The 57,671-nt window shown below is 44.4% G+C and carries 55 protein-coding genes, 4 tRNA genes, 1 pseudogene and 1 other annotated feature (2 of these 61 only partly in view); of the genes and pseudogenes, 24 read left to right on the top strand and 36 right to left on the bottom strand.

The features are described from left to right. A protein-coding gene (gene rdgC, locus LIN98_RS10190; protein ID WP_005566872.1) for a recombination-associated protein RdgC crosses the window boundary here: on the bottom strand, positions 1 to 794 show its 5' portion. 112 nt of this gene lie to the left of the window's left edge; the window shows 794 of its 906 coding nt (coding positions 1-794); it begins with the start codon at positions 792 to 794; the stop codon falls past the left edge of the window. 62 nt (positions 795 to 856) lie between these two features. On the opposite strand from rdgC, the pseudogene LIN98_RS10185 reads away from it, so the two are divergent. The 4 genes and pseudogenes from LIN98_RS10185 (at position 857) to tig (ending at position 5,078) form a co-directional block, all read left to right on the top strand. Continuing rightward, positions 857 to 1,560: pseudogene (locus LIN98_RS10185) on the top strand (pyrroline-5-carboxylate reductase). Continuing rightward, positions 1,560 to 2,720 carry a 3-phenylpropionate MFS transporter gene (locus LIN98_RS10180; protein WP_005592346.1) on the top strand — a complete coding sequence of 387 codons (1,161 nt, stop codon included), beginning with the start codon at positions 1,560 to 1,562 and terminating at the stop codon, positions 2,718 to 2,720. The pseudogene LIN98_RS10185 and the gene LIN98_RS10180 overlap by 1 nt, the downstream one beginning before the upstream one ends. 2 nt (positions 2,721 to 2,722) lie before the next feature. Continuing rightward, the gene (gene xerD / locus LIN98_RS10175) at positions 2,723 to 3,616 is read left to right on the top strand and encodes a site-specific tyrosine recombinase XerD (protein WP_005548293.1); all 894 of its coding nucleotides are present in this window, start codon (positions 2,723 to 2,725) and stop codon (positions 3,614 to 3,616) included. 163 nt (positions 3,617 to 3,779) lie between these two features. After that, entirely contained in the window at positions 3,780 to 5,078 is a 1,299-nt protein-coding gene (gene tig, locus LIN98_RS10170) for a trigger factor (RefSeq protein WP_005566867.1), read from the top strand. A 464-nt stretch (positions 5,079 to 5,542) separates the two neighbouring features. Here tig and ispH read toward each other — a convergent pair whose 3' ends face one another. The 6 genes from ispH to murJ form a co-directional block, all read right to left on the bottom strand. Further along, complete coding sequence (gene ispH / locus LIN98_RS10165; protein WP_005548289.1) at positions 5,543 to 6,487, bottom strand: 4-hydroxy-3-methylbut-2-enyl diphosphate reductase; 945 nt, start codon at positions 6,485 to 6,487, stop codon at positions 5,543 to 5,545. After that, positions 6,487 to 6,981 (bottom strand): signal peptidase II, encoded by a 495-nt coding sequence (gene lspA / locus LIN98_RS10160; protein ID WP_014167396.1) that lies wholly within the window; start codon positions 6,979 to 6,981, stop codon positions 6,487 to 6,489. Before lspA ends, ispH begins: the two co-directional genes overlap by 1 nt. A 79-nt stretch (positions 6,982 to 7,060) precedes the next feature. Then, a complete protein-coding gene (gene ileS / locus LIN98_RS10155) occupies positions 7,061 to 9,883 on the bottom strand; it encodes an isoleucine--tRNA ligase (protein ID WP_148326108.1) in 2,823 nt (940 codons plus the stop codon). 37 nt (positions 9,884 to 9,920) lie between these two features. Beyond that, positions 9,921 to 10,085, bottom strand: a complete 165-nt coding sequence (locus LIN98_RS10150; RefSeq protein ID WP_005548285.1) for a DUF2442 domain-containing protein — start codon at positions 10,083 to 10,085, stop codon at positions 9,921 to 9,923. A 213-nt stretch (positions 10,086 to 10,298) separates the two neighbouring features. After that, a complete protein-coding gene (ribF, locus tag LIN98_RS10145) occupies positions 10,299 to 11,225 on the bottom strand; it encodes a bifunctional riboflavin kinase/FAD synthetase (protein WP_005548283.1) in 927 nt (308 codons plus the stop codon). 77 nt (positions 11,226 to 11,302) lie between these two features. Beyond that, entirely contained in the window at positions 11,303 to 12,880 is a 1,578-nt protein-coding gene (murJ, locus tag LIN98_RS10140) for a murein biosynthesis integral membrane protein MurJ (RefSeq protein WP_005585337.1), read from the bottom strand. A 267-nt stretch (positions 12,881 to 13,147) separates the two neighbouring features. Here murJ and rpsT point away from each other — a divergent pair, with 267 nt between their 5' ends. After that, the gene (gene rpsT, locus LIN98_RS10135) at positions 13,148 to 13,411 is read left to right on the top strand and encodes a 30S ribosomal protein S20 (protein ID WP_014167393.1); all 264 of its coding nucleotides are present in this window, start codon (positions 13,148 to 13,150) and stop codon (positions 13,409 to 13,411) included. Between the two features lie 109 nt (positions 13,412 to 13,520). Here the strand turns inward: rpsT and LIN98_RS10130 are convergent, their stop codons facing one another. Continuing rightward, positions 13,521 to 14,198: a YtjB family periplasmic protein gene (locus LIN98_RS10130; protein WP_005567351.1), complete on the bottom strand. Its 678-nt coding sequence runs from the start codon at positions 14,196 to 14,198 to the stop codon at positions 13,521 to 13,523. Positions 14,199 to 14,273: 75 nt separating this feature from the next. Between LIN98_RS10130 and serB the strand changes: the two genes are divergently transcribed. Next, positions 14,274 to 15,218, top strand: a complete 945-nt coding sequence (gene serB, locus LIN98_RS10125) for a phosphoserine phosphatase (RefSeq protein ID WP_014167392.1) — start codon at positions 14,274 to 14,276, stop codon at positions 15,216 to 15,218. 10 nt (positions 15,219 to 15,228) lie between these two features. After that, on the top strand, positions 15,229 to 15,720 hold the full coding sequence (locus LIN98_RS10120; RefSeq protein ID WP_005548266.1) for a YajQ family cyclic di-GMP-binding protein: 492 nt from the start codon (positions 15,229 to 15,231) through the stop codon (positions 15,718 to 15,720). A gap of 79 nt (positions 15,721 to 15,799) precedes the next feature. Here the strand turns inward: LIN98_RS10120 and LIN98_RS10115 are convergent, their stop codons facing one another. The 4 genes from LIN98_RS10115 to mltA form a co-directional block, all read right to left on the bottom strand. Further along, positions 15,800 to 16,612 (bottom strand): 5'-nucleotidase, lipoprotein e(P4) family, encoded by an 813-nt coding sequence (locus tag LIN98_RS10115; protein ID WP_005567355.1) that lies wholly within the window; start codon positions 16,610 to 16,612, stop codon positions 15,800 to 15,802. 127 nt (positions 16,613 to 16,739) lie between these two features. Then, positions 16,740 to 17,759 carry a zinc ABC transporter substrate-binding protein ZnuA gene (gene znuA / locus LIN98_RS10110; protein WP_005548261.1) on the bottom strand — a complete coding sequence of 340 codons (1,020 nt, stop codon included), beginning with the start codon at positions 17,757 to 17,759 and terminating at the stop codon, positions 16,740 to 16,742. A gap of 99 nt (positions 17,760 to 17,858) precedes the next feature. Then, entirely contained in the window at positions 17,859 to 18,629 is a 771-nt protein-coding gene (tcdA, locus tag LIN98_RS10105) for a tRNA cyclic N6-threonylcarbamoyladenosine(37) synthase TcdA (protein WP_005548259.1), read from the bottom strand. After that, on the bottom strand, positions 18,629 to 19,747 hold the full coding sequence (gene mltA, locus LIN98_RS10100) for a murein transglycosylase A (protein ID WP_005567357.1): 1,119 nt from the start codon (positions 19,745 to 19,747) through the stop codon (positions 18,629 to 18,631). The genes tcdA and mltA overlap by 1 nt, the downstream gene beginning before the upstream one ends. 240 nt (positions 19,748 to 19,987) lie before the next feature. Between mltA and LIN98_RS10095 the strand changes: the two genes are divergently transcribed. Next, positions 19,988 to 20,064, top strand: a tRNA-Met gene (locus tag LIN98_RS10095). Between the two features lie 62 nt (positions 20,065 to 20,126). On the opposite strand, the gene mpl is transcribed toward LIN98_RS10095, so the two are convergent. Further along, positions 20,127 to 21,500, bottom strand: coding sequence for a UDP-N-acetylmuramate:L-alanyl-gamma-D-glutamyl-meso-diaminopimelate ligase (mpl, locus tag LIN98_RS10090; RefSeq protein WP_014167391.1), 1,374 nt, complete (start codon positions 21,498 to 21,500; stop codon positions 20,127 to 20,129). Between the two features lie 157 nt (positions 21,501 to 21,657). Here mpl and fbp point away from each other — a divergent pair, with 157 nt between their 5' ends. After that, complete coding sequence (fbp, locus tag LIN98_RS10085; protein ID WP_005541070.1) at positions 21,658 to 22,665, top strand: class 1 fructose-bisphosphatase; 1,008 nt, start codon at positions 21,658 to 21,660, stop codon at positions 22,663 to 22,665. 263 nt (positions 22,666 to 22,928) lie between these two features. Here the strand turns inward: fbp and LIN98_RS10080 are convergent, their stop codons facing one another. Next, positions 22,929 to 23,735, bottom strand: coding sequence for a hypothetical protein (locus tag LIN98_RS10080; protein WP_005590009.1), 807 nt, complete (start codon positions 23,733 to 23,735; stop codon positions 22,929 to 22,931). Positions 23,736 to 23,946: 211 nt separating this feature from the next. On the opposite strand from LIN98_RS10080, the gene LIN98_RS10075 reads away from it, so the two are divergent. Then, on the top strand, positions 23,947 to 24,606 hold the full coding sequence (locus LIN98_RS10075) for a trimeric intracellular cation channel family protein (RefSeq protein WP_005568310.1): 660 nt from the start codon (positions 23,947 to 23,949) through the stop codon (positions 24,604 to 24,606). A gap of 94 nt (positions 24,607 to 24,700) precedes the next feature. Here the strand turns inward: LIN98_RS10075 and LIN98_RS10070 are convergent, their stop codons facing one another. The 5 genes from LIN98_RS10070 to LIN98_RS10050 form a co-directional block, all read right to left on the bottom strand. Continuing rightward, complete coding sequence (locus LIN98_RS10070) at positions 24,701 to 25,270, bottom strand: hypothetical protein (RefSeq protein WP_231098004.1); 570 nt, start codon at positions 25,268 to 25,270, stop codon at positions 24,701 to 24,703. Positions 25,271 to 25,280: 10 nt separating this feature from the next. Then, positions 25,281 to 26,171, bottom strand: coding sequence for a P-type conjugative transfer protein VirB9 (virB9, locus tag LIN98_RS10065; RefSeq protein ID WP_005568307.1), 891 nt, complete (start codon positions 26,169 to 26,171; stop codon positions 25,281 to 25,283). Then, positions 26,168 to 26,986, bottom strand: coding sequence for a VirB8/TrbF family protein (locus LIN98_RS10060; protein WP_148333008.1), 819 nt, complete (start codon positions 26,984 to 26,986; stop codon positions 26,168 to 26,170). The genes virB9 and LIN98_RS10060 overlap by 4 nt, the downstream gene beginning before the upstream one ends. A gap of 606 nt (positions 26,987 to 27,592) precedes the next feature. Next, positions 27,593 to 27,666 (bottom strand) — tRNA-Cys (locus LIN98_RS10055). 8 nt (positions 27,667 to 27,674) lie between these two features. After that, a tRNA-Gly gene (locus LIN98_RS10050) sits at positions 27,675 to 27,750 on the bottom strand. A 236-nt stretch (positions 27,751 to 27,986) separates the two neighbouring features. Between LIN98_RS10050 and LIN98_RS10045 the strand changes: the two genes are divergently transcribed. The 3 genes from LIN98_RS10045 (at position 27,987) to trxA (ending at position 30,538) form a co-directional block, all read left to right on the top strand. Further along, positions 27,987 to 29,096 (top strand): methionine biosynthesis PLP-dependent protein, encoded by a 1,110-nt coding sequence (locus LIN98_RS10045; RefSeq protein ID WP_005568301.1) that lies wholly within the window; start codon positions 27,987 to 27,989, stop codon positions 29,094 to 29,096. 23 nt (positions 29,097 to 29,119) lie between these two features. Next, on the top strand, positions 29,120 to 30,115 hold the full coding sequence (locus LIN98_RS10040) for a 2-hydroxyacid dehydrogenase (RefSeq protein ID WP_005545502.1): 996 nt from the start codon (positions 29,120 to 29,122) through the stop codon (positions 30,113 to 30,115). A 99-nt stretch (positions 30,116 to 30,214) separates the two neighbouring features. Beyond that, positions 30,215 to 30,538, top strand: coding sequence for a thioredoxin (trxA, locus tag LIN98_RS10035; protein WP_005550389.1), 324 nt, complete (start codon positions 30,215 to 30,217; stop codon positions 30,536 to 30,538). A 198-nt stretch (positions 30,539 to 30,736) separates the two neighbouring features. On the opposite strand, the gene rluC is transcribed toward trxA, so the two are convergent. Beyond that, complete coding sequence (gene rluC / locus LIN98_RS10030; protein WP_014167382.1) at positions 30,737 to 31,696, bottom strand: 23S rRNA pseudouridine(955/2504/2580) synthase RluC; 960 nt, start codon at positions 31,694 to 31,696, stop codon at positions 30,737 to 30,739. Positions 31,697 to 32,161: 465 nt separating this feature from the next. Here rluC and rne point away from each other — a divergent pair, with 465 nt between their 5' ends. Together rne and LIN98_RS10020 are read left to right on the top strand one after the other, a co-directional pair. Next, positions 32,162 to 35,053 (top strand): ribonuclease E, encoded by a 2,892-nt coding sequence (gene rne, locus LIN98_RS10025; RefSeq protein WP_005568297.1) that lies wholly within the window; start codon positions 32,162 to 32,164, stop codon positions 35,051 to 35,053. A gap of 51 nt (positions 35,054 to 35,104) precedes the next feature. Beyond that, a tRNA-Ser gene (locus tag LIN98_RS10020) sits at positions 35,105 to 35,194 on the top strand. A 256-nt stretch (positions 35,195 to 35,450) separates the two neighbouring features. On the opposite strand, the gene LIN98_RS10015 is transcribed toward LIN98_RS10020, so the two are convergent. Then, the gene (locus LIN98_RS10015) at positions 35,451 to 35,840 is read right to left on the bottom strand and encodes a DoxX family protein (protein ID WP_005539808.1); all 390 of its coding nucleotides are present in this window, start codon (positions 35,838 to 35,840) and stop codon (positions 35,451 to 35,453) included. A gap of 79 nt (positions 35,841 to 35,919) precedes the next feature. Then, positions 35,920 to 37,689, bottom strand: a complete 1,770-nt coding sequence (locus tag LIN98_RS10010) for a protein-disulfide reductase DsbD (protein WP_173540813.1) — start codon at positions 37,687 to 37,689, stop codon at positions 35,920 to 35,922. Between the two features lie 163 nt (positions 37,690 to 37,852). On the opposite strand from LIN98_RS10010, the gene LIN98_RS10005 reads away from it, so the two are divergent. The 4 genes from LIN98_RS10005 (at position 37,853) to arcA (ending at position 40,019) form a co-directional block, all read left to right on the top strand. Continuing rightward, complete coding sequence (locus tag LIN98_RS10005; RefSeq protein WP_014167380.1) at positions 37,853 to 38,422, top strand: LOG family protein; 570 nt, start codon at positions 37,853 to 37,855, stop codon at positions 38,420 to 38,422. Positions 38,423 to 38,633: 211 nt separating this feature from the next. Next, positions 38,634 to 38,900 carry a type B 50S ribosomal protein L31 gene (locus tag LIN98_RS10000; protein ID WP_005539816.1) on the top strand — a complete coding sequence of 89 codons (267 nt, stop codon included), beginning with the start codon at positions 38,634 to 38,636 and terminating at the stop codon, positions 38,898 to 38,900. Between the two features lie 9 nt (positions 38,901 to 38,909). Then, entirely contained in the window at positions 38,910 to 39,050 is a 141-nt protein-coding gene (gene ykgO / locus LIN98_RS09995; RefSeq protein ID WP_005568293.1) for a type B 50S ribosomal protein L36, read from the top strand. Between the two features lie 261 nt (positions 39,051 to 39,311). Continuing rightward, entirely contained in the window at positions 39,312 to 40,019 is a 708-nt protein-coding gene (gene arcA, locus LIN98_RS09990; protein WP_005539822.1) for a two-component system response regulator ArcA, read from the top strand. A 106-nt stretch (positions 40,020 to 40,125) separates the two neighbouring features. Here the strand turns inward: arcA and oppF are convergent, their stop codons facing one another. The 5 genes from oppF to LIN98_RS09965 all read right to left on the bottom strand — a co-directional run bounded on the left by oppF (position 40,126) and on the right by LIN98_RS09965 (position 45,708). After that, positions 40,126 to 41,124: a murein tripeptide/oligopeptide ABC transporter ATP binding protein OppF gene (gene oppF / locus LIN98_RS09985; RefSeq protein WP_005539824.1), complete on the bottom strand. Its 999-nt coding sequence runs from the start codon at positions 41,122 to 41,124 to the stop codon at positions 40,126 to 40,128. Beyond that, positions 41,121 to 42,104 (bottom strand): ABC transporter ATP-binding protein, encoded by a 984-nt coding sequence (locus LIN98_RS09980; RefSeq protein ID WP_005539826.1) that lies wholly within the window; start codon positions 42,102 to 42,104, stop codon positions 41,121 to 41,123. Before LIN98_RS09980 ends, oppF begins: the two co-directional genes overlap by 4 nt. Before the next feature lie 9 nt (positions 42,105 to 42,113). After that, positions 42,114 to 43,052 (bottom strand): oligopeptide ABC transporter permease OppC, encoded by a 939-nt coding sequence (gene oppC / locus LIN98_RS09975; protein WP_005568290.1) that lies wholly within the window; start codon positions 43,050 to 43,052, stop codon positions 42,114 to 42,116. A gap of 9 nt (positions 43,053 to 43,061) precedes the next feature. Continuing rightward, on the bottom strand, positions 43,062 to 43,982 hold the full coding sequence (gene oppB, locus LIN98_RS09970; protein ID WP_005539833.1) for an oligopeptide ABC transporter permease OppB: 921 nt from the start codon (positions 43,980 to 43,982) through the stop codon (positions 43,062 to 43,064). 100 nt (positions 43,983 to 44,082) lie between these two features. Further along, positions 44,083 to 45,708, bottom strand: a complete 1,626-nt coding sequence (locus LIN98_RS09965) for an ABC transporter substrate-binding protein (RefSeq protein ID WP_005568284.1) — start codon at positions 45,706 to 45,708, stop codon at positions 44,083 to 44,085. A 367-nt stretch (positions 45,709 to 46,075) separates the two neighbouring features. Between LIN98_RS09965 and smpB the strand changes: the two genes are divergently transcribed. After that, a complete protein-coding gene (smpB, locus tag LIN98_RS09960) occupies positions 46,076 to 46,558 on the top strand; it encodes an SsrA-binding protein SmpB (protein WP_005539843.1) in 483 nt (160 codons plus the stop codon). Positions 46,559 to 46,625: 67 nt separating this feature from the next. Here the strand turns inward: smpB and cgtA are convergent, their stop codons facing one another. The 5 genes from cgtA to rplU all read right to left on the bottom strand — a co-directional run bounded on the left by cgtA (position 46,626) and on the right by rplU (position 50,432). Further along, positions 46,626 to 47,807 carry an Obg family GTPase CgtA gene (cgtA, locus tag LIN98_RS09955; protein ID WP_005569208.1) on the bottom strand — a complete coding sequence of 394 codons (1,182 nt, stop codon included), beginning with the start codon at positions 47,805 to 47,807 and terminating at the stop codon, positions 46,626 to 46,628. Between the two features lie 36 nt (positions 47,808 to 47,843). After that, positions 47,844 to 48,761, bottom strand: coding sequence for a DMT family transporter (locus LIN98_RS09950; RefSeq protein WP_005539848.1), 918 nt, complete (start codon positions 48,759 to 48,761; stop codon positions 47,844 to 47,846). A 77-nt stretch (positions 48,762 to 48,838) separates the two neighbouring features. Next, entirely contained in the window at positions 48,839 to 49,771 is a 933-nt protein-coding gene (locus LIN98_RS09945) for a DMT family transporter (protein ID WP_005589684.1), read from the bottom strand. Between the two features lie 71 nt (positions 49,772 to 49,842). Further along, positions 49,843 to 50,100: a 50S ribosomal protein L27 gene (gene rpmA, locus LIN98_RS09940; protein WP_005539872.1), complete on the bottom strand. Its 258-nt coding sequence runs from the start codon at positions 50,098 to 50,100 to the stop codon at positions 49,843 to 49,845. A gap of 20 nt (positions 50,101 to 50,120) precedes the next feature. Beyond that, positions 50,121 to 50,432 carry a 50S ribosomal protein L21 gene (gene rplU, locus LIN98_RS09935; protein ID WP_005539876.1) on the bottom strand — a complete coding sequence of 104 codons (312 nt, stop codon included), beginning with the start codon at positions 50,430 to 50,432 and terminating at the stop codon, positions 50,121 to 50,123. 265 nt (positions 50,433 to 50,697) lie between these two features. Here rplU and ispB point away from each other — a divergent pair, with 265 nt between their 5' ends. From ispB to yecR, 3 genes are all read left to right on the top strand, one after another. After that, entirely contained in the window at positions 50,698 to 51,669 is a 972-nt protein-coding gene (gene ispB / locus LIN98_RS09930; protein WP_005539877.1) for an octaprenyl diphosphate synthase, read from the top strand. Position 51,670: 1 nt separating this feature from the next. Beyond that, on the top strand, positions 51,671 to 52,402 hold the full coding sequence (locus LIN98_RS09925) for an epoxyqueuosine reductase QueH (protein WP_005539879.1): 732 nt from the start codon (positions 51,671 to 51,673) through the stop codon (positions 52,400 to 52,402). A gap of 188 nt (positions 52,403 to 52,590) precedes the next feature. Next, entirely contained in the window at positions 52,591 to 52,899 is a 309-nt protein-coding gene (gene yecR / locus LIN98_RS09920; RefSeq protein WP_005568275.1) for a YecR family lipoprotein, read from the top strand. Positions 52,900 to 53,115: 216 nt separating this feature from the next. Here yecR and LIN98_RS09915 read toward each other — a convergent pair whose 3' ends face one another. Further along, positions 53,116 to 53,247 carry a 2-octaprenyl-3-methyl-6-methoxy-1,4-benzoquinol hydroxylase gene (locus LIN98_RS09915; protein ID WP_005545534.1) on the bottom strand — a complete coding sequence of 44 codons (132 nt, stop codon included), beginning with the start codon at positions 53,245 to 53,247 and terminating at the stop codon, positions 53,116 to 53,118. Positions 53,248 to 53,602: 355 nt separating this feature from the next. On the opposite strand from LIN98_RS09915, the gene miaB reads away from it, so the two are divergent. Next, on the top strand, positions 53,603 to 55,027 hold the full coding sequence (gene miaB / locus LIN98_RS09910; protein WP_005564463.1) for a tRNA (N6-isopentenyl adenosine(37)-C2)-methylthiotransferase MiaB: 1,425 nt from the start codon (positions 53,603 to 53,605) through the stop codon (positions 55,025 to 55,027). A 56-nt stretch (positions 55,028 to 55,083) separates the two neighbouring features. Here the strand turns inward: miaB and priC are convergent, their stop codons facing one another. The 3 genes from priC to rnt all read right to left on the bottom strand — a co-directional run. Further along, positions 55,084 to 55,650 carry a primosomal replication protein PriC gene (priC, locus tag LIN98_RS09905; protein WP_005567669.1) on the bottom strand — a complete coding sequence of 189 codons (567 nt, stop codon included), beginning with the start codon at positions 55,648 to 55,650 and terminating at the stop codon, positions 55,084 to 55,086. Between the two features lie 63 nt (positions 55,651 to 55,713). Next, positions 55,714 to 57,066, bottom strand: coding sequence for a Na+/H+ antiporter family protein (locus tag LIN98_RS09900; protein ID WP_005539888.1), 1,353 nt, complete (start codon positions 57,064 to 57,066; stop codon positions 55,714 to 55,716). Positions 57,067 to 57,163: 97 nt separating this feature from the next. Further along, positions 57,164 to 57,293, bottom strand: a sequence feature (His leader region). 124 nt (positions 57,294 to 57,417) lie between these two features. Next, on the bottom strand, positions 57,418 to 57,671 hold the final stretch of the coding sequence (gene rnt, locus LIN98_RS09895) for a ribonuclease T (RefSeq protein WP_005539889.1). Its footprint extends 400 nt past the window's final position; 254 of the gene's 654 nt are visible here — the last part of the coding sequence; its start codon lies off the right edge, out of view; its stop codon occupies positions 57,418 to 57,420.

The following is a 57,671-nucleotide window of genomic DNA, read 5'->3' as shown; positions in this document are numbered from 1 at the left end:
TTTAAAATATCGTCATTTTGCTCCCGAATTTGATCGGCGAATTTTAAGCGTTTTAAACTGCAATCTTCGTTCAACACGAAGGATAAACGCTCCTCCCATTCCAAGGCTAATTTTGTGACGAATTTAGAATGCACCAACGATAAAATTTCTTCGCTGTCCAAGGCTTGTTGTTTGCAACGAATCACACTGTCGGTTTGCACATCGCGCAATTCCGCTTCTTCCAGCGGCACCAGCCATTCCGGTGTGTTTTCCTGCGCGATCCAGGTTTGCATGATTAATGCCGGTTCGTTGGTAAATGCCAGCGGCACTACAGGCAACGAACCTAAAGATTTCCGCAATAACGCCAGCACCTCTTCCGCGCGTTTGGCGGAGGCGGCGTTTACATAAATCAAGTGGTTTTCCGCATCAATCCAAATTGTCGTTTGTTGATATTTACTGAAAGCCCGTGGCAATAGGGTGGCGACCACGTCGTCTTTTAAGGTTTGTTTTTCCACTTTTTTCAGCTTGCGGTTTTCCGCCTGCTCCAATTTTTCTATGCGGGCGTCTAGTTCCCGTTTCACCACATGGGAAGGCAGGATTTTTTCTTCTTTTTGCGCGAGCAGTAAAATCTGCTTGCCGACGGTGAAATACAATAATTCACTGCCTTTCAGCGGTTGTGACCAACCGAATTTGCTTTGTTCCGATTGATGGCAAGGGTGATATTGATGGTTTGCGAGGGCGACTGAAAGGGTTTGTTCCGACCAATCGAGGGATTTGGTCAGGCGGTAAATCATGGCGTTTTTGAACCAAAACATAGTAGATCCTTATTCTTATTCAGGTAAAATGTGCGCTATTGTAACGTACTTCAAGGTGAAATATGCAACATAAATTGGTGACTTTTATCGGTGGCGGCAATATGGCACAAGCCATCGTGTTCGGTTTGTTAAAACGTGGTTATCCTGCCGATAAAATCATTGTCTGTGATCCTAACGAAGAAAAACGGGATTTGTTTGCGCAAAAAGGTGTGCGCACGGCAACGGATAATGTTGCGGCAGCCATGCAGGCGGATGTGGTGTTGTTGGCGGTAAAGCCGCAGATGTTGGTGGCAGTTTGTGCGCCGTTAAGTGCGGTAGATTTTCAGGCTAAATTGGTGATTTCCATCGCCGCCGGGAGTTCGTTGGCAAGATTGACCGCACTTTTGCGCAGGATTTGTTGGCCGCCGTGGGCAAAACCCTGTGGCTTGATTCGGAAGAAAAAATGCACGCCGTTACCGCCGCCTCAGGCAGCAGCCCGGTGTATTTTTTTCAGCTGTTGGAAGCCATGCAACAAGGTTTGATTCACATGGGATTAAACGATCAGCAGGTACGCGAATTGGTGCAGCAGGCAATGTTGGGTTCGGCAAAAATGGTGGTGGAAAATCCACAACTGGATTTAGCAACCTTGCGCCAAAATGTCACATCCAAAGGCGGCACCACGGCAGCAGCGCTGAATGTGTTCAATCAACGTCAATTTAACGACATCGTGCAGCAGGCAATGCAGGCTTGCATGGCACGTTCAAAAGAAATGGAAACCTTATTTTAATGCCCGTTCGTCCTTTTACTTGGCTCGCCTTGAGCTTTTTCGGCTACTACTGCGCTTATGGCGTATTCGTGCCGTTTTTTCCCGTTTGGATGAAATCCCAACAATACGGCGAGGAAATGATCGGCATGGTGCTGGCGAGTGCTTATGTGTTCCGTTTTGTGGGCGGTTTGTTCTTCTCCGGTTTAATTAAACGGGCGTCGCAGCTGATTAATTCCTTGCGCTTATTGGCGCTGGCAAGTGCCTTGATTATGGCGGGGCTCAGTTTTGTTGCCGAGAATTTTTGGCTGTTATTCTCCGCTATCGGTTTGTTTGCCATGGTAAACGCCGCCGGTATGCCGATTACGGATTCGCTGGCGAGCACCTGGCAGCGCCAGATTCAACTGGATTACGGCAAAGCGCGGTTAATCGGTTCTCTGGCGTTTGTGGTGGGTGTGACTTTGTTCGGCAATGTGATCGGCTTTTTCGGCGAGCAAAATATCGTTTGGATTTTGGCCGCACTTTTAGCCGCTTATACGCTCATGCAGTGCGTGAGCCCGACCATTCCGCCGCAGGATGAACAGTCGGCACATGCCGCCGTTGGGGTGTGTTATTGGGATTTATTGAAAAACAAAACCACGTTGCGCGTCTTGCTGGCATCGTCGCTGATTCAAGGATCGCACTCCGCTTATTATGTTTACAGCGTGTTGTATTGGACGGGACTTGGCATTTCCGTTTCGCAAACCAGTTTGCTTTGGGGCTTGGCGGTGGTCTCCGAAATTCTGTTATTTTTCTTCTCCCGTCGTTTACTGCAAAACTGGAAAGTCAGCACCATTTTTCATTTGGCAACCGTTGCCTGCATTGTTCGCTGGTTGGGGCTTGCCGCCACCGATGCGATTTGGCTTATCGCCATCTTGCAATTGTTGCACAGCCTGACTTATGCCTCTGCACATTATGCCATGGTGCGTTATATTACGACGCAACCGCAAACCCATATCTCCAAGTTACAAGCCTTGTATAACGGCGTTTCCAACAGCGCAATGGTGGCGATTTTGACCGCACTTTCCGGTGTCATTTATCCGTATTCGGCGTCGATGACGTTTATTCTCATGGCATTGGTTGCTGCCGTTGCTTTCGTCGTCACTCCGCGTAAAGTGGATGCCTTTTTGTTGAAACAGGGATAACCATGAATAACTCGGCATTATTGGATTTATTCCTGAACGAATTATGGATTGGCAAAGGCTTGTCACCCAATACGGTGGAGTCTTATCGCTTGGATCTGACCGCACTTTGCGATTGGTTGGAGGCGCGGCATTTGTCGTTGCTCGGTTTGGATGCCGTGGACTTGCAAGCCTTTTTGGGCGAACGGGTAGAGCAGGGCTACAAAGCCACCAGCACGGCGAGATTGCTCAGTGCTATGCGGAAGCTGTTTCAATATTTGTATCAGGAAAAATATCGCACCGATGACCCCAGCGCGGTGCTCAGTTCGCCTAAATTGCCGAGCCGTTTGCCGAAATATTTAACGGAGCAGCAAGTGACGGATCTGCTGAATGTACAGAGTTTGGAACAACCCATTGAGTTACGCGATAAAGCCATGCTGGAGCTGTTGTATGCCACGGGCTTGCGGGTGACGGAATTGGTTTCCCTGAACACCGACAGCATTAATCTGAATCAAGGCGTGGTGCGGGTTATCGGCAAAGGCAAGAAGGAACGTATTGTCCCCATGGGCGAGGAGGCGACCCATTGGGTGAAACAATTTATGTTGTTTGCCCGCCCGATGTTGCTGGACGGGCAAAGCTCCGATGTGCTATTTCCCAGCCGACGCGGTACGCAAATGACGCGGCAAACTTTTTGGCATCGGATTAAACATTATGCGGTGTTGGCGGAGATTGACAGCGAGATGTTGTCGCCGCACGTTTTACGCCATGCGTTCGCTACTCATTTGGTGAATCACGGGGCGGATTTGCGCGTGGTGCAAATGTTGTTGGGACACAGTGATTTATCCACGACGCAAATTTACACCCACGTGGCAAAAGAACGGCTAAAACGTTTACATGAACGCTATCATCCGCGCGGCTAATTTTATGGAATAAATCGAGTGTTTTTTAATCAATTATGCGCTTTTATCGTGCATTTCCTCGACGGAAAGCCTTTGTCCCGTTATAATTCGTCGTCTTATTTTCTATTAATAACGTGTTCGGTGTGAGCATTCGCCGAGTGCATCAATTTGAGGTAACATCATAATGTCATTAAATATTGAAACGACTCAAGGTTTAGAGCGTCGTGTAACCGTCACCGTTCCGGCTGAAACCGTTGATCAAGCAGTACGCGAAGAATTAAAACGCGTTGCCAAAAACGCACGTGTTGACGGTTTCCGTAAAGGTAAAGTCCCTCCGCAAATTATTGAAAAACGCTTCGGCGCTTCCGTTCGTCAAGATATTTTAGGCGATTTATTACAAAAACATTTCTTCCAAGCGGTTATCGAAAATAAAGTTAACTTAGCCGGTCGCCCAAGCTTCACCGTGGAACAATTTGAAGACGGCAAAGAATTAAAATTCAGCACAACTTTTGAAGTTTACCCTGAAGTTGAATTGAAAGGTTTAGAAAATATCAAAGTTGAAAAACCGGTTGTTGAAATCTCCGAAGCGGATGTTGACAAAATGGTTGACGTGTTACGCAAACAACAAGCCACTTGGTCTGAAACGCAAGAGGTAGCAAAAGCGGAAGATCGCGTTACTATCGATTTCGTCGGTTCCGTTGACGGTGAAGAATTTGAAGGCGGCAACGCGGAAGATTTCGTGTTATTCATGGGGCAAGGTCGTATGATTCCGGGCTTTGAAGATGGCATCGTAGGTCACAAAGCCGGTGATAAATTCACGATTGATGTGACCTTCCCGGAAGAATACCACTCCGAAAAATTAAAAGGCAAAGCGGCGAAATTCGACATTACCTTGAAGAAAGTCGAGGTTATGGTATTGCCTGAATTAACCGATGAATTCATCGCAAAATTTGGTCCGAACACCAAATCCGTAGCGGATTTACGCAGCGAAATTCGCAAAAATATGCAACGTGAATTGAAAAATGCATTGACTACCCGCGTGAAAAATCAAGTGATCGACGGTTTAGTTGAACAAAACCAAATTGATGTCCCAAGCGCCGCAGTTGAGCAAGAAATTGACGTGTTACGCCAACAAGCGGCACAACGTTTCGGCGGCAATGCACAACAAGTGGCACAATTACCACGTGAGTTATTTGAAGAACAAGCAAAACGCCGTGTACTAGTCGGTTTATTATTAGCGCAAGTTATCGCGTCAAACGAACTAAAAGCAGACGAAGAACGTGCCAAAGCCATGATTGAAGACATCGCTTCCGCTTACGAACAACCAGCGGATGTGGTTGAATACTACAGCAAAAATAATGAATTAATGAACAATATTCGTAACGTTGTATTGGAAGAACAAGCAGTTGATGCGGTACTGGCTAAAGCGCAAGTTACCGAAAAAGCGGCAACCTTCGATGAAATCATGAATCCGCAAGCTTAATGATTTCCCGCGCTTAATCATTTTTCGTAAAATGCGGTAAAAAATTTAAGTGTTTTTAAGAGAATACCCCGGCATAAGTCGGGGTACTTTGTCTACTATGCCATTTTTTAGAGTACTTGATAGATAGCGTACACGTCGCAGTACTAATAGGAACAAAAAGCACGTGTTGAAACCACAAGTGTTCGAAAAATTGTAATGCATTGATATTTTATAAAGTATCTTGCCTTCTTCCGTTTACGGGGGAAGGTGCCCGAAGGGCGGGGAATATACTCTATTTTTTAACAAACTCATGCTTAAAAATCGAGATTTTGCCCTCTCAGGGTTTCGTCCGGCTCCCCCGTAAACGAGAGGATTCAAATTTTTCTTTTTTATTAAATAACTACAATGTTTCGACAGCGATAATTGGGAAATGCGCGCCATCAGATGAGCACCATCAAATTCTCGGAAATACATTCGGTGAAAAATCAATTTGCTTCTTTCAGCCGCAACTCTTTCGGAACTTCAAAGAACATATTTTCTTCCAAGCCTTGCAGTTCTTCTACGGTGGTGACGCCGAATTCTTTCAGGCGGGAGATAACCGATTGTACCAATTCTTCCGGGGCGGAAGCACCGGCGGTGACGCCGATAGTTTGCACGCCGTCGAACCAGTTTGCGTGAATGTCGTTCGGGTCATCGATTAATTTAGAAGCGACGCCCATGCGGGAGGCAAGCTCCGCCAAACGATTGGAATTGGAGGAGTTTTTGGATCCGACCACGACCACTAAATCCGACTGTTTCGCCAGTTCACGTACGGCTTCTTGTCGATTGGTGGTGGCATAACAAATGTCGTTTTTATGCGGGCCTTGAATGGCGGGATATTTTTCTTTCAGGGCGCTGATGGTTTCCGCCGTGTCGTCCAAAGATAAGGTGGTTTGCGTCATAAATGTGAGGTCGTCATTTTGTTTCACCGGTAAGTTGGCGATGTCTTCCACACTTTCGATTAAATAAATGCCGCCCTCTTGATTGCCGTATTGCCCCATGGTGCCTTCCACTTCGGGATGCCCTTTGTGCCCGATTAAAATGGCTTTGGTGCCTTTACGGCTGGCACGCGCCACCTGCATATGCACTTTGGTCACCAACGGGCACGTGGCGTCGAACACTTTCAAATTGCGCTCTTTTGCTTCCTGACGCACCGCTTGGGACACACCATGAGCGGAGAAAATCACAATGGCGCCGTCCGGCACTTCGCTTAATTCTTCCACAAAAATGGCACCGCGCTCACGCAAGCCGTTCACCACGAAACGGTTATGCACCACTTCATGCCGCACATAAATGGGCGCACCGTGAATTTCCAACGCCAGTTCTACGATGCTGATAGCACGATCCACGCCGGCACAGAACCCGCGCGGGTTGGCTAAAATAATTTTCATTATTTACATTCCTGTTTATTGCCGTTTTTGAACGCATCCAAGGCAATCAAACCGGCACCCACACAAATGGCAATATCCGCCACGTTAAACACGGGATAATGCCAATCCCGCCAATAGAAATCTAAAAAATCCACCACATAGCCGTGATACAGACGATCCGCCGCATTGCCCAAAGCGCCGCCGATAATCAAAGCGTAGGCGGCATTCAGCAGTTTTTGTTCATGGCGATTTTTCATTAAAAAATAAACCAACATGGCGGAAATCCCCACTGCCAACGCAAGGAAAAAGAATTTTTGCCAACCGTCATGATCCGCCAGGAAACTAAAAGCGGCGCCAAAGTTACCCACATAGGTCAAATTAAAAATCGGCAGGATATTTACGCTTTCGCCGTATTCAAAATGGCTTACGATTAAGTATTTGGTAAAAATATCGGCGATAAATGCCAGCGTACTTAACCACAAAAATGAGAGCCCGGATTTTGGTTTGTTCGTCATAAGTTCGTTAAATCATCTTGATTATAAAAATAATAAAAGTACGGTCGATTTTAACCGCACTTTTTTTATTGGCAGCAAATTAAGCGAAATGTCGGATTTCGCCGTTACCTGCCACGTTTTCCACGCAACGCGGACAAAGGCTCGGATGTTGCGGGTTGACGCCGATTTTGTCGGAATAATGCCAGCAACGCGGGCATTTCTCGCCGTTGGAACGGGCGATGCTCACGGCGATGCCTTCCAACTCGCCCTCCGCCACATCGGCAGGTTTGTCTGTCAATGGTTTGACTTCCGCTTTAGAGGTAATCAACACGAAACGGAGTTCGTCGCCGAGTTTTTCCAATAACGCACGATATTCGTCGTTGGTGTAAACGGTCACTTCCGCTTCCAAACCGGCGCCGATCACTTTATCGTTACGGGCGATTTCCAACACGCGGTTTACTTCGGAACGCACTTTAATCAAGGTTTGCCAATAAGCGTCGTCTAATTTTTCGTTTTCACCTAAGCTGAATAAGCCTTCGTAAAATTCTTCGGTAAACACGAATTCGGCGCGCGGTGCGGTGGTTTTCGGCAAGTGGCCCCAGATTTCATCCGCCGTGAAGGATAAAATCGGCGCCATCCAACGAACCAAGGCTTCCGCAATGTGCCACAAGGCGGTTTGGCAGCTGCGACGGGCGAGGCTGTCCGCTTTGGTGGTGTATTGGCGGTCTTTGATAATATCAAGGTAGAAAGAACCCATTTCCACGGAACAGAAACGCATTAAGCGTTGCACGACGGCGTGGAATTGATAGTTATCGTAGGCGTCTTTGATTTCGTTTTGCGCCTCTAACGCACAAGCCACCGCCCAACGATCCAGGCTAATCATTTCCTCCGGTTTCACCGCATCACGTTGCGGGTCGAAGCCGTTTAAGTTCGCCAACAGGAAACGCGCCGTGTTACGAATACGACGATAACTGTCCGCCGCACGTTTTAAGATTTCATCGGAAACCGTCATTTCGCCGGTGTAATCGGTGGATGCCACCCACAAACGCAAAATATCACCGCCGAATTTATCCATCACTTCTTGCGGGGTCACCACATTGCCGATGGATTTCGACATCTTGCGCCCTTGACCGTCCACAGTGAAACCATGGGTAAGCACTTGTTTATAAGGCGCTTTGTTGTCCGTGGCGGTGGAAAGCATTAATGAGGACATAAACCAGCCGCGATGTTGGTCGGAACCTTCCAAATACATATCCGCCGCTTTGCCTTCAAATTCAGGGCGATTCGCCACTACGGAAGAATAGGTGGATCCGGAATCAAACCACACATCAAGGGTGTCCGGCACTTTACGATAGGTTTCCGCGTCGGCACCGAGCAGTTCTTTTTCGTCCAAATCCCACCATGCCTGAATCCCGGCTTTTTCTACGCGTTTTGCCACTTCTTCCAGCAATTCAAGGGTGCGCGGGTGTAACTCTTCGGTTTCTTTGTGCACGAATAAGGTCATCGGCACGCCCCAGGTACGCTGACGGGAAATACACCAGTCAGGGCGATTTTCCACCATTTTTTCAATACGCGCCTGCCCCCAATCGGGGATCCAACGCACTTGTTTGATTTCGCCAAGCGCTTGCGGACGCAAACCTTGCACTTCCATGCCGATAAACCATTGCGGTGTGGCGCGGAAAATAATCGGGGTTTTATGACGCCAGCAGTGTGGGTAGCTGTGTTTAATCTTGTCTAATTTCAACAAGTTACCCGTTTCTTGCAATTTTTCGATCACTAACGGATTGGCTTCAAACACGCCTTTGCCGGCAAAAAATTCGGTGGAAGAAATAAATTTACCGTCATTCGTTACCAAGCCTGCCATCGGCAAGTCATATTGTTTACCCACGATAAAGTCGTCCAAACCGTGATTCGGCGCGGTATGTACCAAACCGGTACCACCGTCGGTAGTCACATGATCGCCTAAAATAATCGGCACGGTGAAATTGTAAAACGGATGATGGAAGCGGAATAACTCAAGATCTTTACCTTTTGCGGAACCTAAGATTTCCACCTTTTCCACGCCAACCGCCTTCACCATGTCTTCCACCAAATCGGCAGCTAAAATCACGCGCTCGTCGCCTAATTGCACAAGCTGATATTCCAGCTCGGCATTCACGGAAATAGCACGGTTGGACGGCATGGTCCAAGGGGTTGTGGTCCAAATCACGGCGGACAACTTGCCGCTGCCTTTGCCGACGGTGTTAAATTTACCTTCAATTTCCACCGCACTTTCTGCCGGGAAACGTACATAAATGGACGGCGACACACGGTCTTCATATTCCACTTCCGCTTCCGCCAAAGAGGAGCCACAATCCAAACACCAATGCACCGGTTTGGAGCCTTTATATAAATGCCCGTTGGCGATCACTTTGCCCAAAGTGCGAATAATGTTGGCTTCGGTGTTGAAATTCATGGTGAGGTACGGATTATCCCAATCGCCCAACACACCGAGGCGCACGAAGTCTTTTTTCTGACCTTCCACCTGTTCCGCCGCATATTCACGGCATTTTTGGCGGAATTCCGCCGCTGAAATTTTCTCGTTCGGTTTGCCCACCAAGCCTTCCACTTTCAGTTCAATCGGCAAGCCATGGCAGTCCCAACCCGGAATATAAGGGGAATCAAACCCAAGTGCGGTTTTGGATTTCACGATAATATCTTTAAGAATTTTATTCACCGCATGACCGATATGAATGGTGCCGTTGGCATAAGGAGGACCGTCGTGCAAAATAAAGGATTTCTTGCCTTTGGTCGCCTGACGGATTTTTTGGTAAAGATCTTTCTCATACCAATTTTTCAACATCACAGGCTCACGTTTGGCTAAATCGCCACGCATCGGAAAGCCCGTTTCGGGAAGGTTAAGGGTATTTTTATAATCAGTCATTTTCTATTCCAGTTTTGTGTAAAAATTTAAATTTATTTTAAGCCACTTGTTGTGGGCTATGTGTTACATCACCCCGACCGGCAAGTAATCCATCAATTGAAATATCTTCATCCAATGCATCCCAGTGAATGCCACGACGACTTAATTCATAATTTTCCAATTCCGTTTTTGTCGCCCGCAGCAATTTTGGAAACCAAACCAAAGGAATGCCTAAAATACGCGCATCATCAAGCTCAACCTACATTGTGTTTTCATCAAAACGTACATGTTTAGCCGAAGTAGTCATACCAAGCCTCCTTCCTATTTTTTTGCTCCCTCCGTTTACGGGGGGAGCTGCCGAAGGCTGAGGGGGGATTTTGCCCCCTTCCGTCCTTCGGACACCTTCCCCCGCAAGCAGGGGAAGGCAAAAATTTTTCTACGCTTCAAAAACCTTTTTCGCCGTCTCCACATCCTGCGCGATTTGCGCTTTTAGTGTGTCAAAAGACGGAAATTTCATTTCATTACGGATTTTATGGCACAGTTCCACTTCCAGCCATTGCCCGTAAAGATCACCTTGAAAATCAAATAAATGGGCTTCTAATAATTGATTCACGCCGTTGATGGTCGGGCGGGTGCCGATGTTTGCCACACCGTTAAAAAACGCGCCGGATTTTAACCGCACTTTAACGGCATAAACCCCTTTCACCGGGTTCACCTGACGATGCAGGCGAATATTCGCCGTCGGGAAGCCGATGGTGCGACCCAATTCATTACCGTGAATTACGCGTCCTAAAATGCGGTATGGATGCCCGAGCAATTTTTCCGCCAGCGGTAAATCATCGTTCGCCAACGCAAGGCGAATTGCAGTGCTGCTGATACGCAGTTCATCCAGGCAAAAGCTGCGGTTATCTTCCACCGTAAAACCGAATTGTTCGCCGGCTTGTTGTAACATCGCGAAATTCCCTTGGCGTTTGGCGCCAAATTTAAAATCATCGCCGATACTTAAAAATTTCACCTTTAATTTGCGCACCAGCCAATCTTCGATAAATTGCTGCGCCGGCAATGCGGCAAAAGTGCGGTCGAATTTCGCTACGATAACGATGTCCACGCCCGCCTGTTCAAGATAATGCAATTTATCGCGCAAGTGCATTAAACGCGCCGGCGCATCTTCACCGCAAAAATATTCACGCGGCTGCGGTTCAAACAGCATCACCACCATGGGCAAATGCAATTCGTCGGCTTTTTCCCGCAAATGACGCAAAATAGCTTGATGCCCCAGATGCACGCCATCAAAATTACCGATGGTTAACGCGCAAGCGTGCAAATTTTGCGGTAAATTTCCCAGGCCTCGAATCAGCTGCATTCAATGTGTTCCATAAATTTCGGTGAAAAAATACTTCGGTATTATACGCATAAATCCATGCGCCACAAAAACTAATTTCACGCGGAGTGCGCGCCCGTCAAATCACGTTTGCGAATCCCCAACAGCACCAACATGCCACCGTAAACCATCGCTGCCAACACGATGAGCCACGTCAGCCAATGTACACGGGTGAGAAAGCGCATATCGTTCCATTCCGTCAGGCTTGGGCTGTTGTACCAAACCAACAATCCCATGATGACGGCGGCAAACAAAACTTTCAGAAAAAAGACCGCACTTTGTCGGCTGAAATGATACACATCGGCTTTCGCCAAGCCGCGATAAAGCAGAAACGCGTTGAGTGTCGCCGACATGGCGGAGGCAATCGCCAAGCCCACATAACTGAAAGGAATCGCAAGCAGGTTGAACGCCATGTTGCTCACCATGGCAATGATACCGATCTTCACCGGCGTTTTGGTGTCTTGGCGGGCGTAGTAACCGTTCGCCAAAATCTTGATTAACATGAAGCTCAGTAACCCCGCATTAAAGCCCCAGAGAGAATAGGATGCCGCCTGTACATCGCTGAAATTAAAGCTGCCGCGCATGAACAGCACGAGCAACATGGGCTGTGCTAACACGGCGATGCCAATCATTGCCGGCACGCCGAGCAGCAAAATCATGCGCACGCCCCAGTCCATTGTGTTGCAAAAATCTACCGCACTTTTGACGTTATCGTCGCGGTTCACATGGTGGCGGGCGAGGGTTGGTAAAATGACCGTGGAAATGGCGATACCGAACAAGCCGAGCGGAAACTCCAGCAAGCGATCAGAATAATAAAGCCAGCTGATGGAACCGGTCATTAAGAAACTGGCGATGAAAGTATCCAGTAACAAGTTGAGTTGGCTGACCGACACGCCGAACAACGCAGGGATCATCAATGTGCGAATTTTCTTCACGCCTTCGTCATGCCACGCCCACTTTGGCTTCACCAATAATTTGGCTTTATATAAGAACGGCAGTTGGAAAAGAAATTGCAACAAGCCGCCGAGAAAGATCCCGATTGCCAAGCCTAAATCAGGATTTTTCAGCTGCGGCGCCAACCAAAGTGCGGTAGCAATCATCGCCACATTGAGCAGCACAGGCGAAAAGGACATGACGCCGAACTTACCGAGGGTGTTTAAAATCGCGCCGGACAGCGCCACAAAGGTCACGAACCATAAATAAGGGAAGGTGATTTTGAGCAACAACGAGGCTTGGGTGAATTTTTCCGCGTTAGGACCGTCATTAAGCCAATCCACAAACCAGCCCGTCCCGAAAATCGCCGCCACGACGGGCGATCCGATCATCGCCAGCAAAGTGACGATGGTAACCAACCCACCCAAAGTACCGGAAACCTTGCCGATAAATTCGCGGGTTTTGGATAAATCGCCGGATTTCTGATATTCCGCCAACACAGGCACGAAGGCTTGTGAAAACGCCCCTTCGGCAAACAAGCGGCGGAGGAAATTCGGAATGCGATTGGCAAATAAAAATACGTCGGCGGCAGCGCCTGCGCCGATTAAATTGGCAATCACCACATCACGCACCAAGCCTAATACACGCGAAATTAAGGTCATGGCGCTGACGACGATGCCGGATTTTAATAATCTTTTACTCAAAACGGATCACTCTGAACGATAAAATTTGCCTAATTGTATAGAAATTTCGTTTTTACGCTATATTCTAAGGGAAAAAACTGTTAAAATCTCGCGCACATCGTTTCGTGAGCCGGTTTGAAAGTGCTTGTTAAATATAACGATGCTTTCTTTCGGTTGTGTCTCACCGAAATCAACACAAAATTCCCGTTGACAAAAGTATAAGAAATCGGCATATTTACGCCCCTATTTTGTCACTATTAACTAACAGAAATTTTTAGGAGTTTGACCTTGGCTAATATCAAGTCAGCAAAAAAACGTGCGGTTCAATCTGAAAAACGCCGTCAACACAACGCAAGCCAACGCTCTATGATGCGTACTTACATCAAAAAAGTTTATACACAAGTTGCCGCAGGCGAGAAAGCAGCTGCTGAAGCCGCATTCGTTGAAATGCAAAAAGTTGTGGACAGAATGGCATCTAAAGGTTTAATCCACGCGAACAAAGCAGCCAACCACAAATCTAAATTAGCTGCACAAATCAAAAAATTAGCATAATTTTTGCTTAGCAAATAAGGAGAAACCGCTCAATTGAGCGGTTTTTTGTTTTTATCAATTGTGTTTATTTCCGATGAAAAAACGCCGGGAAAAACCACCGCACTTTTCCCTATTTCACCCTTCTGCGTCGCTGATGAAACAACTTACTCATAGATTGCGTAGTTTTGTTGCGCAATACCGGTGTTTTTTCCACCACATGAATACGGCTACGTCGATAATGGCTGAGGAAATAATGCAGGCTGCTGGCAAGCAGGATCCCGGCGAGGAAGACGATAATAATCTCGCCGTATAAACGATGAAAAATATGATTGATTTTGCTTTGCGTGGTTTGTCCGTATTTGGCATCAAAGGTCACGCGCAGAAAACCTTCCACGCCGTTCGGCGAATAAATGGGTTCCACAATTTGCTGGGAATCCTTTTCATTTTCTTCTTTTTTATCCAGCCCCAATAAACTGCGCATATCGGACGAATTGGTGCTTTGCGCCAATAACTCGCCGTTGCGCGCATACACGGCGGCATCAAGCACAAATTCTTCTTTGGCGAAATTATCCAGATTCTCCACCAAACGTTCAGTTTTCGCGTTATTCATCAATAACATAGAAAATAGATTGGCTTGCTGGCGCACCAGCAAATGAGACAAATTTGCCACCTGATTGACGCTGGCAAGTTGTGAACCGATTTTAAATTGTTTAACCCCGAACAAAATGATCGCCATGATCCCCACACATAACAACACGATGCCGAAGAACATCATAAACTTCATCATTTTTTCTTTTGTGAAATGCAAGTTATTTTCCCCAAAGTTTAATAAGTAGGCTAGAATACAGTGCCTTTAAAAACCGCTACAATTTACAGGATTTTTATGCAAACACAAAATCTGACCGCCATTATCGAACACTTTTCATCACTGCCCGCGCCGTTCATTGCCGATCAGCCTTATGAAACCACACAGGCGTTTATTCTCTATTCCGACAACGTAAACCTCACAAAGTTACAGGCTTTTCAGCAAAAGTGCGGTGAAAATTTTCTGTGTTTTGCGGCGTGGAATGTGTTGCATAACACCGTGGTGCTGCTCAAAGGCACATGGCGGGCAGAATGGGTGAATATCGCCCATGAATTGAAACTGGATATTGCGCCCTTAAACTTTCACGCGAGCCTGAGCCAAGCGGGACTATTGGTAATGGACATGGATTCCACCGCCATTCAAATTGAATGTATCGATGAAATCGCCAAACTTGCCGGCACCGGTGAGATGGTTTCCGCCATCACGGAGCGGGCCATGCGCGGTGAATTGGATTTCAGCCAAAGCCTGCGCCAACGGGTCGCCACCTTGAAAGATGCGCCGGAAGGCATTTTGCAGGAAGTGAAAAAACATCTGCCGCTCATGCCCGGCTTGACGGAAACGGTCAAAACATTAAAAGATCACGGCTGGAAAGTGGCGATTGCGTCAGGCGGCTTCACTTATTTCGCCGAAGTGTTACAGCAACAGCTCGGCTTGGATTTCATCGCTGCCAACCAATTTGAAATCATCGACGGCAAACTTACCGGCAACGTACAAGGTGCCATTGTAGACGCACAATACAAAGCGCAAATCTTACAACAACTTGCGCAACAATTTCACATTGCCGCCGAAAACACCGTTGCCATCGGCGACGGCGCCAACGATCTTGCCATGATGCAGGTCGCCGATTTGGGCGTTGCCTATCATGCCAAACCGAAAGTGCAACAATTAGCGCAAGTTATCATCAATTTCACCGATTTAACCGCACTTTTATGTATTTTAAGTGCTAACGACAAAATCAAATAAGGAGTAAACCATGCCATCATTCGACATTGTTTCCGAAATCAGCGGACACGAAATCCGCAACGCCGTGGAAAACGCCAATCGCGAGCTGACCAACCGCTGGGACTTCCGCAACGTACAAGCCGCCATTGAATTTAATGAAAAAAACGAAACCATCAAAGTCAGCAGCGAATCGGATTTCCAGGTGGAACAACTTATCGATATTCTGCGTAACGCCTGCATTAAGCGCAACATTGAATCCAACTCCCTGGACATTCCCGCCGAATATGAACACAGCGGCAAAACCTACAGCAAAGAAATCAAGCTGAAACAGGGGATTGAAAGCGATATGGCGAAGAAAATAACCAAGTTAATCAAAGAGTCCAAAATCAAAGTCCAAAGCCAAATTCAAGGCGAACAAGTGCGCGTTACCGGCAAATCCCGTGACGATTTACAAGCGGTAATTCAACTGGTCAAAACCGCCGAACTGGGACAACCGTTCCAATTTAACAATTTCCGCGATTAAAAAACGCGTCGAAAAACGACCGCACTTTTTGGGGTGCAGATCAAAGTGCGGTTTATTTTATGAATGTTTTTACTTGGAATTATTTTCCACTCCATGCCTTAATTACATTTAAGCGGGCATCAACTTTGCTTTGGGAATCACCTTTAAAGTAGTCTTTGGCTAAACCGCCTTCCCAACCACCGTAATTCGGATTAGGTAAAACGATATAAGTTTTACCGAATTTCGCCTGGTTTTTAGCAACAAAGTCTCGACGATCCGCATTTAATTTACCGTGTGTTGCATCACCGAAATCATCCAGGTTGTCGCCTACATAAAGCACGATGTCATAGCCTTGACTTTCAATTTCTGCAAAACGGGCAGATTTGGCGGATTTATCTTTTTTCAGATAAAGGGATGATTCATCAACACCGGTAAAGCCTAAACGTTTCATGTCATCAATGGTACCTGCTTTTTCATTACTGTCTTTGCGATTTGACACATAGAACATTTTGCCTTTATGAGAATTGACATAATTGTTAAATTCTACTGCACCGGCAATGGCTCCGGATTCTCTCGCATCGACCCAACGGGTCCAGTCTTTACCGTCAAAAGGTTTGTTATTTTTTATCTGCCAGCCGGCGTATGCGCTGTTATCGATCATGGTTTCATCTAAGTCCACAACTACGGCTTTTTTCTTGCCTTTTTGTACTTTAGCATGATCAAATGCGACTTTCGCCGTGTTAAATGCCTGATAAGCCAGCGCATCATATTCACCGGATTCCTGCATCCAGTTAATTCCCATCACCGCCTGTTGTTGTAATTGGGCGTCTCCTTTTGCCGTATCTTGTGCACAACCTGCTAATACAAAAGCCGAGATAACAGCGAGTGCGGTCATTTTTAATGTTTTTTTCATTGTGTCTTCCTTTTGCTTTGTGATAGATCGCTAAAAATTATAGCAAGCCTTATTTTTAATCGCACCGTATTTTTATCGGATATAAATAAGGCATGACTGAAAATCATGCCTTATTTAACGGATTAATTTATTTTGCTAAACATTGCATATAGCTATCCGCCGTAAATTGCAAGAACGCGGCGTAAGGATTTCCTTCCATTTTCACACTATCGCCCATTGGGTCAAGACGTCCTACATTCACCTGTGCGCCTTTACTTAAGCTTTCAATCATTTTAGGTGTAAACTGAGGTTCGGCAAATAAACAGCTGACTTTGTGTTCGGCAATTTCTTCTTTGATTTTTGCCAAGGTTTTTGCGCCCGGTGCAACAAGCGGATTGATGGTGAAATAGCCGATTTGTTTTAAACCGTAAGCGTGGTTGAAATAGCCGTAGGCGTCGTGGAAAACATAGAACCCTTTATCTTTTACACTTTCCAATTGCACGTTAATTTTTGCACTTGTGTCATCTAAAGTGCGGTTAAATTCGGAGATGTTTTTTTCAATCAACGCTTTTTTCTCCGGATATTGTTTGATGAGTTTTACAGCAATGCGTTGCGCGACCGCTTTACTAATATCCGGTGAATACCATACATGCCAGTTAATGCTTGAATCGTCGTCGTGATGATGTGCATGTCCTTCGTGATCGTGTCCATGTTCATGCTTGTGATCATGACCTTCATGTGTGTGATTATGCCCCTCGTGTGAATGATCATGCTCTTCATGCGCGTTGCCTTCGCCATGGTGATGATGGTGATGGGATCCTTTCATTAAAAACGGTTCAATGGCGGCGATGTCTTTGATTGTCAGCACTTTCTTATAATCAAGATCGTCAATGGATTTATCTAAGAAAGCATCCACATCTTCCCCAATCCAAACTACCATTTCAGCAGATTTTAGTTTTTGCGCGTCGGAGGGTTTTAGATTGTAATCATGAGGGGAAGCCCCGGTCGGCACTAATACATCCACATTGGTAACGCCATTTGCAACGGCTGTCGCAATAAAGCCTAAGGGTTTAATGGAGGTGACAATTGTTGCGGAAGCCGCAGCGGAAAAAGAAAGAATGGCAGCGGCAATTGCCGTTTTCTTTAAGCTTTGCACTAACATGGTCATTGTATTTCCTTCTATTATTGAAATATGAATTGAATAAAACCAAGCTAGATTACTCTTTTTTAAGCGGAATTGCTATCTTTTTTTATTTTAAAAAATAAGTTAATTATTTTTCTGTAATAATTTATCAATAACACGGGAAACGGCAAAAAAGCCGAATGTGGCGGTAATCATGGTCGCCGCACCAAAACCATTGGCGCAATTCATGGTTGCGGAAGTGGCACAGCTATCGCCGACCTGAGGGAAAATCAGCGGTTGGCTAGAGAATACCGCATCAATGGAAAATTTGCGTTTCGGATTTTGCGTGAAATGATAATCCTTGCGTAAAACCGACCGCACTTTTGCCAGCAACGGATCTTGAATGGTTCGGCTTAAATCGGCAATCTGAATTTGGCTCGGATCCGTTTGTCCGCCTGCCCCTCCAATGGTAATAATATTGATTTTGTGCCGTTTACAATAAGCGATTAACGCCGCTTTGGTTTTCACTTGATCAATAGCGTCAATGATATAATCGTGATTATTGTGAAGGTATTGGGCTAGATTTTCGCTAGAAAGAAAGTCATCAATGATATTGACTGCACATTCGGGATTAATCAATCTGATCCGCTGCCGCATAATGTCGGTTTTGAGTTGCCCGATATTACCGCTCAAGGCATGAATCTGGCGATTAATATTGGTAACACAAATATCATCCATATCAATCATCGTAATCTTGCCGATGCCGGAACGGGCGAGAGCTTCCACCGCCCAGGAACCGACGCCGCCGATACCGATTACGCAAATGTGCGTTTTACGCAAGCGCGCTAAAGCATCGGCGCCATATAAACGGCCGATACCGCCAAAGCGTTGTTCATAGTTGTCAATGTGCGCCATTAACGTAACACCCAAACGCGACCGTAATGTTTCGACAAGCCGGCAATATGTCCCGCCTGATCGCCGATACCGCGATATAAATCGAAATGGTGTCCGTTCACGGCACCGCCCACATCCAGCGCAACCATGAGGTGTAACTGATGTTGCCCTGTCCAGTTGCCGTCATTATCTATTTGCGGCACCTCCACCAGCAACACGCTACCCAATGGAATCACACCGCGGTCGGACGCCACGGACGCCATCGGCACCAAAGGCACGCCTGCCGCACCTTTTACTTTTCCGTACGGATCATTTTTAAAGAAAACATAAGAGGGGTTGCGCTCTAACAGGCTTTGCACCCGTGAAGGGTTGGCATTCGCCCAATCGCGAATTGCCTGAATAGACATTTTTTCTTTCGGAATTTCACCGTCTTCCACCAGCAGGCGACCGACCGCCGCATATTGGTAGCCGTTTTGTCCTGCGTAAGCGAAATAATTCAAATTGCCTTCACCAAAATCCACATAACCACTGCCTTGCACGCCCAGCAGAAAGTTGTCGATCATAGAATCGCTGTACGCCAATTCCAAACCTTTACCTCTCAATGCACCGGCATAAATTTCGGCACGGGAGAAACGTTTTTTCGAAGGAAGTGCATAAATCGGTTGGTTAAATTTGCCTTGTTGGGTGCGACGGGCATGAATCACCGGGGAATAATAGCCCGTCATGAGTACATTTTGATAGCCGTCGAAGCCTTTCATCACTTGGCTTTGGATACCGAAATTAGTTAATTCACCGGTATTGGCACCGGCGAGTACCCAAGCGGTTACTTTGTTGTAAAGCGGGGCGAAGCTGCTGCTCAATTTAGCGGAATAATTATTTATATTTGACAGTTGGGTTAAAAAATCACCCTGATTTACCACCGCACTTTTGTTTTCAATTTGGCTCACCGGCATAAAAATGGATTGCTGATAAGTCCGTCCGTTATAAATTGCGCCGAATTTTTGCGGATCGATGTCCAATGTATTTTGGGCTGTTGTTTGTCCGGCTGCAGGTTTATTAGAATTGGAGGAACATGCCGTTAATACCGCAATAGCGGAAAGCGTGAGAAATTTATAAAAAGAAGTGCGGTTGAATAGCATATAACGTCCTAAAAGTAAAATGGGTAAAACACAAAGGGTGAATTTTACACCAATTTGTAGCGGATGAATATGAAATTCACGTTGAACGCCATAAAAGTGCGGTCATAAAAAACAATGTTTTTGGGAAGAAGTATTTTGTTGAAAAAAACGGCATATCGTTTATTTTTGTAACAAATAAACATTATTTTTACATTTAAACTTGCAATTCATTTTCAAACGGGTATAGTTAGCGCCCTCTAACGCGGGGTGGAGCAGCTTGGTAGCTCGTCGGGCTCATAACCCGAAGGTCGTCGGTTCAAATCCGGCCCCCGCAACCAGATTCTAAAAGAAAGGCATTCGTTTTTGCGAATGCCTTTTTTCTTCTCTTTATAAACTAAACCTAAACGCTTTTCTTCTGTAGCGCCTCTAAAAGTTTTTGGTGAATACCACCGAAACTGCCGTTTGACATCACTAAAATGTGATCTGTCGGTTTAGTTTCGGCGACAATCAGATCGACGAAGGTGTCCAAATTATCACTGTCATACGCTGGTTGTGTTAATTGTGCGGCAATATCCGCCACTTTCCATAGAATAGTTTCCGGTTGGAATAGAAATACCGCATCGGCCAGCTTTAACGCTGGTGCGATTTCATCTTTATGTACCCCCATTTTCATGGTGTTGGAACGCGGCTCTAACACCGCCAGAATACGCGCATTTTGCCCGACTTTATCGCGAAGTGCGGTCAATGTTGCCTGTATTTCGGTGGGGTGATGGGCGAAATCATCATAAACGGTGATGCCATGAACATTGCCTTTCACTTCCAAACGGCGTTTCGCATTAATAAAGGATCCTAACGTCGCGCAGGCATTTTCAATGCTCACACCGGCATGATTCGCTGCCGCAATTGCCATCAAACCGTTACGCATATTGTGTTCACCTACGATATTCCAATGCACTTCCGTGATTTTTTCACCTTTATGGTAAACGGCAAACTCCGTACAATCATGTTTAATGCGTTCGGCATACCATTCCTGATCTTTGCCTACGTACTGACATTCCGACCAGCAGCCCATCGCCAAGGTTTGTTGTACGCTTTCTTCACCGGCAAAGGAGAGAATGCGTCCATTGTTTGGAATGGTGCGGATCATGTGATGGAATTGGCGCTGAATCGCGTTTAGATCGTCGAAAATATCCGCGTGATCGAAGCCGATATTATTAATAATCAGTATACGCGGATTGTAATGTACAAATTTGGATCGTTTATCAAAAAACGCCGTATCGTATTCATCCGCTTCAATAACAAAATACGGGCTTTGCCCTAAGCGTGCGGAAATACCGAAATTGCCTGCAATACCGCCAATTAAAAAGCCCGGTTGCAAACCGTTTTGTTCCAAAATCCAAGTTAGCATGCCGGTGGTCGTGGTTTTGCCGTGTGTGCCGGAAACTGCCAAAACCCAGCGATCCCGTAATAAATGATCGTGCAACCATTGCGGACCGGACGTGTAAGGAATGTTATTTGCTAACATATACTCGATGCAGGGATTGCCGCGTTTCATGGCATTTCCCACGATGACCATATCCGGCGCTGGTTGTAACTGGCTTGGCTCAAAGTGCGGTATGATTTCAATGTGATTTTCGGCAAGAAAAGTGCTCATTGGTGGGTAAACGTTGGTGTCGGAGCCTGTTACATGATAGCCCATTTGCTTGGCGATCATCGCAATGCCGCCCATAAATGTGCCGCAAATGCCGAGAATATGAAGATGTTTGGTTGTCATGTTGAGTCCTTTTATATACCGGTTTATTTCTGTTTCCAATAAAAATGTGTTGTGAATCACAGAAATAGGAATCTCTTTAATCATTCAAAATTGAAGCTGTTATAATAAAATAAGTTCAGAATTGAGTAAATTCATTAATGAAGTTAAGGAATAAAAGATGAAAACATTAGGTCAATTTATCGTAGAAAAACAAGCGGAATACCCACATGCTAAAGGAGAATTGAGCGGGATTTTATCTTCTATTCGCCTCGTGGCAAAAGTGGTTCATCGTGACATTAATAAAGCGGGGTTAACCAATGACATTATCGGTAATTCAGGCGTGCAAAACGTGCAGGGTGAAGCGCAAATGAAATTGGATTTATTTGCTCATAATACGATGAAACAGGCCCTAATGAGCCGTGAGGAAGTGGCAGGCTTTGCGTCTGAAGAAGAGGAAAATTTCATTGCTTTTGATACGGAACGCGGTCGTAACGCGAAATATGTTATTTTAACGGATCCATTGGATGGTTCTTCTAACATTGATGTTAATGTGGCGGTCGGCACGATTTTTTCTATTTATCGCCGTGTATCGCCCGTTGGTACACCGGTTACCCTCGAAGATTTCATGCAACCGGGTAATCGCCAAGTGGCGGCGGGTTACATCGTGTATGGTTCCTCCACTATGTTGGTTTATACCACCGGGCACGGCGTAAATGGTTTTACCTACGATCCGTCCCTTGGTGTATTTTGTCTTTCCCACGAAAATATCCAAATTCCGCAAACCGGCAAAATTTATTCCATTAATGAAGGGCAATACCTCAAATTCCCGATGGGCGTGAAAAAATATCTAAAATACTGCCAAGAGGAAGACAAAGAAACCCAACGTCCTTATACTTCCCGTTATATAGGTTCCTTGGTTTCCGACTTCCATCGCAATATGTTAAAAGGTGGAATCTACATTTACCCAAGTGCCACCAACTACCCGAACGGTAAATTACGCTTGTTGTACGAAGGCAATCCAATGGCATTCCTGGCTGAACAGGCTGGTGGTGTGGCGAGTGACGGCTATAACCGAATTTTAGATATTCAGCCGACTGCATTACACCAACGGGTTCCGCTTTTTATTGGCTCCAAAGAAATGGTGAAAAAAGCTGAACAGTTAATGCGTGATTTTAAAGACCAATAAGTAAGATTAAAGTGCGGTTGGAAAAAATATCGTTTTTTTGAATATTATCTGGAATATTTTTTATAGAGATAGCATGTTAAATTACCTTTTTACAGATCGTAATAATTATCAAATCACATTTCCCCTTTCAGATTTTTAATTTGAGAGGGGATTTTTTTTATGAAATATTTTTATCCGAAATTATTTTTCATTCATATTATTTCACTCACTCCATTTTATTTAATTTACTGATAAATAAAAAATAACCCTTTATTTATATGTGCTTATGCCACATAAGCAAAATTTACCCAGAGCGGCAAACTGGCGGCAATCAGAAATAAAATAAACAGCGTGTTATAGGATAGTGTCCATTTTTTGAAAACGTGCAGCCCAAGAATTAACGCCATAACAACATGCAAAGCAAAGTAGAGCAGCAACGCAAATTCATTGGCAAAAACGACCGCACTTTGTTGGTATAAATGGAATAAAGCTGTCGCGACGAAAATGGCGTTTAGCGCAAGGAATGCCACCATACATAAAATCAATAATGCAATAAATTGTTGTAAGCGGTTGCGCGCAATAACCAGCATCAGATTGGCTAAAATAACGCCTAACAGCATTTGTGCCAACGGGTTAAATTGAATCAGGTTTACGTCGTTAAATAACGTAATGGCATAACAGGTTGTGCCCAGTAAGCCGATTAATCCCGCCATTTTTAACAATCCGTGACGCAATTCGTCTTCCTGCGGTTGTTTCCAGGTAGTCAGTGCCATTGCCAAACCACAAACACTGACAAAATCCGTTAAGATATAGTGATAATTCGACCAAAAACTAAGCAGAAACCAAACCAGCCAAAAAAGCGTAAAATAAAGGTTAGCCCGACTTAAACGGGAACGTTGCCCGTTACAAATTTCGCCTTTAATGAATACCACCAGACAAATCAGTTGCGCTGTCAGCACACCGAGCGCTAAATGAGAAACCGCCTTGGATTGCGCTTGTAACCACAGGGTGAATATATCAATAACCAGTAAAAATAGAATGGGCGCCAAAGAAGAAAGTGCGGTTAAAAATTTAGGTTGTTGTTCGGACATCATATTTCCTAAGCATGAACAAAAATAGAATCGCCGTGCATTATGCAAGAATTCCAACAGGCGGTCAAAAGTCAGACGTAAAAAGTGCGGTTAAAAATCCGGGCGTTTTTTATCTGCACCAAGCCACATAAAGTTATGATCTAAAACATAGCATTTTGCCGTTTCTCTCTCTAAAATAACGTGAAAACTAACCGCACTTTTAAGGAACCTTATGCTGCTCAGCATTCTTTATATTATCGGCATTACCGCCGAAGCTATTACCGGTGCCCTTGCCGCCGGGCGGGAGAAGATGGATATTTTCGGCGTGATTATTATCGCCAGCATGACGGCAATTGGTGGCGGCTCGGTGCGCGATGTGTTGTTAGGGCATTATCCGCTGGGTTGGGTGAAGCACCCCGAATATTTTATTATTGTGGCATCTGCGGCGGTGTTGACCGTGGTTATTGCCCCTTTTATTCGGCATTTTATGCGTTATTTTCAAACTATTTTCTTGGTGCTGGATGCGGTCGGTTTAATTGTGTTTTCCATTATTGGCGCCCAAATCGCCTTGGATATGGGGCATGGCACGACAATTGCCATTATTGCGGCGATCATCACCGGCGCATTCGGCGGCGTATTGCGCGATTTACTGTGTAACCGCATTCCGCTCGTGTTCCAGAAAGAATTGTATGCCAGTGTCGCTTTATTGGCGACGGCGATTTATATTGGCTTGCAACACTTAAATATCGATCAGAATCTTGTCATTATTGTGACCTTAATCGTGGGATTTATCACCCGCTTATTGGCAATTCATTTTGAATGGGGACTGCCAATTTTTGATTATCAGGAACAGGATATTTCAAAGCACCATAAAGACGATAAATTACCGTAAAAAACAAATAGGAGAGAAAATGTCCGTGAATTTAATTGAAATGGGAGAACAGGCAAAACAAGCCGCTTTCCCAACTTTCTCAACGGGAAAAAAATCAAGCCTTGACAATCATTGCCGAGTAATTGGAGTTGGAACAGGAGCGTATTTTAGCCGCCAACGCGCAGGATATTGATGCTGCAAAACAAAGCGGTTTTACCATCATCGCACTTGCCGATTTAATCAGTTTTTGCTGTATTGATGTAGTAACAGGCTCCGCCCCTAACAATTCCTCTTGCGGCTCTTGTTCATCAAACGTAAACACCTTGGTTTCTTCAATAGGTTCCGGTTTACGATAGGTTTGAGAAACAGACTTAACCTCCTGTGTTGGCGCTTCCACTTCTTCTGTTTTGAACGAGCTAACTAATTTAGGTAAAACGAATACCCCGAATAAAAGTAATGCAAATAAGATAAGCAACAACCCCGCACGGCGGTTGACCGGTTTTTTCTTATCTTTTATAGCACTTGAAACACGATTATTTTGAACAAAACCGGATTCTTTATCACCGAACGAAATATTTTCTTTTGGTTCATTATTTGGATTATTTCTTGCATTTTGCTCTTCAAGCTCTCTACGAATTTGACTTTCTAAATCATTATCGTCGTCAAGTAAATTTCTTTTTGTCATTTTAATTCTCCTATTTCACTTGACGAATTACGCCTTGATTAGTCGTTACTACAGATGAATTTGGATTTTTACCGAATCCGTGATTGATGATACCAACCACCTGATCACCACTTCTTAAAATAAAACGGTGGGCTGTTTTGTGAACGATTAAAACAGTATATTGCCCCTGCATTTTAGGATTAAGATTTGACATCATTTCCGTTTCACCCTGGTAATAGAAAACCGCCGGGATCGCGTTTGTGGTATCAAAACCGATATAAGTGCGAATACCGTCATCATAAACAAACCGAGGTGCGATTTCACGACTATCTTTCCCTACTTTCATCGTGTAATCCCAGTTTTTCGGTATGGTAAATTTATCAAGCGTGGCATTAACCTCTTTCTCTTCAAGCTCACGCCGAATTTTTGCTTGTGCTTCTGCCCGCACTTTGCGTTTTTGCGCTTCCTCACGTTGACGGGCCAGCTGTTCTTCTGTTGGATAAGCAAATTTCATGAAATATGCACTCACATCTTTCAATTCTTCCACTAATTTCAAATCGAAAGCATAAGTACGTTTATTGGTCGCAATAAGAAGATTGGTATCCCATTCACCCACCTTAGGATCGAAAAATGCAGAATCCTGCTGTACCGCTTTAGGCTTAATATAGATATTATTTTTGTTATCTTTCACCTCCCAACCATCAGAAAATCCGCTTGCAATATCTGTGACTTCTTCATCTTCCGCAAAAGTAACCGCTGTTACAAAGCCATTTTTAGTGCGAATTTCAACCACATCATTAGGATTATAATTAATGTATTGCATCCGTTGGTCGTAATGTGAAGACTTTGGTGTATCTAAAGCAGAAGCATTGAAAGAAACGGCAACACCGAACATCAATAATAAAATCGACTTTTTCATCATAGTGATTCCTGAACTCGTTGATAACTGGTTACAAAAAAACCCATAGGGTTATTTATGCGTTCGGCAAGTTCTAAACCTAAAGAAGGGTTATATTCGTAGCTCATACGAATAGTAAAATTTTTGACAAACTCAATTTTTTTAGCATCTTTGTAATTCACAACAATACGTGCCGTTGCTATGTTTTTAGGTCTGTTTTTAATCAATCTTCCTGATTGATTAAAAATAGTATTTGTTGAAAATACCGTTACAGGTTGCCGCTGCTTATCAGCCTTTTTCTTTTGCGCTTTGAATTTTGGTTCCCGTACCTTGGCAAGTGCTTGGGGTATTTCGGATTTAATGCTTGGCACGATGATTTCTTCCTTGTCTTTGACGTTTCCTATTACCCTTTCAACGTAAGAGGTAGCCAGACCGTTTTTACCCTCCCGTACAAAGCCATAAGAGAAATTCCCTGCGTAATAACAACTCAACGCCTCTGCAACCGATTTATTTGGTGATTTGGCATAGCATGCAGACAGAATTTTTTCACTCACTTTGATATTAGTGCAACTATCTAATAGTTGTTTACCTGTTACACCATATTTTGCAAAATTCCCTTTGTTCACTTGTCCCAATCCAACCGAATAATTTATTTTTTTAGCTTCAAGTTCATCTATGACTAATTCTGCTTCTTGGAGTGTTTTAGGCTGTTGAGCAAGAGGAATATCATTTACTACTGCGATAGCATAAGGATTATATGAGCTTTCTGTTTGAATTAATGCGTGAAGTGTTTCAATGTGAACTATTGTTGAGCAAGCTAATAAAATTTCAGGGACCATTAAATAGCAATCTTTTGTTATTACAAGTTAGGACGGTATTTAGAGATAATGCCATCAATAAGGCAATATAAAGATCAATTATCTAACAGGACGACCTTTTGTTTTAATGCTAACAATCATATTAGAATACTGACCGGGATCTTTTAAAACCGGTTTAAGGATACTGCGTTTAAACTCTCTAAACTAAAATCAGAATATGAAGAACTTTCTCCATCATTATTAAGTAAACTTTTTCAATTTGAATAAATAGGGTTGAACATATTCAATAAATACTAAGTCTAACGATTGATCCATATTAGTTTAAATTAGATTTCTCGCTACATTATTTAAATTTGTCTAAGCAAGGAGTTCAAGAATTTCTATAAACCTAGTATAACCCTTATATATGAAATTTTCACTGTTTTATATTCTATAGCCATTCCATTTTTAAAGTTTAAGAAGATTTAAACAAGCAAAACTATATAAATTAACTTTGTTTATTACTCCGTCAGTTTATGGCGATTGACTGTGAGTTCATTTGCTTTATAAACATTAAATCTTTTCAATTCCTTATACCCACGACTCCACCACTCGAGCTGAGTGACTGGCTAGCTGCGTAGGGAGTTATGGAGGCGTGTCCCGGAGTCGAACCGAGCTACATGGATTTGCAATCCAGTGCATAACCGCTTTGCTAACACGCCGTTAGTTTTGGAGCGGGAAACGAGGCTCGAACTCGCGACCCCAACCTTGGCAAGGTTGTGCTCTACCAACTGAGCTATTCCCGCGTTTGTCTTTAGTGCGGTGCATTTTACTGACTTATCTAAAACTGTCAACAAACAATTAAAAAAACGATGAGTTTGTCGAAAAAATACAAAAGGTTAAAAAATTCCGAGGTTAAATTTTAGCTTGTGTAATCAATTCGTTATAAAATTTCCTTTTATCAAGGGGGAGTTTATGCCAGAATGAAGCACATTTTTTATAAAAAGTGCGGTATAAAAATATGTTGTTTCGTGGAGGATTTATGACACAAAAATATGCGATTGATACCCTATTAGCCCAAGCCGGCAATCGCACCGACGAGCGCACCGGCGCCGTTTCCACCCCAATTTTCCTTTCTACCGCTTACGGGCACCATGGCATTGGTGAAAGTACCGGTTTTGATTATACCCGAACCAAAAATCCTACTCGCGCTGTGTTAGAAGAGACTATCGCCCAATTAGAAAAGGGCGAGCGCGGTTTTGCCTGCTCTTCCGGCATGGCGGCAATTCAATTATTGATGTCATTATTTACGTCACCCGATGAGTGGATTGTATCCAGTGATGTTTATGGTGGAACTTATCGTTTATTGGATTTTTGTTACAAAAACACCAACGGCGTCAAACCGGTTTATGTGAATACCGCTTCTGTTCAGGCGATTGAAGGGGCGATTACGTCGAACACCAAAGCAGTTTTTATTGAAACTCCCTCCAATCCGTTAATGGAAGAATGCGATGTGGATGCCATTGCCAAGGTGGCGAAAAAGCACAATTTATTACTTATTGTCGATAATACGTTCCTCACGCCGGTGTTATTCCGCCCGATGGAACATGGGGCTGATATTGTGATTCATAGCGGGACCAAATATATTGCCGGGCATAATGACGTTTTAGTCGGTTTGATTGTTGCTAAAGGGCAAGAACTGTGTGATCGCCTGTTTTACATCCAAAACGGTGCGGGCCCGGTGTTATCGCCGTTTGATTCCTGGTTAACCATTCGCGGTATGAAAACTTTGGCATTGCGTATGCAGCGTCATGAAGAAAATGCCAAAGCCATCGCCGAATTTTTGCGTCAACAACCGCAAGTGAAAGATGTGTTGTATCCTAATAAAGGCGGTATGTTATCTTTCCGCCTGCAGGATGAAAGTTGGGTTAATACGTTCTTGAAGGCGATTAAATTGATTACGTTCGCCGAAAGCCTTGGCGGTACCGAAAGTTTCATTACTTACCCGGCAACTCAAACCCACATGGATATTCCGGAAGCAGAGCGCATTGCGCGCGGTATCACCAATAATCTGCTGCGTTTCTCTGTCGGTTTGGAAAATGTGGAAGACATCAAAGCGGATCTGGTACAGGCGTTTGCACAGCTTAAATAAATTTAATATATTTGGAGGGTAAAATGAAAGTTGCAGTATATAGCACCAAAAGTTATGACCGAAAATATTTAGAGTTAATTGATGCTAAATACGGCTTGGATTTGGAATTTTACGATTTCATGCTCAGTGAGCGCACGGCAAAAATGGCGGAACATTGTGAAGCCGTATGTATTTTCGTGAATGATGACGGAAGCAGAAAAGTGTTGGAAAAACTCGCCGCACTTGGAGTAAAAATTATTGCCTTGCGTTGCGCCGGTTTTAATAATGTAGATTTAAAAGCCGCCCAAGAACTCGGTTTGACGGTCGTTCGTGTGCCGGCATATTCACCGGAAGCGGTGGCAGAACATACGGTCGGCTTAATGATGACGTTAAACCGTCGTATTCATCGCGCTTACCAACGCACCCGTGAAGCTAACTTCTCCTTAGAAGGGCTGATCGGTTTCAATATGTATGGTCGCACCGTCGGTGTTATCGGCACAGGTAAAATAGGTGTTGCGGTCATGCGTATTCTAAAAGGCTTCGGTATGCACATTTTAGCCTTTGACCCATTCAAAAATCCGACAGCGGAAGAGTTAGGCGCAGAATATGTCAGCCTGGATGAGATTTATCGACGTTCTCATGTTATTACCTTGCATTGCCCGGCAACACCGGAAAACTATCATTTGCTGAATCGCGAAGCCTTTGCCAAAATGAAAGACGGCGTGATGATCATCAACACCAGTCGTGGTACGCTGATTGATACTAAAGCGGCAATTGATGCGTTGAAACAGCGTAAAATCGGTGCTTTAGGTATGGATGTATATGAAAACGAAAGGGATTTATTCTTTGAGGATAAATCCAATGAAGTGATTCTGGATGACGTATTCCGTCGTTTATCTTCCTGTCACAATGTGTTATTAACAGGCCATCAGGCATTTCTAACGGAAGAGGCGCTAACCAGCATTGCCGATGTTACCCTGTCTAATATTTATGCTATTGGGAAAGGCAAACCTTGCGATAATGTAGTTTTGTCTTCTTAGCTTTTAACAATTAAAATAATTTGTGTTATTCGCATAGCGCTATGCTATTATGCGCAGGAAATTAAACACTAGTACACAACAGTAACAAAAGGAAAAAAAATGAGCGAAGTATTACATTCCAGCGATGCAACATTCGTTGCAGACGTTTTAAATTCAGAGGTCCCTGTATTATTAGACTTTTGGGCTACATGGTGCGGACCGTGCAAAATGATTGCCCCGATCCTTGATGATTTGGCGGTGGAATTTGATGGTAAAGTGAAAATTGTGAAAATCAATATTGACGATAACCAGGCCACCCCTGCACAGTTCGGCGTGCGTAGTGTCCCGACACTATTATTATTTAAAGATGGCAAACCGGTAGCAACCCAAGTCGGCGCCTTACCGAAAAATCAATTGGCCGCATTTATCAACCAAAATATCTGATTTTAGTCAGAATAAAAACGCCGAGTATATTGTGCTCGGCGTTTTTTGTTCCACCGCATTAAAAGTGCGGTTAGTTTTTCCGGCGTTTTTAAAACGCTTGGGCAGTTATTCATAAATCACAGAAGTGATTGATTCACTCTTCGGCATCATTGTCAGAACCTATGTTCAAAAAACATTGTTTTTTGTGACCGCACTTTTTTACTTCCTCTCACGCAAACGCTTCAGAATGCCTTTCATTTTTTCCTCTAATGGCGCGGTTAAACGTAACGTTTCGCCACTGTGCGGATGTTCAAAACGAATGGTGTAGGCGTGTAAAAATAAGCGATTTAATCCTAATTCCACCATGTGTTGATCAAATTCTTTATCACCGTATTTGCTATCGAATGCGATAGGGTGACCGGCATATTGGGTATGCACCCGAATTTGGTGAGTGCGTCCGGTGACAGGTGAGGCTTTGATTAGCGTGGCATTGGTATAGCGTTCTTCCACAGAAAAACGGGTTTCTGAGGGTTTGCCTTGTTCACTCACTTTCACAATCCGCTCACCACCGGCAAGTTCATTTTTCAGCAATGGCGCTTGTACCACTTTGCAGTGCGATTGCCACTGTCCGCGCACGAGTGCCAAATAATCTTTTTGCACGGTTTTTTCGCGCAGCTGTTCGTGCAGATTGCGTAAAGCAGAACGTTTTTTTGCTACCAATAAAATGCCCGACGTATCGCGATCTAAACGATGAACCAGTTCTAAAAAACGAGCTGCCGGACGCAGTGCACGCAAAGCTTCAATGACGCCGAAATCTAACCCGCTGCCGCCATGTACGGCAATTCCGGACGGCTTGTTGAGCACCAATAAATAATTGTCTTCAAAGATGATGTGTTGTTCCAGTTGGGCAACTTTGGTGAGCTTATTGGAAATCGTATCCTGTGCTTTTTCTGCTACGCGAACGGGCGGAATGCGCACCACATCATCCGCCAGTAGCTTATATTCCGGTTTGCTTCTGGCTTTATTTACCCGTACTTCGCCCTTGCGCACAATACGATAAATCAGGCTTTTCGGCACACCTTTTAAACGTGCCAGTAAGAAATTATCCAGTCGTTGACCGGCTTCATCGTCGCTAACAGTTAAAAATTGTACACTTGGGTTGATGGTTTTTTCACTCATATTTGTCTATTTATTGCCACGGTTACAAAATTCGGCACGCATCATAGCATATCGCGCCATGGGTTTGAATGTGGCGGAGAATATTCGTCGAATTATGATAACCACCTTGCTAAAAATCCCTATTCGGGCGATAATAACGAGCATTTTTAAGTTGCAAAAAACGCTTAAAAATAAATACGTTATCATTGACGGGATATAATGCAGCATTCGGCATAAGACATTGATAGGTCAATGATTTTTTAGCGTCAAAATGAACGTCGGCTTGCAGGCCATTTTTTCTAACAGGTTTTGTTTTATTAAAATTTCGACATTCGATTGATTTTAATAGGTAGTCAATGCACCCAGCAGATGACGGTCGGGAAGACGGACATTCTGCGACAGACACGAGGTCGATTACTAAGCAAAGTGCGGTCCATTTTGATGGAGTTTTTTAGGGTTCGCCCTTTTTTATAAAAGAGAAAACGAATGAAAAGAATGTTAATCAATGCGACTCAAAAAGAAGAGTTGCGCGTTGCGTTAGTCGATGGGCAACGCTTATTCGACCTGGACATTGAGAGTCTGGGGCATGAACAGAAAAAAGCCAATATTTACAAGGGAAAAATTACTCGGGTTGAGCCGAGTTTGGAAGCCGCTTTTGTGGATTACGGTGCAGAACGTCACGGTTTTTTACCGTTGAAAGAAATTGCACGTGAATATTTTCCGTCGGGTTATGTATATCAAGGCCGCCCGAATATTCGCGATATTATCTCGGAAGGGCAGGAAGTCATTGTTCAGGTCAACAAAGAAGAGCGCGGTAATAAAGGTGCGGCGCTGACCACCTTTGTTTCCTTGGCAGGGAGTTATTTGGTGATTATGCCGAATAATCCGCGCGCCGGCGGGATTTCCCGTCGTATTGAAGGCGATGAGCGTTTGGAGTTAAAAGATGCGTTGAGTTCTTTGGATGTGCCTGAAGGCGTGGGATTAATCGTACGCACCGCGGGCGTGGGAAAATCCCCGGAAGAATTGCAATGGGACTTGAAAGTGCTGTTGCATCATTGGGAAGCCATTAAACAAGCGTCTCAAAGCCGCCCGGCGCCTTTTTTAATTCATCAGGAAAGTGATGTTATCGTGCGTGCCATTCGCGATTATTTGCGTCGCGATATTGGTGAAATCCTGATTGATAGCCTGCAAGTTTATGAAAAAGCCAAGGCGCACATTAAATTGGTTCGTCCGGATTTCATTAATCGAGTGAAATTATACCAAGGTGAAGTGCCGTTATTTAGCCATTATCAAATTGAGTCGCAAATCGAATCGGCATTCCAACGTGAAGTGCGGTTGCCTTCCGGCGGTTCTATTGTTATTGATGTGACCGAAGCCTTAACAGCCATTGATATTAACTCCGCCCGTTCCACCCGTGGTGGCGACATTGAAGAAACCGCGTTAAACACCAACCTTGAAGCTGCCGATGAAATCGCCCGTCAATTGCGTTTGCGCGACTTGGGCGGTTTAATCGTGATTGACTTTATTGATATGACGCCGGTTCGTCATCAGCGTGAAGTGGAAAATCGGGTTCGTGATGCGGTGCGCCAGGATCGGGCGCGTATTCAAATTAGCCGAATTTCCCGTTTCGGGTTGTTGGAAATGTCCCGTCAGCGTTTGAGTCCGTCATTAGGCGAATCCTCTCACCACGTTTGCCCGCGCTGCCAAGGCACCGGCAAAATCCGTGATAACGAGTCACTTTCCCTTTCCATTTTGCGTTTATTGGAAGAAGAAGCGTTAAAAGAAAATACCAAACAGGTTCACACCATCGTTCCGGTACAAATCGCGTCTTACTTACTCAATGAAAAACGGAAAGCCATTCATAGCATCGAAAAACGCCACACTGTGGATATTCTCGTGGTGCCGAATGAAGCTATGGAAACACCGCACTTTAGTGTGTTCCGTGTGCGTGATGGGGAAGAGGTTAATGAATTAAGTTATAACTTAGCCAGATTACATCAGGGGCAAGATGAGACCCTTGTAGCTGAAGAATCCCTGATTTCCCGTAACATTGACACCACACCTGCGGAAACGCCGGTGGTGGAAAGTGCGGCGGTTTCTTTATCCATTCCAATGCCGGCACCGGAACCTGTTGAGCGTAAAGAACAAAGCGGTCCGTCTTTGTTGAGCCGTTTATTGGCGGCGTTAAAAGGCTTATTTGCTTCCGAACCGAAACAGGAAGAGCAAAATAAGAAAACGCGTAATAACAATAGAAACAGTAACAATAATCGCAATCGACGTAACCAGGAACGTCGTAATAATCGCCGTAACCGTAATGACAATGCGGAAAATGTGGTTGAAGAGCAAACTGCAGAAAAGGCTGAGAGAGTTGAAAGCAGAAATCGCAATCAAGAGCGTAATGCCAAACGTAATCGCAAACCTGAAGTAATTGAAGAGGTGATTAACTCTGAGGCTTCCACACCGGTTAGCGAAGAAAGGGTAGAACCGACACAACGTCGTCAACGTCGTGATTTGCGCAAAAAAGTGCGTCTTAATGAAGAGGAAATGAATGAGGTTCCGCCTTCTAAATCGACAGTAGCACAATTTGCAGAAAACACCGTTGTTGAGCCAAAAGCGGAAGAAGAGATTGTAGTAACGGACGTGATTGATCTTGATGATAATGCTGAAGTCGATAAAGGGCGCGATAATTCACGTCAACGTCGTTTGCCACGTCATTTGCGCGTCAATAATCAGCGCCGTCGTCGCAATACGCAAGAAAAATCGCCGATGCCATTATTTGCGGCAGTGGCTTCACCGGAATTAGCGAGCGGTAAAGTGTGGATCGACATGGGGCAGTCCGTTCAATCAAAAGAAAATAGCTTCTTATCTGTTGATGAACTTCTTGAGCAACAAAATCAATCTGATGCAGGCGAACCGGAGCAAAGTATCACTGTCACTATGCCGGCGTTGGATATGATTGTTGAAAAAAGTAAAAATGATGTTCAGCCATTAACGGAATTTATTATCCAACCGGCAAATGATTCCGTTAAGAAAAAAGTACAAGCATCGTTACAACGCTTAAATAACAATGTGGTATCCGCTCCAATGGAAGCGACAGCTGAAGTGATTGTAACGATGGATGTCTCTGATAATGTGAAATTCATGGATGAAACTGACCGCACTTATGTTTTTAACGGGCGTCTAGGGACATTCTCGGCAGTAACCCACACTAAAGCAGAAGCGACTTTGGCGAAGCCTTCCGATACACCGATTACGACTTATCCGGTGCAAGAATGGCAGGAATCCCGTTATTATTTCTACGGTAAAGGCGCGGCAGGGCACCACACCGCAATCAGCCATATTTATACCGAACCGACTAAAGCGGAAGCGGTGAAATAATCGCTTGACTTGGTGTAGCAAAGTTCGTATTATTCACCTCGCTCAAACCTCGGAGGAATGGTCGAGCGGTTGAAGGCACCGGTCTTGAAAACCGGCGAGGGTTTACACCCTCCCTGGGTTCGAATCCCAGTTCCTCCGCCATATTCATAAAAGGCGCTAAGTGAATAACTTAGCGTCTTTTGCTTTTATCATTTCCTTCTTTTTCTAGCGCGGTATGCCATTTAATTTATGCATGTAAATCACGTGTTGGCGAGTCTGCGTTTATCCGATTCTTGTATCCCTTGTATCATTTTTAAAACAACTTGAATATCTACCGCACTTTATTTTATTTAGCTGAGTTCCGGCAATAAAAAAGGATTAGGGGTTGCCTAATCCTTTCGCCGAAATATTGTAGAGGTTATTTTTTACCGATTTTATTATCTAATGCAAATGCACCGGCGCCTGTGAAAACAAAGTATAAGAAAATGAAGCAGTATAAAAATGCCGGTTCACCGTCTTTCAAGAGTGGGTATGGGGAAGCATGGAACATGAAATAAGCTATCGCCATTTGACCGCTGAGTAAGAACGCAGATACGCGGGTAAACAAACCTAAAATCAGTAGGATACCGAAAACCAGTTCAATCACACCACCAACACCCATTAAGGATGCCAGTTGAACGGAACCGTTGCCGCCGGTCACGGAAATTGGGAATTCCCAAAATTTTGCTGTAGCATGTAATACGAATGCATAACCTGAAGTAATGCGTAATAAGCCTAAAAAGTAATTGCTGTATTTGTTTAAAAACATTTTTTCTTCCTTAAATAAAATAATGAAAATTGAAGGCGCGTATGCTAACAGTAAATTTAAAAGAAAAAAACAATATTGGTTAATTATTTAACGCTTTTGCTGCTTGTAATGTTTGTAAAAATGCTTCTCCTTCCATAAAACCGGTAATGCGGTGCGATGAAATTTCTTTTCCCTGCGGGTTAAAAAGCATCAACGTCGGCAAGCCGGTTATTGACAATTGCTTCATTAAAGTGCGGTTGTTTTCGCTGTTGTTTGTCATGTCGATTCTTAACAGCAAAACGTCTTTTAAAGCGTCTTGCACTTGTGGTTCCGCAAAGGTTTTATGTTCAAATTCTTTACAAGCGACGCACCAATCCGCGTAAAGATCCAATAGCGCCAGTGGTTTCGGGTTCTTCGTTAATACCAGTTGTAACTCCTCGTAGCTTTGCACGGATTGAAATTCAAGAGAATTCTTGACCGCACTATGGGTTCTTGCATGGTCGGTATTATTTTGCCACAGCCAATTTTGGAGCGGCTGGGCTAGTGTGATGGCGGCAATCAGAAAAAGAATACGGAACAGTAAGCCAATACCGTTGGTGTGCATTTGAGTGGCGAGCCAAATAAAGAAGCTGACGCCAAGCAGCGCCCATAAACGCGGTTCCCAGTCCAACGGAAGAACGCGGGAAAGTAGAAAGACCGGTAAGGCAAGCATCACAAAGCCGAAGGCAGTTTTTACATTCTCCATCCAGGCACCGGATTTCGGCAGAATTTTGTTACCGAAGACAGTAATCAGAATTAATGGTAAGCCCATGCCAAGTGCCAATAAATAAAGGGTTAATGCGCCGATAACAAGGTCTCCTGATTGCGCTACATAAAGCAGTGCGCCGGAAAGTGGTGCGGATGTGCAGGGGGAAGCGACCAAACCTGCGATGGCGCCCATGGCAAATACACCGAAAAACGCGCCACGTTTTTGTTGTTGGCTTAATTGAGTGAGCTTGGTTTGTAAAGATGGAGGCAACTGCAAAGTAAACACACCGAACATAGAAAGTGCCAGCAAGGTAAACACTACCGATAAGCCGATTAACACATAGGGGCTTTGCAACGCCACTTGGAACGGTAAACCGATAAGCACGACCAATAAGCCCAGGAGCGTATAGGTTAGCGCCATGCCTTGCACATACATGAAACTCAGCGTAAAGGCGCGCCAGGTATGGCTATGTTCCGTTCTGTTGCCGATGACAATCGCCGATAACAGCGGCAGCATCGGCAACACACAAGGAGTGAATGCTAAACCGATGCCCAGTACAAAAAACCACAACATGGCATATTTGCTTTGGAATAAACTGTCGGCAAGCTGATTTTGTTGAGATGAAAAAACACTTGGATTTCTGACCGCACTTTTAGTTTCTTCTTGAGCTACTAGTGAAGTTTCTACAGCATTGTGTGGCAGTTCGCCAAGCATAAATTGTTTAGTTTTCGGCGGATAACAAAAGCCGGGAGTACAACCTTGATAAGTGACTTCCAGAATATCTTGCGGTTTGCTATTTGGCAATGACAGGCGTAAAGGAAGTTGGTGCTTGAAGATTTGTACCGTGCCAAAATACGGATCTTCGTATTGTTCTGCCCGGCTTAAAAATTGCGGTTGGCTTTCAATCGGCTGTCCATTGAGGGCAAATTCCAGTTTGTCCTGATAGAGATAATAATTTTCGACGATTTGCCAATTAAGTGAAATGTCGTTGCCATATTGTTCTGCCTGAAGTTGAAACGCTTGATCGACCGGTAAAAATTTTGGCTTTTGGTTAAACAGATCCACGGCTTGCACATTGAATGTCACGAAAAAGCAGAGGATAATGAGGAGAAATCTTTTCATAAAACGGTTGTTATCTTCCATAAAATGTTGCTCATTCTAGCATTAGCAAAAATAAATTGCTGCAAAATATCATGCTTTGGAGGTTGTTATACCTATTGTTGCGATTTATTCCATATGGAATTCGGCGTAAAATTTATCAATGCAAAATAACTGAGGCAATCAAATGAACATTGTGGTTTATTGTGGCGCGGCACTCGACAATTTGCCGAGCTATCGCCAAGTGACTATTCAATTAGGCGAATGGATTACGCAACATCGACATACGTTAGTTTATGGCGGCGGAAAGGCGGGATTGATGGGCGTGTTGGCGGATACGGTACTTTCCAACGGCGGTACCGTTATCGGCGTGATCCCTGAATTTTTACAGGCGCGGGAATTGGTACACCAAGGTTGTACCGAAATTATCATTGTGGATTCCATGTCGGAGCGAAAAGCCAAAATGCTGGCATTAGCCGATGCTTGTATTGCTTTGCCGGGTGGGCCGGGCACGCTGGAAGAAATCAGCGAAGTCTATTCTTGGGCGCGAATCGGTAAAAATCCTCATCCTTGTATTCTATTTAACCAAGATGGTTTTTATGAACCGCTGAGAAGTCAATATCAAAGCATGGTCACTGCCGGTTTCTTGACGCAAAGTCATTTTGATAAGTTATTATTTAGTACAAATATTTTTGAAATAGAACGTTTTATTCTTGATTATCAAGTGCCTGAGATTCGTACTTATGAAGATGTGTAAAAAGTGCGGTCAAAAATAAAGTTGTTTTTCTATGAGAACTAACTCGGTGGATTTTTCGTACATTACATGATTTTTCTTATTACCCCAATCTAAGTTGTTACTTTTTTCGGCATCTTATTTTTTATTTTAAAATAAGTTTGCTTCTATGGATTTTTTTGTGTAAGATGGCGCGCATTATTATTTTTCACTAAAAAATAAGGATTGCAGAAAAATGAAAAAAGGTATTCATCCGGAAAATTATCGCACCGTTCTTTTTTATGACTCCAATGCCAAACAAGGCTTTTTGATTCGTTCCTGCGCCAGAACCACCAACACTATGAAATGGGAAGATGGAAAAGAATATCCGGTCTTTATGTGTGATACATCTTCAGCTTCACATCCGTTTTACACCGGTAAAACCAGACAGGTTGTCAACGAAGGGCGCGCCAGTGATTTCGCCAACCGTTACGGCAAATTCAGTGCATTTAAATCAAAATAAGGAATCCTCATGCAAGTATTATCTTCATTAAAAAATGCCAAGACCTGCCATCCGGGTTGTAAAGTCGTGCGTCGTCATGGTGTGGTTTATGTGATTTGTAAAGAAAATCCACGTTTTAAAGCGCGTCAGGGTGGCAAGAAAAAACGTTAAAAGAGAGTTTCTGTTTTTGTGTGTAACTTTGAGCCTTGCGCTCAATTATCCTCCGATGATGCATTGCATCGGAGGATTTTTTATTTTGGCAACAAGAGATTGAAGTATGAAATTTTATGACTTAGATCATAAAATTAAATTCTAATATGCCGAATTATGTATTTTTTTATTGTTACAATAATGTTGCAACTATAAAATAGAGCTTGTTTAAAATATAACAGCCTCATGGAAAAACTATAACGACAAAATAAGGATTTGCCAATGCAAACACCACGAATTTTAATCGTTGAAGATGAAACGATCACCAGAAACACGCTAAAAAGTATTTTTGAAGCGGAAGGATATGAAGTATTTGAAGCGTCGGACGGTACGCAAATGCACCAAGTGCTGGATACCGAAGATATTCATTTAGTGATTATGGATATTAATTTGCCGGGCAAAAACGGCTTAATGCTTGCCCGTGAATTGCGTGAAAATGCGGACATTGCACTGATGTTTTTAACCGGTCGAGATAACGAAGTGGATAAAATTCTAGGCTTGGAAATTGGTGCCGATGATTACATCACCAAACCTTTCAACCCGCGTGAATTAACGATTCGCGCCAGAAACCTGTTGCAGCGTACCATGCAGGAGAATCAACGCACGCACCATGTGGAACAATATAAATTTAACGGCTGGACACTGGATTTAAACAGTCGCACGTTGGTTACGCCGGAAGGCGAGGAGCGCAAATTGCCGCGTAGTGAGTTCCGCGCCATGTTACATTTCTGCGAGAATCCGGGCAAAATTCAAACCCGTGAAGAATTATTGAAGAAAATGACCGGACGCGAGCTCAAACCGCAGGATCGTACGGTGGATGTGACCATTCGTCGAATTCGTAAACATTTTGAAGATCATCACGAGACACCGGAAATCATCGCCACCATTCACGGCGAAGGTTATCGCTTCTGTGGTGACTTGGAATCCTAAAGAAAAATAAAAGAGAAATCAGCGCATTATGCGCTGATTTTTTATCCGGAAAGCAGAAAAGTGCGGTCATAAAAAACAATGTTTTTTATGACCGCACTTTTTGTTGTTAAGAAACCTTTAAGCAGGCGACAAAATGGCTGTTGTTGTCGCTGTTGAACACCGGTTTCTGTTGTGCGCAACTGTCATCGGCAAGCAGGCAACGGGTGCGGAAAACACAGCCGGAAGGTGGATTAATCGGTGACGGCAGATCGCCTTCCAACAGCTGGATAGATTTATTACGCTCCAGTTTCGGATCAGGAATCGGCACGGCGGACATCAGGGCTTTGGTGTAAGGGTGTTTTGTGTGTTTGTACACTTCATCATCGGTGCCAAGCTCCATGGCATTTCCCAGATACATAACCAATACGCGATCGGAAATGTGTTTCACCACCGCCAGATCGTGCGCAATAAAAATGAGAGACAAGTCCATTTCTTTTTGCAGCGATTTTAGCAAATTCACCACTTGCGCCTGAATGGAAACGTCCAAGGCGGAAACCGGTTCATCGCAAATAATCATTTTCGGTTCGATAATTAATGCACGGGCAATACCGATACGTTGACATTGTCCGCCGGAAAATTCATGCGGATAACGGTTAATCAGGTTCGGTAGCAAACCCACTTTTAACATCATCGCTTGCACTTTTTCTTTGACTTGTGCTTTACTCAAGTGCGGTTGATAAATTTTCAACGGTTCGGCAATAATTTCACCGATATTCATGCGAGGATTGAGAGATGCCAGCGGATCCTGAAAAATCATTTGAATATCTTTGCGGGTATCGTGCCATTGTTTTGCCGATTGTTTGCGCAAATCTTTGCCAAGCCATAGAATTTGCCCCTCAGAAGCTTCCACCAAGCCGATAATGGCGCGTGCCAGCGTGGATTTACCACAACCGGATTCGCCCACCACGCCGAGGGTTTCACCGGCGTAGAGTTTAAAGGACACGTCTTTTACTGCTTTCAAGGTTTGCGGTTTGGCAAAGAACAGGGATTTGTCGTTCTTAATTTTGAAGCTCACGCCGAGGTGGTTCACTTCCAGTAATAATTTTCTTTCTACTTGTTCATTCATAGGGCAAATTCCTCCGCAGGTAGCCAACAGTTTCTGATCCGTCCGTCATGAAGTGCGGTCAGTTTTGGCGGCGTTTTTTGGCATTGCTCGGAAGCGAATCGGCAACGCGGTGAAAACGGGCAACCTTGCGGTAAATGCAGCAGATTCGGCGGATTACCGGGAATGGTGACCAAATGTTCTTCATCCATATCCAGGCGCGGGATAGCGTCCATTAAACCGATAGAATAAGGATGAGTCGGATGATAGAAAATCTGTTCCGCATTGCCGTATTCCATGGTGCGACCGGCATACATCACCAGCACATGATCACAAATGCCCGCCACCACGCCGAGATCGTGGGTGATCATAATAATCGCCGTATTGAACTCGTGTTTCAGCTCGTTTAACAAAGTCATGATTTGCGCTTGCACGGTCACGTCCAGCGCGGTGGTCGGTTCGTCGGCAATTAACAGCTTCGGACGACATAACAGTGCCATAGCGATCATCACCCGTTGGCGCATACCGCCGGAGAATTCGTGTGGATACATCCCCATGCGTTTCTTGGCTTCCGGCATTTTTACCGCATCCAACATTTTCACCGATTCGTTAAATGCCGTCTGTTTGTCGTAGCCTTTGTGCAATATTAACACTTCCATGAGTTGCTCGCCGATTTTCATATAAGGATTCAGCGACGTCATGGGATCCTGGAAAATCATAGAAATTTGTTCCGCGCGGATTTTGTTCAGTTTCTCTATTGGCAGATTGACCAATTGGACTTCATCAAATAATGCCGATCCCGAAACTTCGCCGTTGGGTGCGAGCAACCCCATGAGGGCAAAAGCGGTTTGCGATTTGCCGGAACCGGATTCGCCCACGATGCCAAGAGTGTGTCCGGCATCTAAAGTGAAATTTAAATCGTTGACAGCGGTCACAATGCCGTCCGGGGTTTTAAAACCGACATGCAAATTTTGCACATCCAATAAGTGCGTTGAGTTTGTCATTATCGGCTCCTAGCGGTCTTTCGGATCGAGTGCATCGCGCAACCCGTCACCGATAAAGTTAAAGCAAAAAAGGGTTAAACAGAGGAAGAACGCCGGGAAAGTCAGCAACCAAGGGGACACTTCCATTTGTGCGGCGCCGTCGCTTAATAATGCGCCCCAGCTGCTCATGGGTTCTTGCGTACCCAAGCCTAAAAAGCTCAGAAAGGATTCAAACAAAATGAAGCCCGGTACTTCAAGAGAGGCATAAACTGCCACTAACCCCAACACATTCGGAATGATGTGTTTAAAAATGATTTGACGACGAGGCACGCCGCACACAATCGCCGCTTCTACAAATTCTTTGTTTTTCAGGCTGAGGGTCTGTCCGCGCACGATACGCGCCAAGCCGAGCCAGGCAATGGCACCGATAGCTACAAAAATCAGGAAAATATTTTGTCCGAATAAGGTCACCAATAAGATGACGAAAAACATGAACGGAAAAGAGCTTAAAATTTCCAGAAGGCGCATCATCACCATGTCGATTTTGCCGCCGAAATAACCGGAAATGGCGCCGTAAATCGTGCCGATTAACACGGAAATCAGCGCGCCTGCAATGCCCACCATTAAGGAAATTCGCCCGCCGATGGCGGTACGCACCAAAAGATCGCGGCCGGAGGAATCCGTACCGAAGAAATGGTAGCCTTCCAGCGTCGGCGCCACGCCCATCATGTTCCAGTCGGTGTCTTCATAAGTAAAAGGGAAAGCGAGGGGCGCAAAAGTAATGAAAAGCACGATAACACCCAACATGATTAAACTGACCACCGCCGCTTTATTGCGGAAGAAACGCCGTTTGGCGTCTTGCCACAGGCTGCGCCCTTCCAGTTGCATTTCATCCATGCGTTCCGCAAGTTGTTCAACAAATTCGGTATTTTTTTGATTTATTGGTTTTACACCATCATTTTTCGTCATGTTACTTCCTTAATAACGAATTTTCGGATCAATCACGGCGTATAAAATATCCACTACGGCGTTAAAAACGATAGTCAGTGTGCCGACCAAAATCGTGAGGCTCAATACAAGGGAATAATCGCGGTTAAGCGCGCCGTTAACGAAAAGTTTGCCCATGCCCGGTAAGCCGAATACGGTTTCGATCACCATGGAACCGGTAATAATGCCCACAAATGCCGGCCCTAAATAGGTAATCACCGGCAACAGGGCGGGGCGCAGCGCGTGCTTTAAGATAATGCGAGAGGTGGACAAGCCTTTTGCCTTGGCGGTACGAATAAAATTGGAGTGCAACACTTCAATCATAGAACCGCGCATAATCCGCGCAATGCCCGCCACATATCCGATGGTTAAGGATGCCACCGGCAACAGAATGTAACTCAAAGCCCCCTCATTCCAACCGCCTGCCGGCAGCCAGCCCAGAGTTATCGCAAACAACAGCACCAGTAAAGGTGCAAAAACAAAACTCGGCATGATCACGCCCACCATGGAACAGCTCATCAGAATGTAATCCCATCTGCTGTTTTGGTTCAGGGCGGCGAGCGTGCCGGCGGCAACACCCAGGGTTACAGCAAAGAAAAAGGCAATGGTGCCGAGTTTCAGAGAAACGGGCAAGGCGGAAGCAATCAGATTATTTACGGACTGATCTTTATATTTAAAAGACGGACCAAAATCCCCCTTGACCAAGTTCTTTAAATATAAAAAATACTGTGTATGCAGCGGTTCGTTTAGGTGATATTTGGCTTCAATGTTCGCCATCACTTCAGGCGGATAAGCGCGTTCCGAGGTAAACGGGCTGCCCGGCGCCAAGCGCATAAGGAAAAAAGAAAACGTAATCAGAACAAATAATGTAGGTATCGCTTCCAACACGCGTTTTAAGATGAACTTAAACATGAAATTGTCCCCAACGTATTTATAAAATACGGACCTAAAAGCAAAAATAAGAATAAAGTGCGGTCAAAAAATCCATCGAATTTTCCGACCGCACTTTTGATTAATGTTTAATAATATAAAGGTTGCGTAACAAAACGTTATCTTGCGGATCTTTGCCGCTGTAGCCTTTCACATAAGGTTTCACCAAACGCGGATTCACATAGTTATATACCGGAATCACGGCGAAATCATTTGCCAGAATTTCTTCGGCTTTGGCATAGGCTTGCGCACGACCTTTCTCATCGGTAGCAAGATAAGAATCGGCAATGGCTTTGTCGTATTCTACATTCTTGTACTTGGCGGTGTTGTTACTGGAATTGGATAAGAAATAGTTCCCGAACGTGCTGGCCTGGTTGTAGTCTGCATTCCAGCCGGCGCGCGCGACGTCATAACGCTGTCCGCGACGGTTGTCGATATAGGTTTTCCATTCTTGATTTTCCAGCTTGACATCCACCAAACCTTTTGTATTGGCTTTCCACATGGAGGCGGCGGCGATCGCCACTTTTTTGTGGTTCTCATTGGTGTTGTAAAGAATCGTGAATTTCAGCGGATTCGCTTTGCTGAATCCGGCTTCTTCCAACAGTTTAATGGCTTCCTCATTGCGTTGAGCCATCGGTTCTTTGCTGTAAGCCGGTTGTTGAATCAGCTCGCCTTCATTAATGTACGGCGGGGTAAACACATAGGTTGGTGTTTGACCTTGTCCCAGCACTTTATCGGTAATCACATTACGATCTAAGGCTAAATTTAATGCTTTTCTCACGCGAATGTCGTTAAACGGTGCCTTCGTATGATTGATTTCATATAAATAGGTTGAAAGGGTTCTGGCAGTAAATACTTCATCCGGAACATCTTTTTTCAGTTTGGCGAATTGCTCCGGCGGAAGGGCGTGGCTGGTGATGTCCAAATCTCCTGCACGATAACGTGCCACGTCGGTGCTGGAATTCTCAATGGCTAAGAAGGTGGCGTTGTTAATTTGCGTTTCTTTGTCATTCCAATATTGCGGGTTGCGCTCAAATTCAATTTTTTCGTTGATGACGTGATTTTTTAATTTATAGGCACCGTTACCGACGATATTGTCTTTTTTCACCCAATCGTCACCGAATTTTTCCACGATTTTTTGCGGCAACGGTAACAAGGATTGGTGGGTCGTCAAACCCACCGCATAAGGCACCGGGTTTGTGGTGTGAACGACAAAAGTGTAATTGTCTTTTGCTTCCACGCCAAGTTCTTCCGGTTTTTTCTTGCCGTCAATAATGTCTTGTGCGTTTTCAACTTGAAGATAATCCAGGAAACTGGCGTAAGGTGAGGCGGTTGCCGGTGTTACTAAACGACGCCAGGCGAAGACGAAATCATTTGCCGTAATAGGTTCACCGTTTGACCATTTGGCATCTTTGCGCAGGTGGAATGTCCAGGTTTTGTAATCGGGCGTGTTTTCCCAGCTTTCTGCCACACCCGTAATCAAATTGCCGTCGGAATCAGTAGTCACCAAACCCTCAAATAATTGATAAGCGACTTCTGCTTCTGGGATCCCGTCGGTTTTGTGCGGGTCAAAACTTTGTGGCTCGGAACCGTTGTTGATCACGATATTCTGTGTTTCTGCGAGCTGTGTTCCTTCAGGTACTTTGGCGGCATAAACGCTGCAAGATAAGGCAAGCGCAATGGTTGAGACAAGTAATTTTTGTTGCATTTGAATCTCCTTGTTATGAGCAATGAATTATCGTAAGAGTCAGAAAAATGATCTATCGAAAAATAGTTATTTTGTAAAGATCAATTCACAAAAAAGAACGATTTATTTACTCTTCTATAAAAAAGGAAAAAATAAAGGCGAAAAATTATGTTTTATTTAAAAATTTCGCCTCTAAATAAGGACCGATTTCCTGTGTAATGTGTTTGAGCTCCCTTGGCTTTCCAGTAATGCAAGAAAATTACGTATTTCATCATGTAACCCGTTTTACCAATAATCGGCGCTATGTTATAGCAATCCGGCGGGTTTTGCTATCTTTGTGCGGATTCGGTAGAATGAGCGCTAATTTATTTTTCATTTCCAACAGATTATGACCAAGAAAAAAGTAAAACCCGGTTCTAACACGATTGCGCTGAATAAACGCGCCAGACACGATTACTTTATTGAAGATGAAATTGAAGCCGGTCTTGAATTACAAGGCTGGGAAGTGAAATCCATGCGTGCCGGCAAAGTCAATTTGAGTGACAGCTATGTGATTTTTAAAAACGGTGAAGCTTTCTTATTCGGCGCAACCATTCAGCCTCTAAGCGTGGCATCAACGCACATTGTGTGCGACCCGACCCGCACCCGCAAATTATTGCTTAAACAGCGTGAACTGGATTCCTTATTCGGCAAAGCCAACCGCGACGGATTTACCCTGATTGCCCTTTCCCTCTCTTGGAAAGGCGCGTGGGCGAAAGTCAAAATTGGCTTGGCAAAAGGGAAAAAACAACAGGACAAGCGGGAAGACATTAAAGAACGTGAATGGAAAGTGGTAAAAGAGCGTATTATGAAAAACGCGCGAAAAGGGTAACGGATAACAAAAAGTGCGGTTATTTTAAAAAACTTTTTTCAAAACGACCGCACTTTTTCACTTCAGATTAAGGCTTATAGATAATTTCCACGCCTTCTTCATCGTCTTCCGACCAGTCATCCCAGTCATTATCCTCTTCATCATCAACATCGGCATTTTCCAATTGCTCCTGATGATAATCTTCCCATTTGAATTTGACTTCTTCATTTTCTACCGGCGTTTTTTCTGTTTTGCGCGGGTGGGCTTCCAGGAAGTCCATAATATCGCGGCACAGTTGCGGGGCGTTTTTACCGGTGGCGGCGGAAATTAAATAATAACCTTCCTCCCGGCCCAGACGTTCGGTGATCTCTTTCGCTCGCGCATGGGCTTCTTCATCACTGAGCGTATCGATTTTGTTGAACACCAGCCAGCGCGGTTTTTCCGCCAAGGACTCGCTGTCGCTGTATTGGAACAATTCTGATTCGATAATCGCCACGTTATCCGCCGGGTTGGAATCATCAATTGGGTTGATATCCACCAAATGAATCAACACGCGGCAACGTTCCAAGTGTTTCAGGAAGCGGATACCCAAGCCTGCTCCTTCCGATGCGCCTTCAATTAAGCCAGGAATGTCGGCGATCACAAAACTGCGATTGTCATCTACTTTCACCACGCCTAAACTTGGTACCAAGGTGGTAAACGGATAATCGGCGACTTTCGGTTTGGCGGCGGAAACAGCGCGGATAAAGGTGGATTTGCCGGCATTCGGTAAACCGAGCATTCCCACATCGGCGAGGAGCATTAATTCTAACAAGAGATCACGTTTTTCCCCTGCCGTACCCATGGTTTTTTGGCGCGGTGCGCGGTTGACTGAAGATTTAAAACGGGTATTGCCCAAGCCGTGATAGCCGCCTTTCGCCACCAATAATTTCATACCATTTTTGGTTAAATCACCGATGACTTCCTGCGTATCGTTGTCGATGGCGCGGGTGCCCACCGGCACGTGTAAGGTAATATCTTTGCCGCGATGGCCGGTGCAGTTTGCACTGAACCCGTTTTCCCCGCGTTCGGCGGCGAAACGTTTTTCAAAGCGGTAGTCAATGAGGGTGTTGAGGTTTTCATCGGCGATTAAATAAACATCACCGCCGTCACCGCCGTCACCGCCGTCGGGACCGCCTTTTGGGATATATTTTTCACGACGGAAACTGGCACAACCGTTGCCGCCGTCACCGGCTTCAACGTGAATCAAAGCTTCATCAATAAATTTCATTCAAGTTCTCCAAAACACTTAAAATAGGTACCGCACTTACCGGTTAGCAGGAAATAGCTTATGTCCTATGGCGGATAAAATTGCTCCGCATACTACAATAAACGTACCAATATAGCTAATGGTATTTAATTTCAGTGCGGAGAAATTCGTCGGGGAAATATAGTGCGCCATATGAGCAAATAGAATAGTAAACAAGGGAACCAACGTAATTACCACGCTGACTTTGGATACTTCCCAGCGGTTTAGGGCTTCCGCGTAAGCGCCGTAACCGAATAGAGTGTTTAAGCAGCAATAAATGAAGCAGCCTAGCGCCAGTGGGGTTAATCCCTGAACTTGTGAAAATTCGGCGAAGGGCGTAAAGACGATGGCGCAGCCGAAATAAATCATTAATAAAATTTGTTGGGCGCTGAATTTTCGTAACATTAATTTTTGCGCCATACCGTAGGCCACCCATACCAGCGCAGCACTCACGCTGATAAGCACGCCGGTAGTGTAGGTGTTTAATCCGTTGAAAACCTCTAATTTATCGTTGAAAAAGAGTCCCAAACCGATAAGCAATAAGACCAAGCCGATTTTTTGATGCAAGCCTAATTTTTCCTTAAAAATCACTACGCCGCAAATGAGCATGCCGAAGGAGGATAAATGAATAAAAATTTGTGCAACGGAGGGTTCAATATAATTTAATGAACTGTTAAATAAGAAGAAATTGCCAGCCAAGCCAAGTATGCCAATGATTGCCAGTAACCAGAAATAACCCAGTTTGGATAAATCGGGCAGCGTTTTTTTATAGCCGAGTAATAACAAAAGGGCGCAACCGGCAACAACGAAACGATACCATACGATGGTTTGCACGTTCATTGCCGTAACCACCTGTTTCAGCGCGATGGGTAAAGAGCCCCACGCCATCGCGGTAATGAGTGCAAAAAGAAAACCAAGTAGTGGTTGTTGTTTCATTTATCTTCCTTACATTTGTAGCGAGCTTAAAAGTGCGGTCATTTTTACCAATGTTTTTCGGCCTGTCAAAGAGAAACTTAACAATTTTTACGATGAAAAATCGCGGGAAGTTTGTGTCCCAACACGGAGAGCAATGAACCTGAAACGACGGCAATCGCACCAAGGTAGCTGATCCAATTGAGTTCCTGATCAACGAATAATTGTGGATAAACGGCAATTAAAATTTCTGTGAAAATAATCGTGAAAATCGGAATCTGCGTCATGATGGCGCTGACTTTTGAAACATCCCAGCGATTTAGCGCTTCGCCGTAAGTGCCGTAAGCAATAATGGTATTAAGGCAACAAAAAATCAAGCAGCCCAGCTGAAAGGAATTTAACGCGCTCACCTGCTGAATATTGGCAAAGGGCGTAAAAATGATCGTGCAGCCGACATAAATTATGAGCAAAATTTGTTGCGAACTGAAACGGCTCAACATCAGCTTTTGCGCCATGCCATAGGCAACCCAGCAGGAGCTGGCGCATAGGGCAATAACAACGCCTTTAAAATAATCATTGAGCTGTAAGAAATCACTAAAGCGTTGGTTGAAAAATAAGACCAAGCCGAGAATTAAAATAACCAAACCGATTTTTTGATGGAGCCCGATGTGTTCTTTAAACACAAACACACCGACAAATAGCATGATAAACGAGGATAACGGACTGAGCACTTGGCTGCTGGTCGGTGGAATATAGTTCAGCGCCAGATTAAATAAGAAGAAATTTGCCGATAGCCCAAGAATGCCCAGCATAATCAAAAGGAGATAACGCTGACGAAGTGCGGTGGGTTTTGGCAGCGTTTTACGTAATCCCAATAAAATAAATAAACCGATCGCCGATGTGATAAAGCGATACCACACAATGGTTTGGGCATCCATGACTGCGACGATCTGTTGCAAGGCGATAGGCAACGCACCCCACATACAGACGGCGGTTAACGCGAGTAAAAAACCGGCTAAAGGTTGTTGTTGCATGATTCCACCTAAATTTCACCTATAAAAAAGCCCTGCATGAAAGCAGGGCATTTTATTCTGTTTTGGTAAAATTACTCAGTAACGATACTTACGTATTTACGGCTTTTTTCGCCTTTTACTTCAAATTTTACTTTACCATCGGCTGTCGCGAATAAGGTGTGGTCACGTCCCATTCCAACGTTGTTGCCCGCGTGGAACTTAGTACCACGTTGGCGAACGATGATACTACCTGCTAATACAGACTCACCACCGAAACGTTTAACACCAAGACGTTTAGCTTCAGAATCACGACCGTTACGAGTTGAACCACCAGCTTTTTTAGTTGCCATCTACTTGATCTCCTCTGAAATTATGCTTGAATCCCAGTGATTTTCACTTCTGTGAACCACTGACGATGACCTTGTTGTTTACGGCTGTGTTTGCGACGACGGAACTTAACGATTTTAATTTTCTCGCCACGACCTTGTGCAACTACTTCAGCCACTACTTTCGCGCCGGCAACGACCGGTGCACCGATTTTAACATCTTCACCATTAGCAACCATCAACACCGAATCAAACTCAACTGTTGCGCCGGCTGCAAGTTCAAGTTTTTCCAAACGAACCACTTGACCTTCGCTTACTCGGTGTTGTTTACCGCCACTTTGGAAAACTGCGTACATAAATACTCCGCTATAATTGTGCTCTAATGTTGTTTCATTTCGCACATAAAATTCATATAAATAGGGCGTGAATTCTACGGAAAAATTTAGGGGATAGCAAGAATTTATTTACGAGAAAATAAAAAATTTCGCAATTTCGGCAGTTTGATTTCAGAAAGCCTGAAAAATCAGGTAAAATCCACCGCACTTTAGTTTTTAGTTTCCTCCGAACCTGATTTAATCAGTTTTAATCAGTCGAATTAACAGAATGAATACAACAAATTTAATGGATATGAAGGCAATCCAGGCGTTAAGCCACGGGGATATGCAAAAAGTAAACGAATCAATTTTAGCCCAACTGAACTCCGATGTGGCGTTAATTAATCAGTTGGGTTTCTACATTGTGCAAGGTGGCGGCAAGCGTATTCGTCCGCTTATCGCTGTGTTGGCGGCTCGTGCATTGGGTTTCGATGGGCAGCAAGCCATCACCTGTGCGACTTTTGTCGAGTTTATTCATACCGCGTCTTTATTACACGACGATGTCGTCGATGAATCGGATATGCGTCGCGGGCGTGCCACGGCGAATGCGGAATTCGGTAATGCGGCAAGCGTGTTGGTGGGTGATTTCATTTATACCCGCGCGTTCCAATTGGTTGCGCAGCTGGAGTCTTTGAAAATTTTACGCATTATGGCGGATGCCACTAATGTGTTGGCGGAAGGAGAAGTGCAACAATTAATGAACGTAAATGATCCGCAAACCAGCGAAGAAAATTATATGCGGGTGATTTACAGTAAAACCGCTCGTTTATTTGAGGTGGCGGCGCAGGCAGCGGCAATTATTGCCGGCGCGGATGACACGCAGGAAAAAGCATTACAGAATTACGGTCGTTATCTCGGCACCGCATTTCAATTGGTGGATGACGTTCTGGATTACAGCGCCAACGCAAACGCCTTAGGGAAAAATGTTGGTGATGATTTAGCCGAAGGAAAACCAACCCTTCCTTTGTTACACGCCATGCACCACGGCAATGCGCAGCAAGCCGCCTTAATCCGCAAAGCCATTGAGCAAGGAGGAAGACGTGATGCCATTGATGACGTATTAGCCATTATGGCGGAACACAACTCTTTAGATTACGCCATGAACCGCGCCAAACAAGAAGCGCAAAAAGCCGTTGATGCCATTCAATGTTTGCCGGAAAGCGAATATAAACTGGCGTTGATTTCCTTGGCATATTTATCCGTAGATAGAACCTATTAGGATGACAGAACAACATAACCCCAAAAGTGCGGTTAATTTTCAAAACAAAATTCGCAAGCAAAAACCGCGCAAAGATCCCAATGCCCCTTTTATTCGTGAAAAGCTGGAATTACCTGATGGGCATAATAAACTGCTGTTGCATTCCTGCTGTGCGCCTTGCTCGGGCGAGGTGATGGAAGCGATTTTGGCGTCCGGTATCGAATTTACCATTTATTTTTACAATCCGAATATCCACCCGTTAAAAGAATATTTAATTCGTAAAGAAGAGAATATTCGTTTTGCGCAGAAATTCGGCATTCCGTTTATTGACGCGGATTATGATCGTCAGGAATGGTTTGATCGCGCCAAAGGCATGGAATGGGAGCCGGAGCGCGGCATTCGTTGCACCATGTGTTTTGATATGCGCTTTGAAAAAGCCGCCGAATATGCGCATGAACATGGTTTTCCGGTTTTTACCAGCTGCCTTGGTATTTCCCGCTGGAAAGATATGGATCAAATTAACGGCTGCGGGCATCGCGCAGCGGAAAAATATGATGACGTGATTTATTGGGATTACAACTGGCGCAAAGAAGGCGGCTCGCAACGCATGATCGAAATCAGCAAACGCGAGCGTTTTTATCAGCAGGAATATTGCGGTTGCGTCTATTCTTTACGCGACAGCAATAAATGGCGTGAACAAACCGGTCGCCAAAAAATCGAAATCGGCAAGCTTTACTATTCGCCGAATCAATAGGACTAAATAATGGAGCAAGGTTACTGAAAATACCGTGCTACGTAATTGGGGTCTAACTAGTGTGCATTTTCTAGTCTTACTAACTGCAAATCCCGAATTAATTTTCGGGATTTGTGATCTGTCTCAATTATTCTTTAACTTTTTTTGAATATAATCCGCTCGCCAATTTTATTATGGAGATTAATTATATGAAAAAATTATTATTTGTTGGGCTTGTTAGTTTTCTATTAACCGGATGCACTATTCATAAAGAACTGGTTGCCACTGGTGGTAGTAAGGCAGATGGTACTATCGAGTTATCTTATACTTATGGCGGAATGCAGGTACCAGTAATTAATGAAGAACAAGGATTGCAATTAGCAAAAAAACGTTGTGAGTCTTGGGGATATAAAAACGCAGAGAAATTCGGCGGACATAAACAAGTTTGTTCTATGTATGGTGGTCTCGGATGTACCGAGTTTACAGTTACAATTCAGTATCAGTGTTTAGATAAATAATCTTGAATTTCATTGATATCCTATATAGTGCTTTTTTAAAACCTAAAGGCTACTAGTTAAGTAAAATGAAACGATAAATGACCGCACTTTGAGCTTCAGAGTGCGGTTCTTTATTGGAATGATTAGTTTATATCGTATATAACTTAAACATTGAGCATGTAAATTAAAAGATTTTATATTGGCAATAATCGAATATTTAGATTTATCAACGGCAGATTATAATCCCAAGGCGTAACGCAAGGCTTGTTTTTTCAACAACGGGGTTTTATCTGCCGCTACTAATGCGATATTTCGTAGCATTTTCAATGGCAAAATCTTTTCCTTAAACGCCTTATAAAACAGATCCATGCCCGATTGCATGAGTAAATTATCGGTTTTTCGTTTTTGTTGATAACGCTACAACACCCGATCATCGGCAATATTTTCCTACTGCCGAAGTACAGAGCGTATGATCTCAATTAAGACTTTCACATCTTTAAAACCGAAGGCGAGGCCGCACCAATCACGCCTCCGCTGACAACAATAATATCTTTTAAAATTCCCGTCACTTTTTCATTTCTCTGACGATATTGAGTGGTATTTATTTTATCTTCCAATAGGTAAAATTCTGAAGAAAATCTGCTTTTTAACTAGCCAGAAAAAGTGCAAGTCTGTAGAATAGCCAGTCAATTTTTATGAACCATTAGAGTAAATTTTAGCCAATATGACGCAAAAACTACATATTAAAACCTGGGGCTGCCAGATGAATGAATACGATTCATCAAAAATGGCGGATTTATTACACAGTACGCATGGTTTGGAACTCACCGAAGTGCCGGAAGAAGCGGATGTTTTGCTATTGAATACCTGTTCCATTCGCGAAAAAGCACAGGAAAAAGTGTTCCATCAATTAGGTCGCTGGAAAGAATTAAAAAAGAGCAATCCGAATTTATTGATTGGCGTGGGCGGTTGTGTAGCATCGCAGGAAGGTGAACATATTCGCACCCGTGCCCCTTATGTGGATATTATTTTCGGGCCGCAAACCCTGCACCGTTTACCGGAAATGATTAACCAAATTCGCGGTGGCAAAAGTGCTGTGGTGGATATTAGTTTCCCGGAAATCGAAAAATTCGACCGGTTGCCGGAACCGCGCGCAGAAGGCCCGACTGCCTTTGTTTCTATCATGGAAGGCTGTAATAAATACTGTACTTACTGCGTGGTGCCTTATACCCGTGGCGAGGAAGTTAGCCGTCCGGTGGATGATATTTTATTTGAAATTGCCCAGTTGGCGGAGCAAGGCGTGCGCGAAGTGAATTTGCTCGGCCAGAACGTGAACGCCTATCGTGGTCCGACATTTGATGGCGATATTTGCACCTTCGCCGAATTGTTGCGTTTGGTAGCGGCCATTGACGGTATCGATCGTTTGCGTTTTACCACCAGCCATCCTATTGAATTCACCGATGATATTATCGATGTGTATCGTGATACGCCAGAATTGGTGAGTTTCCTGCATTTGCCGGTGCAATCCGGTTCCGATCATGTGTTGAACATGATGAAACGCGGACATACAGCGATTGAATATAAGTCTATTATTCGTAAGCTCAAAGCGGTGCGCCCGCATATTCAAGTCAGTTCTGACTTTATCGTGGGCTTCCCGGGCGAAACCAACGAAGATTTCGAGCAAACCATGAATTTGATTGCGCAAGTGAATTTCGATATGAGCTTCAGCTTCATTTATTCCGCACGTCCCGGCACGCCGGCGGCGGATTATCCTGACGATGTCAGCGAAGAAGAGAAAAAACAACGCCTTTATTTGTTGCAACAACGCATTAATAACCAAGCGGCGCAGTTCAGCCGCGCCATGTTGGGATCCGAGCAACGCGTGTTGGTGGAAGGTCCGTCGAAAAAAGACATTATGGAATTGACGGGACGTACGGAAACCAACCGCATCGTGAATTTCCAAGGCACACCGGATATGATCGGCAAGTTCGTAGATATTAAAATCACTGACGTGTTTACCAACTCCCTACGTGGTGAAGTGGTGCGCACCGAAGATCAAATGGGCTTGCGTGTGTTGCAATCGCCGCAAATGGTGATTAACCGCACCCGTAAGGAAGATGAACTTGGCGTAGGGCGCTATGTTGGTTAAGTCGCTTTCATCAGAAGCAAAAAACCTCGCTATTTTCGCGAGGTTTTTTATTACGCCTATTTTTGCTTTTCGACAAAAACCAAATATTCTTCCAGCACGTCAATCGCTTCCAAACAACGGGCACGGCGCTGTTCTAATTGCTCCAGCATTTGTTTATTAACAAGTCGACCTTCACGCTGTGCTTTTTCCAACGTATCCTGTTCAACCTGAATTTTTTCATTGAACGATGCCAGATAGTCATAATATTTCGCTAACCGTTCACGGGGCGGCAAACTGTGTACGGGATGACGGCGTTTACCGGCGGGTTTAGGTTCTTCCTTGGTTTTGCGCGGAAAGGGTTGGTCGTTTTGCTGTTGTCGGGTTAAGGCATCGGAAAGTGCGGTGCATTGCGCCGACAGTTTTTGCGTGTAAAACTGCAACGCTTCAAGATTGCTGGGATCCGCCTGCTCAAGACGCGCAAAGGTTTGTTCGATTTGCTGAAAATAAAATGCTACTTTTTGCCGGTTTTCCGTAAATAAATTTGCCGAAAATTTGGCATACACCGTTCCTTCCTTTTGCGCGTCATAACGCGCGAAGAAATGCTGAAGGCTTTGTTTAAGGCGTTGGATGGAAATACTGTTCATAGGCATGTTAATGGTAAAGGTGTGGTCGAAAATTTAACTGTTTTTCCCACCGCACTTTTTAGCTTACAGATACACCGCGGCAATCCAGCCGAAGATAATTAACGGAATGTTGTAGTGAATAAAGGTCGGCACCACGGAATCCCAAATGTGGTCGTGTTTGCCGTCCATATTCAAACCGGAAGTCGGCCCCAACGTCGAGTCGGATGCCGGTGAACCTGAATCGCCCAGCGCAGCCGCTACGCCGACAATAGACACGGTGGCAAGCGGCGAGAAGCCGAAAGATAAACACAACGGCACATAAATGGAAGTAATAATCGGTACGGTAGAGAAAGAAGAACCGATACCCATGGTGATGAGCAAACCCACGAGCAACATCAGGAATGCGGCGGCGCCTTTGCTTTGAATCACACTGGTGCTTAACACGTCTATTAGCTCTTTCACGCCGGTTGTGGTGTTAATGACGTTGGCGAAACCGGAGGCGGCGATCATCACAAAGCCGATCATCGCCATTAAACGCAAGCCTTGTTGGAAAATATCGTTGCTTTCTTTGAGTTTAAAAATGCCAAATACGGCGAAGATAATTAAACCGACCAAGCCGCCGATGATGGTGGAACTGGTGACTAATTGCACTGTGAAGGTGGCGACGATGGCGATTAAACTTGCCACAATTTGTTTCGGTTTGATGTTGGCAATGTGTTGTTCAATGTCTTGGGTTGTCGGCTCGGTGCTCATCACCACGTATTCGCGCGGTTTGCGATAAGTGATAAACACGGCGGTTAACAACCCCAAAACCATGCCGATCACGGGAATGGTCATTGCCAGTGACACTTCGCCCACGCTGGTTTGTAAGCCTAATGAATTGCCTACGGTGTTGATATTTTTCACCAGAATGCTTTCGATAAAGATTTTTCCGAAACCCACCGGCAATAACATATAGGTGGCGGTTAAACCGAAGGTTAGCACACAAGCCACCGCACGGCGGTCAATTTTCAATTTGTTGAAAATGGCGAGCATCGGCGGAATGACGATAGGAATAAAGGCAATGTGTACCGGCAGCAGGTTTTGGGAAGAAATAGCGAACAGCGTTAGGATACCGAGCATGGCATATTTGAACATGGCAAGGCTGTTTGCGGTTGGCACTTTATTCATGCGGGTGATGATTTTGTAGGCAAGTAAATCGGTAATGCCGGATTTGGAGATGGCAATAGCAAAAGCGCCGAGCATCGCATAGTTCATAGCAACTTCCGCACCGCCGCCAAGTCCGCCGGTAAAGGCTTCGATGGTTTTAGTCAAGCCTAAATCACCGACTAAACCGGCAGTTAAGGCGGAAATCACCAATGCGATGACCACGTTAATGCGGAGCAAACTAAGTGCCAGCAATACGATGATCGAAATGACAACAGGGTTGGTTAACATTTGTTTATCCTTATGAGTTAAGTTGTTGATAATTTACTAGAAAAATAAAATTTGTCTAATGAAATCACGATTTTGGGTTTTCGGTTCATTGGGCTGAAAAGAAAACCCCTCGAAAGTTAACTTCCGAGGGGTTGTGATAAACCATGAATTATTCGCACCTTGCTCGGAAGTGATCTTCCAAGCACACCACATACCTGAAAGATTATTCAGTTACATGATGGTGATGATGGTTGCGAATAACGTTCATTTTGTTTCTCCTGTGTGAGTTGCTTTTTAAACTACTGGAAAAGTTTTTTCATCGCAAGTGGTTTTTTAAAAAATGTGAAAGTGCGGTCTAAATTTTCGATGTTCTTAATCATTCGCTACAAGATGCGGAAACCCACCCAATTGCTTCAAATGATTCACCATATAACAAAACAATTCGGCAGTGCGTTCCGTGTCATATAACGCTGAATGTGCCTGCTGGCTGTCAAAAGGGATTTTTGCTGCTTGGCAGGCTTTCACCAACACGGTTTGCCCGAACATAAAACCGCTCAAGGTTGCCGTGTCAAAGGTGGAAAAGGGGTGGAATGGGTTGCGTTTAGCATTCATACGTTGTGCCGCCG

This window comes from Aggregatibacter actinomycetemcomitans (assembly GCF_023518055.1).
Classification (GTDB): Bacteria; Pseudomonadota; Gammaproteobacteria; order Enterobacterales; family Pasteurellaceae; genus Aggregatibacter; species Aggregatibacter actinomycetemcomitans.
This window is presented reverse-complemented; position numbering and strand designations above follow the sequence as displayed.

Coding starts and splice junctions, on each gene's coding strand:
- mltA (WP_005567357.1), bottom strand. CDS start 19,747: ATGCTATTCAACCGCACTTCTTTTTATAAATTTCTCACGCTTTCCGCT.
- LIN98_RS10075 (WP_005568310.1), top strand. CDS start 23,947: ATGCTGCTCAGCATTCTTTATATTATCGGCATTACCGCCGAAGCTATT.
- serB (WP_014167392.1), top strand. CDS start 14,274: ATGCAAACACAAAATCTGACCGCCATTATCGAACACTTTTCATCACTG.
- LIN98_RS09980 (WP_005539826.1), bottom strand. CDS start 42,104: ATGACAAACTCAACGCACTTATTGGATGTGCAAAATTTGCATGTCGGT.
- LIN98_RS09925 (WP_005539879.1), top strand. CDS start 51,671: ATGACAGAACAACATAACCCCAAAAGTGCGGTTAATTTTCAAAACAAA.
- tig (WP_005566867.1), top strand. CDS start 3,780: ATGTCATTAAATATTGAAACGACTCAAGGTTTAGAGCGTCGTGTAACC.
- yecR (WP_005568275.1), top strand. CDS start 52,591: ATGAAAAAATTATTATTTGTTGGGCTTGTTAGTTTTCTATTAACCGGA.
- LIN98_RS10060 (WP_148333008.1), bottom strand. CDS start 26,986: ATGGTCCCTGAAATTTTATTAGCTTGCTCAACAATAGTTCACATTGAA.
- LIN98_RS10070 (WP_231098004.1), bottom strand. CDS start 25,270: ATGACAAAAAGAAATTTACTTGACGACGATAATGATTTAGAAAGTCAA.
- LIN98_RS10040 (WP_005545502.1), top strand. CDS start 29,120: ATGAAAGTTGCAGTATATAGCACCAAAAGTTATGACCGAAAATATTTA.
- mpl (WP_014167391.1), bottom strand. CDS start 21,500: ATGACAACCAAACATCTTCATATTCTCGGCATTTGCGGCACATTTATG.
- LIN98_RS10010 (WP_173540813.1), bottom strand. CDS start 37,689: ATGAAAAGATTTCTCCTCATTATCCTCTGCTTTTTCGTGACATTCAAT.
- LIN98_RS10005 (WP_014167380.1), top strand. CDS start 37,853: ATGAACATTGTGGTTTATTGTGGCGCGGCACTCGACAATTTGCCGAGC.
- tcdA (WP_005548259.1), bottom strand. CDS start 18,629: ATGGCGCACATTGACAACTATGAACAACGCTTTGGCGGTATCGGCCGT.
- ispB (WP_005539877.1), top strand. CDS start 50,698: ATGGATATGAAGGCAATCCAGGCGTTAAGCCACGGGGATATGCAAAAA.
- LIN98_RS10000 (WP_005539816.1), top strand. CDS start 38,634: ATGAAAAAAGGTATTCATCCGGAAAATTATCGCACCGTTCTTTTTTAT.
- oppC (WP_005568290.1), bottom strand. CDS start 43,052: ATGACGAAAAATGATGGTGTAAAACCAATAAATCAAAAAAATACCGAA.
- cgtA (WP_005569208.1), bottom strand. CDS start 47,807: ATGAAATTTATTGATGAAGCTTTGATTCACGTTGAAGCCGGTGACGGC.
- priC (WP_005567669.1), bottom strand. CDS start 55,650: ATGAACAGTATTTCCATCCAACGCCTTAAACAAAGCCTTCAGCATTTC.
- miaB (WP_005564463.1), top strand. CDS start 53,603: ATGACGCAAAAACTACATATTAAAACCTGGGGCTGCCAGATGAATGAA.
- oppF (WP_005539824.1), bottom strand. CDS start 41,124: ATGAATGAACAAGTAGAAAGAAAATTATTACTGGAAGTGAACCACCTC.
- fbp (WP_005541070.1), top strand. CDS start 21,658: ATGAAAACATTAGGTCAATTTATCGTAGAAAAACAAGCGGAATACCCA.
- smpB (WP_005539843.1), top strand. CDS start 46,076: ATGACCAAGAAAAAAGTAAAACCCGGTTCTAACACGATTGCGCTGAAT.
- oppB (WP_005539833.1), bottom strand. CDS start 43,982: ATGTTTAAGTTCATCTTAAAACGCGTGTTGGAAGCGATACCTACATTA.
- LIN98_RS10080 (WP_005590009.1), bottom strand. CDS start 23,735: ATGTCCGAACAACAACCTAAATTTTTAACCGCACTTTCTTCTTTGGCG.
- virB9 (WP_005568307.1), bottom strand. CDS start 26,171: ATGATGAAAAAGTCGATTTTATTATTGATGTTCGGTGTTGCCGTTTCT.
- LIN98_RS10045 (WP_005568301.1), top strand. CDS start 27,987: ATGACACAAAAATATGCGATTGATACCCTATTAGCCCAAGCCGGCAAT.
- LIN98_RS10180 (WP_005592346.1), top strand. CDS start 1,560: ATGCCCGTTCGTCCTTTTACTTGGCTCGCCTTGAGCTTTTTCGGCTAC.
- rne (WP_005568297.1), top strand. CDS start 32,162: ATGAAAAGAATGTTAATCAATGCGACTCAAAAAGAAGAGTTGCGCGTT.
- ykgO (WP_005568293.1), top strand. CDS start 38,910: ATGCAAGTATTATCTTCATTAAAAAATGCCAAGACCTGCCATCCGGGT.
- rluC (WP_014167382.1), bottom strand. CDS start 31,696: ATGAGTGAAAAAACCATCAACCCAAGTGTACAATTTTTAACTGTTAGC.
- lspA (WP_014167396.1), bottom strand. CDS start 6,981: ATGACGAACAAACCAAAATCCGGGCTCTCATTTTTGTGGTTAAGTACG.
- LIN98_RS09950 (WP_005539848.1), bottom strand. CDS start 48,761: ATGAAACAACAACCACTACTTGGTTTTCTTTTTGCACTCATTACCGCG.
- LIN98_RS09965 (WP_005568284.1), bottom strand. CDS start 45,708: ATGCAACAAAAATTACTTGTCTCAACCATTGCGCTTGCCTTATCTTGC.
- ileS (WP_148326108.1), bottom strand. CDS start 9,883: ATGACTGATTATAAAAATACCCTTAACCTTCCCGAAACGGGCTTTCCG.
- rplU (WP_005539876.1), bottom strand. CDS start 50,432: ATGTACGCAGTTTTCCAAAGTGGCGGTAAACAACACCGAGTAAGCGAA.
- ribF (WP_005548283.1), bottom strand. CDS start 11,225: ATGCAGCTGATTCGAGGCCTGGGAAATTTACCGCAAAATTTGCACGCT.
- trxA (WP_005550389.1), top strand. CDS start 30,215: ATGAGCGAAGTATTACATTCCAGCGATGCAACATTCGTTGCAGACGTT.
- rpmA (WP_005539872.1), bottom strand. CDS start 50,100: ATGGCAACTAAAAAAGCTGGTGGTTCAACTCGTAACGGTCGTGATTCT.
- ispH (WP_005548289.1), bottom strand. CDS start 6,487: ATGAAAATTATTTTAGCCAACCCGCGCGGGTTCTGTGCCGGCGTGGAT.
- LIN98_RS09945 (WP_005589684.1), bottom strand. CDS start 49,771: ATGCAACAACAACCTTTAGCCGGTTTTTTACTCGCGTTAACCGCCGTC.
- LIN98_RS10120 (WP_005548266.1), top strand. CDS start 15,229: ATGCCATCATTCGACATTGTTTCCGAAATCAGCGGACACGAAATCCGC.
- LIN98_RS09915 (WP_005545534.1), bottom strand. CDS start 53,247: ATGGATCTGTTTTATAAGGCGTTTAAGGAAAAGATTTTGCCATTGAAA.
- arcA (WP_005539822.1), top strand. CDS start 39,312: ATGCAAACACCACGAATTTTAATCGTTGAAGATGAAACGATCACCAGA.
- LIN98_RS09900 (WP_005539888.1), bottom strand. CDS start 57,066: ATGTTAACCAACCCTGTTGTCATTTCGATCATCGTATTGCTGGCACTT.
- xerD (WP_005548293.1), top strand. CDS start 2,723: ATGAATAACTCGGCATTATTGGATTTATTCCTGAACGAATTATGGATT.
- LIN98_RS10115 (WP_005567355.1), bottom strand. CDS start 16,612: ATGAAAAAAACATTAAAAATGACCGCACTCGCTGTTATCTCGGCTTTT.
- LIN98_RS10015 (WP_005539808.1), bottom strand. CDS start 35,840: ATGTTTTTAAACAAATACAGCAATTACTTTTTAGGCTTATTACGCATT.
- znuA (WP_005548261.1), bottom strand. CDS start 17,759: ATGACCATGTTAGTGCAAAGCTTAAAGAAAACGGCAATTGCCGCTGCC.